The following is a 54,927-nucleotide window of genomic DNA, read 5'->3' as shown; positions in this document are numbered from 1 at the left end:
ACTTACGCTTTTGCACCGCCGCCGGTTACAACCCCGACGTTGGGACCTGTGAAGGTCGCTTTCAATCCCGTCGATGGCGCTACGTTCTCGGGCGGTTCGCCCTATGTCTGCAGTCCCAGCGGATTTGGCCAGCGCGCCAGTTGCCGAGCCCGCTCTCTGTGATCTATCGGGCAGATGCTGCCGCCTTGCTTGGCGGCAGTGTCTCCGGTTTCGTCCGCAGCCCGAAGAATGGGGCGGCCGTCCTGACGATCGTGTCGATGTCGGAAAGCTCAGGCACAAAGCCAAGATGCGCGCGCGCCTTGCTCGGATCGGCATAGAGTTCGGCCGGGTCCCCCGGGCGCCGGGCCCTGAAGACGGCCGGGACCGGTCTTGACGTCACCCGGCTGACCGCCTGGACAATCTCCCTGATGGATACGCCTTGTCCGGTGCCGAGGTTGACCGCTAGGCTTTGTCCTCCGCCTTCCAGGTGTTGGAGAGCTTTCAGGTGGGCGCGAGCCAGGTCGCTGACATGGATGTAGTCGCGCACGCAAGTCCCGTCCGGCGTCTCATAGTCGGTGCCGAAGACCTCGATTTCATCGATGATGCCTGACGCCGCCATCAGAACCCTGGGAACCAGATGCGTTTCCGGCGTATGCCACTCGCCGAGTTCCCCGTCGGGATCGGCCCCACAGGCGTTGAAGTAGCGCAGGATGGCAAACTTCATTCCGTATGCGGACGCATAGTCGCCGATGATCTGTTCGCCCATCAGCTTGGTACGGCCATAAGGGCTGATCGGATTTTGCGACGAACTCTCGCGAACGGGCAATGCTTCCGGCACGCCGTAGGTGGCGCAACTGCTGGAGAAAATGATGTTTTCAATGGCGTGCGCGCGTGCGGCATCGAGCACGGCGATGGTGCCCGCCACATTGGTCGAATAGTATTCGGCCGGCTGCTGGACGGACTCGCCGACATAGGCCAGCGCCGCGAAGTGGATGACAGCGGTCGGCTGGTACGTGGCGATAGCCGCCTGCATTGCGGCACGGTCCCGGATATCGCCGACGACAAGCGGCCCCCAGGCGACGGACTTCTCGTTGCCGCGGGATAGATTGTCGAAGGCCACGGGCAGGTAACCGGCGGCGGCAAGCAGTTTGCAGGTGTGGCTGCCAATAAAGCCGGCTCCCCCTGTTACCAGGATTGCTTTCCCGGTCATGAAGCCGCCGCGGCGCCCTTGGCCAGCCGCCTTCCGTAGAGCAGGGTGTCGAAATAGTCGACGGTATGCGCGAGCCCCTGGGCCAAATTGATCCTCGGCTCCCAACCGAGATTGTTCCTGGCGAAGGAAATGTCCGGCTTGCGCTGCCTGGGATCGTCGATCGGCAGTGGCCGATGCACGATCTTTGATCTGGAATTGGTGTAGCCCACGACCAGCGTCGCGAGTTCCATGATGGTGAATTCGCCGGGATTGCCGAGGTTGACCGGGTGGGTAGGGGCACTCGGCGCGTTCATCAGCCGCATGAAGCCCTCGATCAGGTCGTCGGCGTAGCAGAAGGAACGGGTCTGCAAGCCGCTGCCATAGACGGTCAGGTCTTCGCCGCGCAACGCCTGGACGATGAAGTTCGAGACGACGCGCCCGTCGTCGGGCTGCATGCGGCGGCCGTAGGTGTTGAAGATGCGGGCAACGCGAATATCGAGGCCATATGTCCTCGAATAGTCGAAGAACAGGGTTTCGGCCGAGCGTTTGCCTTCATCATAGCAGGACCGCGGTCCGTGCGTGTTGACATTGCCGAAATAGCTTTCGGGTTGCGGGTGCACGAAGGGATCGCCGTAGACCTCGGACGTGGAGGCCTGGAATATCTTGGCGTTGTTGCGACGCGCCAGTTCCAACAGGTTCAGCGCGCCAAGCACGCTCGTCTTGAAGGTATGGATCGGATCTGCCTGGTAGTGTGGCGGAGAAGCGGGGCAGGCGAGATTGTAGATCTCGTCGAACCGGAGGTCCAAGGTCAATGGATCGACGATGTCGTGCTCGATGCAGCTGAATCTCGGATCGTGCAGCAGCGCATTGAGATTGTATCTTTTGCCGGTATGGAAATTGTCCACCGCGACGACGTCGTATCCGTCCTGCAAAAGACGTTCGCACAGGTGCGATCCCAGGAAGCCAGCGCCCCCGGCGACCAGAGCCCGGCTTCGGTTGTGGCCCTTGCCGTTGCCCTCTTGGTCGTTCCTGGAACCAAGTTTCAGAACCTTTACGACCTTACTCATTCAGTCCTCCTACGCACCGCAACACTACCCGTCGGGCCGGGGCAAAGCACTGCCCGGCCACGTTCTTGAAACGCGGCAATCCTCCGCATCCGCGGATCGCCATCATTGATGCGCGCTTGTCATTTTCTGAGTTTGCGGAGCCACTGCCGCGCGGCTTCTATGCTGCCGTTCAGCAGTCCATGCGCCCCGAGATCGCGATCACGCGCTTGGTGCCATCATCGCCGATTGCTCGCCCAAATTGCACATCCCAACGAATTGAAAATATACCTGTGGAAATTCCAGTCAACTAAATTAGCGATTTCTTAACCAATTGTGTTTGCCAATGGTTAATCATGAGGCGGCACGCCCGCTAGTCGCGTGCAGGTGGCCGTGGGCGCGGTTCCTCATTTTGAATCAGCATATTGGCTCGACCGCGAAGAGATTCCACATGCCACGGCGAGCTGTTCTCGGGCGCGCCATCAAAAAGCTTGATATCGAGGAATGCCGGGAAGTGCCCTCGTGAGGCACTGGGATGCGCAGCCCCGGAGAACTACCCGAATGAAGAAGGTTCAGAACGATTCAAATCTTCAGGTTGCAATGAGATTGTTGCCCAAATCCGCTCGGGCTGCAGACGTAAACATTCGGTTGTGAAAACCTTGCCAGTATCGCTTTGTGAATGGAATCCGCATCGCAGCTGGCAGTGGCGCAGGGCAGACCAACAGTCAAAATTAGAAGGCAAAATCGGCCCGCGGGAATAAGGTTTAATCCCGATTTCTTTTCGTCGGGCCGCCCGTGATCTCTGTGCATTCGAGGTCCCTCATCCGTAAAGATGCGAGGCGACATTCCCCTTTCAGGCGCGTCGAATTTATAGTGGAATGCCGGCTATCTCGGCAATGGCATTTGAGGGCTTAGGCAGGCTCTTGTCTATTGCGCGATCACGCATTCGGGTTGAACGCAGCACTGGTGTGCGAGCCGTAAAATGGCCGAGGCTGACGATGGCCCGCTTCGCTGCGGGCCATCCCAGCCCTTTTGTCGAGTGTGATGGATCTCTCTTGAAGCAGGCCAGGCTTGCCAGCGGGCTTACTGCCCGCCCATTTCCTTCTTGAATGTATCGAAATCGACCTGCATGCCGTTGAAGATTGTGCTCCAGTGGCGGGTCAGCGCCGCCATCGCCACGGCTTCCTGGATCTCCTCGTCGGTTGCGCCGGCGCGCTTGGCGTCCTGCGTGTCCGACCAGATGCAGTAGGTGCAAGGGATCTGTGCCGCCACGGCTAGGGAGATCAGCGACTTGACCTTGGGCGGCAGCGCCGTCTTGTCGCTGAGTTCGATGGCCTTGACCTCGGCCCAGGCACCGGGCAGACCGGTTTTGGGAAACTGTTTCACAAAGCTCGGTACACCGCCCATGGTCGACTGTATGTCCTTGAGGGTGGCATCATAGTCGTCGGCACGGGCCAGCCCGGTGCCGAGCGACAGCACGCAGGCGGCGGCGAACAGGAAAGCACGATGGGACGAAGACTGTATGGATTTGACGATGCGATGGTACGACATGGTTTCTCCTCTGGCCTTTGCTAGCCTTACGATGTAAGGTGATCGTGAAAATGAACCTTACACTGTAAGCTGTCAAGCCAGCGCTAATGGATCAATCAATCAAGAAAAAGAGAGCACGCGGGCGTCTGTCCCGCGAAATGATCGAGGACGCGGCTTTCGAGGTGATCGAGAGGGAGGGGCTTTCCGGCTTTTCGATGCGCAAGCTCGCCGCTGCGCTCGGCTGCGAGGCGATGAGCATCTACCATCACTTTCCCTCAGTGGCGCATCTGCACGAAGCGCTGGTCGACCGGCTGATCGGTGCGCTCGAAATCCCCGACGCCAGCCTTCCCTGGCGGCAAAGAATGCGCATCGCCATTGAGGATTTTCGCCGCATCGGCCGCGACCATCCCGCCTATTCCAGTTTCATCGTTACCTATCGGATGAACTCGCCGACTTGCCTTGCCTGGTTGAACGGCATTATCGGCTTGTTCAAGGACGGCGGCTTCGACACTGAACTCAGCGCGCGGCTGTTCCGCACCGTCGGATACTATCTGATGGGCGCGGTGCTGGACGAGAATGCGGGCTATTCCAGAGGCCCGTCCGCGGTGAACACGGTCAGCGACGAGCAATTGGCCAGGGACTATCCAAATGTCATGGCAGCCGGGCGCTTTTTTGGTGCCGCCGAATTCGACAAGACATTCGAACTCGGCCTCGACATGGTGCTGGACGAAATGGAGCGCCTGCGCGACGGTGCGAATGCAAGCCAGCCGTCCGGCAAGGTTTGATTGCAAGGTGACCGCCTGAATGCGCTTTCTGTTTGTCCTGATCCTGTTGGCCGGCACCGGCATCGGTCTCATCTACCCCTGGGCGATGACGAATTTCTCCGGTCGCGAAATCGGCACCTGGCGGGTCTATGAGCAAGGCCGGTTCAGGCCGTTGACCGTATCGCTCAAAGGTCGAGATGCGCCGGTGCGGGTGCTGGTGGACCTGACGGCAAGGGCCGAACGCATCGTTTCGCAGCAGCGCACGGTGTTGACGCTGACCGCGGCCACCAATGGCCGCACGGTGCTTGCCTCGACGCTGCAGTTCAACCACGTGGACAATCCGCGCCAGGCCAGCCCGCAACTGCCCGACAAGATCTTTCGCGACGAAGCTGGCCTGATTGCCACTGTCAACCCTGGCGCCTACGTCTTCACCGTCGGCCCGGGCGACGCCGACGACATACCGATGCGAGCGGTCGACCTTGTCTTGCGCTCCGGCGTCGGGGAAATCGACGGCCGCTCGCGGCCGATAGGCTTCTCGCTGATGGCGGTCGGCTTGATCGGCTTCCTGCTGTCCTTGCGTTCCGGTGGCGGACGACCGGAAAATCCGAACTCGCAGCCGCCTCCACGCTGGGGCAGGGGTCCCACGTGAACTACCGCCACGCCTACCACGCCGGCAATTTTGCCGATGTCGTCAAGCATGTCGTGCTGACGCGCCTGCTCGAATATCTGAAGCAGAAGGACAAGGCGTTTCGTGTCGTTGACACCCATGCCGGCATTGGCCGCTACGACCTGTCGTCACTCGAAGCGCAAAAGACCGGTGAGTGGCAGGGCGGCATCGGCAGGCTGATCGATACCTCGTTCGACGCGAAGGCGGCGGCGCTGCTGGCGCCCTATCTGGCGGCGGTGCGCTCACTCAATCCCGAGGGCGGCGTGAAGAAATATCCAGGCTCGCCGTTGCTCGCGCGCAATCTCCTGCGCAAGCAGGACCGGTTGTCGGCGATCGAACTGCACCCGAAAGACGCCGCGAAGCTGAAGACGGAGTTCGCCGGCGATTTCCAGACAAGGGTGATGGAGATTGACGGCTGGCTTGCACTCGGAGCGCACCTGCCGCCGAAGGAAAAGCGCGGCCTGGTGCTCATCGATCCGCCCTTCGAGGAAGAGGGTGAGTTCGGCCGCCTCGTCGACGGGCTGGTGAAGGCGCACAAGCGCTGGCCCAGCGGCATCTACGCGCTCTGGTATCCGATCAAGGACCGTAGGGCGGTGATCGCCTTCAGGAAAGCGCTGAAGCAATCCGGCATCCCGAAAATCCTCGACATAGAATTCGAGATCAGGCCGGCCTCGTCGGAACCCAGCCTCGATGGCACCGGCATGGTGGTGGTCAATCCGCCCTTCACGCTGGAAGGTGAGTTGAGAACCGTATTGCCGGCGTTGCACAGATTGCTTGCGCTGGCAAAACCGGCGCACTGGTCGATGGAATGGCTGGCCGGCGAGCAGGTCCCGCCGCCGGGATAGCCGCCTTCGACCGCCGCGCTCGTTACGACCGCACGATCCGCCTTCTGGGGAACTTCGCCGCCGCCAGTGCATTGCTGCTTGCAGCAACTGTCCGGCACCGGTTTCTGGAAACCATTGTTTCGGCAACCGCTTGACCGCCGTCAAGCGAATCCGCACAGTGCGTGCATTCGACCTTGAGAGGCTGCCATGACTCGCTTCGCCAAATCCGCACTTGCTGCCCTGATTTCGCTCTGCACGCCGCTTGCCGCGCCTCTCGGGATCACCCAGGCGGTCAAGGCGGCTGACCTCGCCGTCTATACTGAAGACGATGGCAGCGTCTGCGGCGAATCATGGGTGCTGAGCAAGATCACGGATCGGTTCTCTTATCAGGTGCATCACGTGCCGCATCTGCCCGACGTCGCTATCACCGATTTTCGCGACATTCGCCAGCACCGCTACGAGCAAGCGAGCGAGGAATGGCCGATCGGCCGTCACTATTGCCGGGCAACCGTCAGCCTGTCGGATGGCCGGGATCGGTCGATCTTCTATCTGATCGAGGAAGGCCAGGGCTTTGCCTCGATCGGCGACAATGTCGAGTTCTGCGTCTCGGGCTTCGATCGATGGATGGTCTATAACGGCCGTTGCCGCGTCTTGCGCTGAACGCGTTTCTTCCTTTTCCGATCCTTTTTCGCGCCTGGCAACGGGGGCGATTATCGCCGCCTATGCGATGGTCGACGCGATTGGCGTTCGTGCGGCGGGCAATGTCGGCGCCTACACCGCCTGGGTCCTGCTGGCCTATGGCCTGTTGCTGCCGTCGACCTTCGTAGCTTTTCGCGGCAGGCTCGCCGTCGATGCTCGGGCACCGGAAACGTGGAAGGCGCTGGGCGGCGGCCTGTTCGCGCTTTTGGCCTATGGCGTCGTGGTGGCGGCCTTCGCACTCGGTCCTGCCGGTCCGATCACCGCGATCCGCGAGACCAGCGTCGTCTTCGCGGCCTTCATCGGTCGGCTGTTTCTCGGCGAGACGCTGACGCCCCGGCGGGTCGGCGCCTGCGCCCTCGTCGCGCTCGGCGCCATTTGTCTCGGCTTCCAGCCGTGATGACGACGCTCACGCTCGCCGACAAACGCTGCGATGCCGCTGCCATCGACAATTGTCGAGACGATCCTGATTATTCTGATGCCGGCAACGGCCGGTTCGGCTAGGCCGGAAACCCGAGAGCAACAAGTCACTTTCGGGAGCCTCCATGGACCTTGCCACCATCAGGCTCTGGACCGCCGCGCCGGTGGTACCGGAGCTGAAACCTGTCTCCGGGCGGGGGGCTGTTGTCGATCTTCGCCACGGGTGTCGCACTCAATCTCGGCAATCCGAAAACGCCGTTGTTCTATGTGGCGCTGCTGCCGAACGTCGTCGGAACCTCGCTCGCATCAGCGCATCTCGGCATCCTGATCGCGGTGATCCTGGCTGTCGAAATTGTGGTGATCGGCGGGCACGTCGTTCTCGCCGGCCGCGCTCGTAGTCTGCTGCGAACACCCAGGATCGTGCGACGGGTGAACCGCGCGGCGCCGGCGTCGCGGTCGTCGCCACGTGCCGATGTTCGCTTCGTCGCTGGGCTATTTCCTGCGTTGTGCCTCGGCCTGATCGATGATCTTGCGAAGAAAGGCGATGTGACCGCGAAAGGCCCGCCGTCCTGCCGTCGTGGCGCTGACCCGTGTCTGCGGCCGACGCCCGACAAAAAGTTTTTCAATGTCGACATAGCCAGCTCTGGCCAGTGTGTCGAGATGTGCCCCGAGATTGCCGTCGGTGGCTTCGATCATGGCTTTCAACTGGGTGAACTCCAAGGCCTCGCGCCTTTCCAGCGTGTTCAGGACGGCCATGATCCTGAGACGCGTACTCTGGTGGATAATGTCGTCGGCGCTCATCAATGGCTCCAATGCGGCAAAGCCTTGGCCTGTCGCCGTGTGACTCGGCAATCCCTGCCAGCGGGTGTCACTTGCCTTTGTATGACCGAAATCGAAGGCGCGATCGGACTCCGTGACAGAATACTCTGTTATACAGAGTATTCTGTCAATCAGAAAGCTGCTGCTCGAAACATGCTTGACAAGGTGATCTTCAGATCGGCGTCGCATCGCGCTCGTGATCCGCACGGACCGCTCTCTTGCAAAAGATGATCGCCTCGATGAAACGGCAAGTCATGATCTTCACGACCAAAGATCGTGCGTGAAGTTGCTCGCTAATCTTCGGAGCTTGATGGCGAGCTCGCATCGCGAATGCCGATGTCGAATTGCTGGCGATGTCGGAAGATCAACCGCGGATTTTTCCGGTGATGAGTGTGATTGTGTGGCGATCGCAACCAAAATTTAAGGTGAGAAAATCATACCATTGCTTCGCTGGCTAGCGAGACGCGAGTCAGATATGCATTGCGCGCCGGGGTCATTCACGGCCATCGGCATAACGTGAAGGGGCATGACATGGCTAAGCAGTCATCTAAAGCGCCGGCATCCAAGACTCCGGCAAAGAAAGCACCCGCAAAAGCAGTCGCGGCGAAGGCCGCTACGGCAGTGAAGAAAGCAGCGCCTGCGAAGGCGGCGGCAAAGCCCGCAGCGAAAGCAGCACCGGCCAAGAAGCCGGCGCCCGCCAAGGCTGCTGCGAAGCCGGCAGTGAAGAAGGCAGCGCCCGCCAAGGCAGCGGCAAAGCCGGCAGCGAAGGCGGCACCGGCGAAGAAGCCAGCGGCCAAGGCGGCGGCAAAGCCCGCGGCGAAAGCGGCTGCAAAGCCCGCGGCGAAGGCGGCGGCAAAGCCCGCGGCCAAGAAGGCAGCACCCGCCAAGGCTGCGGCGAAGCCCGCCGCGAAGGCCGCGGCAAGGCCAGCCATGAAAGCAGCAGCAGCCGCAACCAAGCCGGCGGTGAAGAAAGCCGCCGCCCCGAAGGCAAAGGCAGCGCCTGCGAAAGCGAAGGCTCCGGCCAAGAAGTAGACGGAGCGTTGGGGCGTCACGTGTCCTTCGGGACACGGCAAGGACGCTCTGACGTTCTGTGTAGGAGCATATTCGGCAGCGGGTTCAGCCTTCGGGGCTGAGCGTCGGTAACGGGCCGAGGGGCAAGCAAAGCGAGGCGCCGGTTGGCTGCCTCGCTCGCCCCACTCTTTCGCTCCTGCCGTGGTTGGCGAAGGTCACGGCACGGCTTCTGGCGCCTCTGAAGTATGGGCGCCTGTGAAGTGTGAATGCAGGTTCGAATTCCAGCGGCTTGCCGTCGTGCCTGCTGATGCTTTCCAGGCTGCTGCTTTCAGGCTTGTGGTGATGCCAGGACGGAGACCGCGGCCGGTTTCTGGCTGCTGTTTTTTTTGCACTCTGGCAATTGATGCAACAGCCCTGCGGTCGACACTGGATGTCCGCAAACAGGAAACCGATCATGCCGAAGCTGCTCTACGCGTCCACCTCTCCCTACAGCTCCAAGGTAAGGATGGCCGCGGCCTATGCCGGGATCGCCATCGATGAGGTGCCGGTCAAGACCGAGGACAGGCCGGCCGAACTGATCGGCGCCAATCCGCTCGGCAAGATCCCGGTGCTGGTGCTCGATGATGGCCGTTCTGTTCACGACAGCCGAGCCATCACCCAGCACCTCAACCGGATTTCGAAGAACGCGTTGTTTCCACGCAATCCCGACAAGCGTCTGGAAGCGGAAGTGCTGGAGGCGCTGGCCGACGGTATCTGCGATTGCGCGCTGTCGATGGTCTATGAGCGCCGCACCCGGCCCGACGAAATGGTTTATCAACCCTGGCTTGACCGCCAGTGGGCGAAGATCACCGCCGCACTCGATTTGCTCAATGCCAATCCGCCAAAACTGCCGAAGAAGATCACGGCCGGTCAGATGGCGTTGCGGGCCTGCCTTGGCTATCTCTCTTTGCGCTTCGCCGGGAAATGGGAAAAGGGCCGCGGCCGGTTGACCCGCTGGGCCGCACGCTTCGACGAAAAATTCCCGGAGCTGAAGTCGGCGGTTCCCGCCTAAAAACGACCCGCAATAAAAAAGCCGGGCGCGAGGCCCGGCTTTTTCGTGTCGTGGCTTGGACGGACTTAGAACTTCATACCGAGGCCGAAGGTGACGCGGTTGTCCGTCGCCTTGACCTTGCCGATACCGTCGAAGCTCTTCGAGCCGAAGTCGGTGTAGCGATACTCGACGCGGCCGAACACGTTGTCGGTCAGCTTGATGTCGGTGCCGACGCCGGCGGTCCAGCCGATCATCGTAGCGGTGTCGCTGGCGAGGAGGTCGGAGTCTTCCACTTTCAGGCTTCTGCCGGCGAGACCGCCGGTGCCGTAGAGCAGGATTTCCGGGGTCACGGCATAGCCCAGACGGGCACGCAGCGAACCTTCGAAGCCACCCTTGGAGTGGATACCATTGTCGTCACCCTTGACGCCGTTGTAGCCGAGTTCGGCTTCACCGCCGTACACGAAGTTCTCCTGCTGCCATTGGTAGCCGCCGAAGACACTGCCGTCGAAACCCTTGGTGTCGGTCGAGAACCCAAGATCCTTTTCCTTGGTCTTGCCGCTGAAGCCGTAGCCGAGGTTGATACCGGCATAAGGGCCGGCCCACGAAGCGACCGGAAGTTCGGCAACCGGAGCGGGTGCCGGCGGCTCTTCCTGAACGACGTCCGCTGCATAAGCGGTACCACCGAGGGCGAAGAGCCCGATTGCGACAGCCAGCGGCCGTGCGAATTTGAGATTGGCTTGCATTGTTCTTTACTCCTTAAGCCACAGGACACAGGCTTGTTTCTCACGATCGCCATCAACCCGTCCGGGGGGTGAAACGGGTCTGGCGTTCGTCGGTTCCAAATGTCGTGTCAAAATGCGGCTGAACCGAACCTGAACTTGGGTCATTCCCCGGCACGAATGAGGCAGAACCTTGACGTTGCATCTTCGCAACAGCGAAATGTCAGCAGCAAGTTTATGCTGCGCTGCACACCGCTTGGTGCAAGGAGTCCAGCGTCCTATATTGCTGTCCGGCGGTTCCGAGTCCAAGAGGGCTCGGCATGCCGAACGGGCACTTCGCCACAATGCTGCCCCAGGTGCGAACACCATTTAACGCATGCCGGGCCATATTTCGCCGGCGTCGCGTTTTCGGGCCGAAATTGAGGATTGACAACAGATGAGCAAAGCCACTGCCGTGGCGCTGGTGACCGGTGGAGCGAAACGGATCGGCAAGGCGATCGTCGAGGACCTCGCCAGCCATGGTTTTGCGGTCGCCATCCACTCCAACCGCTCGCACGATGAGGCGGATGCGCTGGCCGAGGGGATTAACCGGTCGGGCGGCCGCGCCGCCGTGGTTGCGGCTGATCTGACCGACATGGACGCCGTCAGCGAGCTCGTCGGCCAGGCGGAAGCCGCGCTGGGCCCGATCTCGCTGCTGGTCAACAATGCTTCGCTCTTCGTCGACGATTCAGTGGGAGATTTCGACTGGCACGCCTGGGACCGCCACTTCGCCATTCATGTGAAGACGCCGGCGCTGTTGGCGCAGACCTTCGCCCGTTCCTTGCCGGAGGGGCGGGAGGGGCTGATCGTCAACATCATCGACCAGCGCGTCTGGCGGCCGACGCCGCGCTATTTTTCCTATGCGTTGTCGAAATCGGCATTGTGGACCCAGACGCAGATGTTGGCACAGGCGCTCGGGCCCCGCATCCGCGTCAATGCGATCGGGCCGGGCCCGACGCTGAAGAACGCGCGCCAGGACGATTCGGATTTTGACGCGCAGGTCGCCGGCCTGATTCTGAAGCGCGGCCCGGAATTGCCGGAATTCGGCGCCACCATCCGCTATCTGTGGGAGACGCGCTCGGTCACCGGCCAGATGATCGCGCTCGATGGCGGCCAGCATCTTGCATGGCAGACGCCCGATGTGACAGGCATGGCGGAATAGCAGTCGAAATCCTTGTTGGGGTCTAATTTGATCGGCTAAAAGCACAACCGGGCTGTCCCGACGATTGTGGCTTCTGGAAAAAGTCTCTGACGATGGCGCTCCCCGGGGCTGTTCGGCAGCACTCCCGACCTGCAGCGCTGAGCGGCTCCGGCATGCCGCCAATGTCGGCACTTGCCCAAGCACGGTGCCGCGTAATATGCGGTTGGACGGAAGGGGTCACAGGTGTCCCCACGCCCGACTGCCCCTGAACCGGACGCGTCAACATCCGGCTCTCAGGCGTCATACGCTGGTTCCGGCTTCAAAAGTCCAGTCAGCCAGTAGCAGCCAATGGCCGAGATGGGTGGAACATTGCTGGGCCGGCGGTCAATGCTTGAGGCACTTGCGCGCCATTGCCATTGCTTTGTAAGTCCCCTTCAGATCGACGACAAAGGCTCCCTTGGTCTCAGGAAACACGATCATTTTATATCTCTTCGCCACGTCACGCTTGAATTTCGGGTCGTCGGTCAAGATGTAGCCGCCAGAATATCCGCCCTTGAGTATTCCGTTCGTGGTGGTGGCCACTCCCTTGTAGAGATGGCCGTCGATAGAAACGAAGATATCCGACTGCTTCCCGTTCTGGAGGCCGATATCCACCGTCGTGAACACGCCAAGATACCCGACCTCCCGATTCGCGGTAACACCCATTTGAACCGAACTTGGGCCGTCCGAGTGGACGAGCAAGCAATCGCCGCGGGTTTGATTGGTGTAAACTGTCCAGCCTTGGACGTCTCCATATTTGACCAGGACATCGCTGGCCTTTGGGAGGGGATTCTCTGTCTGGGCATAGGCAGCCATCGCAGACGAAAGAGCTACCGACGTGACCGCGATGAGCGTCATGAACTTTCGCATAACATTTCCCTCGTGAGTAAGTTGAAGTATCTATCACTTGGGCATCGTAGTCGGCTGCCCCATGCCTGGATAGTTGGACCTAGGGGAGGAGCGCTGGCCAACCGCTCGGTTCGTCGGAGGTGGTTGAACTCGGTCATTAATTTGCGGTATCGGGTCAATGCTGCTGTCGCCGGGAGAGGCAACCTACAGTCGTTCCAAGGACTGTCCCGCCACTCCAGCATTGACACCACGGTGAAATATGCCCAGGTCACGCATGACGATCTGGCGGCGGTGTCCCGGAAGGGAGGCTGTGATAAACCCGTGAAGGAAAGCCCAGGAATTAGTCCCGGAGAAACCGGTTCGGTCGCTGTAAAGATTTGAAACGGCGAGTAGTTCGGGCGTGTCCTATTGGGCGCCGGATGTGACAGGCATGAAGGAATGAGTCCCTTAGACCACAAGAGCAAGCCGCGTGGCGGCGCCGATGATTTGCCTCCTGAAATCGACCTCGAGGATGAGGCGATCGAGGAGATCGCCGAACCGGTCGGCCCGGATGTGGCGTTCACGGCAATCGACTGGACGCCGCATGCCGGCGATGCCGAAGGCATGGTGGGTGCCGAGGTGATCCAGACGCTGGTCAAGCGGCTGCCCAATGCGCCCGGCGTCTACCGGATGATGAACGCCGCCGGCGACGTGCTTTATGTCGGCAAGGCGCGCAGCCTGAAGAAGCGTGTCACCAACTACGCGCAAGGCAGATTCCACACCAACCGCATCGGCCGCATGGTGCGCGAGACGTCGACCATGGAGTTCGTCGTCACCCGCACCGAGATCGAGGCGCTGCTGCTCGAAGCCAATCTCATCAAGCGTTTGCGGCCGCGATTCAATGTGCTGATGCGGGACGACAAGTCGTTTCCGTATATCCTCTTGACCGGCGACCATGTCTCGCCCGGCATCTACAAGCATCGCGGCGCGCGGTCGCGCAAGGGCGACTATTTCGGCCCCTTTGCCTCGGCCGGCGCCGTCGGCCGCACCATCAATTCGCTGCAGCGCGCCTTTCTGCTCAGAAGCTGCACCAATTCCTTCTACGAGAACCGCACGCGGCCATGCCTGCTCTACCAGATCAAGCGCTGCGCCGGTCCGTGCACCGGCGAAATCTCGCATGAGGGGTATGCCGAGCTGGTCGACGAAGCGAAGGATTTTTTGTCCGGCCGCAGCCAGAAGGTGAAGACCGAGATTTCGGCCGCCATGCAGCAGGCTTCGCAAGCCCTCGATTTCGAGCGCGCCGCCATCTATCGTGATCGGTTGGCGGCCTTGTCGCACGTGCAGAGCCATCAGGGCATCAACCCGGCGACCGTCGACGAGGCCGATGTGTTCGCCATCCACCAGGAAGGCGGCCAGGTCTGCATCCAGGTGTTCTTCTTCCGCACCGGCCAGAACTGGGGCAACCGCGCCTACTTCCCGAAGGCCGATCCGGCGCTGGAGGGATCGGAAGTGCTGGGCTCGTTCCTGGCGCAGTTCTATGACGACAAGCCGACACCGCGTGCCATCCTGTTGTCGCAGACCGTCGAGGACCAGGAACTGCTGGCCGAGGCGCTCTCGACCCGCGCCGGCCGCAAGGTGACGATCTCGGTGCCGCAGCGCGGCGAGAAGAAGGACCTGACCGACAACGCCTTGCAGAATGCGCGTGAGGCGCTTGGCCGCCGGCTGGCCGAGACCTCGACGCAAGCGCGGCTGCTTGCCGGTTTCGCCGAGACCTTCGGCCTGGCAAAGCCGCCGGTGCGCATCGAGGTCTACGACAACTCGCACATCATGGGCACCAACGCCGTCGGCGCCATGGTCGTCGCGGGGCCGGAAGGCTTTGTGAAGAACCAGTACCGGAAATTCAACATACGCTCGACGGAGATCACGCCGGGCGACGATTTCGGCATGATGCGCGAAGTGATGGAGCGGCGATTTTCGCGATTGCTCAAGGAGCATGGCGATGTTGTCCTTGCCGAGGATGCGGCAGGGGGCGAGGCAGCGGCAGCCGAGGCGGGCGACGATATCGAAGACGATATCTCCGGAGGCTTCCCTGCCTGGCCCGATGTCATCCTGATCGACGGCGGCCAGGGCCAGATGACGGCGGTGCGCAAGATCCTTTCCGATCTCGGCATCGAGGACCGCGTCGTCGCCATCGGCATCGCCAAGGGGCAGGACCGCGATGCAGGCCGCGAGCGCTTCTTCGTCAAGGGCAGAGACTCGTTTTCGCTGCCCGTGCGCGATCCCGTGCTCTATTTCGTCCAGCGCCTGCGCGACGAGGTCCACCGTTTCGCCATCGGTTCGCACCGGGCCCGCCGCAAGAAGGAAATGGTCAAGAGCCCGCTCGACGAAATCGTCGGCATCGGTCCCGGCCGCAAGCGCGCGCTTCTCTTGCATTTCGGCACCGCCAAGGCGGTCAGCCGGGCCGCGGTGGAGGATCTGAGGAAGGTCGACGGCATCTCCGAACAGGTGGCGAAACTGGTCTACAATCACTTCCACGAGAGTTGAAAAAATCGCCACTTTCATCTGGCCAGTCGAATCTGGCCTGTTGACCCCCTACATCCGCTTCTGATTTGAGTACGCAGGCAGAAAGAGTCCACCAGACATGGCCCAGCGCGCGTTTAACCTGCCTAACATGTTGACCTACGCCCGCATCATCGCGGTGCCGCTGGTCGTGCTGTGCTTTTTTCTGGAGGGCCATCTGAAATCGAGCGACTTCGCTCGCTGGTCGGCGCTGGTCATTTTCCTGCTGGCGTCCGTCACCGATTATTTCGACGGCTATTTTGCGCGTGCCTGGCAGCAGACCTCCAACATCGGCAAGATGCTCGATCCGATCGCCGACAAGCTGCTGGTCGCCACGTGCCTCTTGCTGCTTGCGGCTGACACCGATCGTCACGCCGGGATCGCCGGCTGGTCGCTGTGGGCGGCGATCATCATCCTGTGTCGCGAAATCCTGGTCTCGGGCCTGCGCGAATATCTGGCGGCACTCAAGGTCTCGGTGCCAGTGACGCAGCTTGCCAAGTGGAAGACCACCATCCAGATGGTCGCCATCGCCTTCCTCCTGGCGGGACCGGCCGGTGACAAGATCTTTCCGCTGACCACGCAGACCGGCCTGGTGCTGCTGTGGATCGCGGCCCTCGTGACGCTCTACACCGGCTACGACTATTTCCGCGCCGGCCTCAAGCACATCATGGACGAGTGAGATGACGACCCGTCTCATCTATTTCGCCTGGGTTCGCGAACGTATCGGCACATCGGAAGAAGATGTCGAATTGCCCGCCGGCATCGAGACGGTCGCCGACCTCTTGCGCTGGCTGCAATCGCGCGGCGAAGGTTACCAACACGCGCTGCAATATCCCGATGTGATCCGCGTCGCCATCAACCAGGAACATGTCGACCATCGCGAGAAGATATCGGGTGCACGCGAGATCGCGCTGTTCCCGCCGATGACCGGAGGCTGACATCATGTCGGCCGTCCTGGTGCCGACCGTGCGCATCCAGCGCCAGGATTTCGACGTTGCCGCCGAGATCGCCGGGCTGACGCAAGGCCGCGCCGACATTGGCGCGGTGGTCACCTTCTCCGGCCTGTGCCGCGACGAGCACGGCGCGCTCTCGGCACTCGAACTCGAGCACTATCCCGGCATGGCTGAAGCCGAGATCGGGCGTATCGCTGCCGAAGCCACCGAGCGCTGGCCGCTGCAAGGCCTCACCGTCATACATCGCCATGGCAAGATCGCGCCGGGAGACAACATCGTCCTGGTGGTGGCCGCTTCGGCGCACCGCCAGGCGGCATTCGAGGCGGCGGACTTCCTCATGGACTACCTCAAGTCGCGTGCCCCCTTCTGGAAGAAGGAACATCGCACCGACGGCTCCGAGGGGGGCTGGGTCGAGGCTAAGGAAACCGACGCCCAGGCAGCCCGGCGCTGGAAGCGACCGCCGTCCGAATAATACCGTGCAGGCGTCACCGAACGACCGCAATCCTTCTGCCAACTGGTCACGTGACTGATTGGGCAAGGGAGACGGTCATGCTGGAGAGGATCGCCGAATTCTTCGTCTTCGGCTTGGTGCCGTTGGTCGTGGGTATCCTGGCGGTTCCGGAGCTGTCCGTTGCCGCGGAAAAGGCGGTGAGGGGCGAGGTGATCTATCGCGAGCGCATCGCCTTGCCGCCCAGCGCCGTGCTCTCCGTCGAGCTCGCCGACGTCTCGTTGGCCGACGCGCCGGCCAAGATCATCGGGCAACAGAAGATCAAGCCCGCCGGCCAGGTGCCGATCAGCTTCGAGATAAAATTCGACCCCTCCGTCATCCGGCCGCAAATGATCTACGCGCTGCAGGCCCGGATCACCGTGGACGGAAGGCTGATGTTCGTCTCCGATGTGCGCCATCAGCTCGATCCGCTGACCGACGCGCCGCAGACCATCATGCTGAAGATGGTTACGCCCGGCAAGGAGCCAGCGGCTTCCGTCTTCGATCAGCTCTGGGTGGTCGATTATGTCGATGGCATTGGCGCCATCACCGCGCCGCAGGCGACCTTCAGGGTCAGCGAGGCCGGCAAGGCCGGTGGCAGCGGTCCCTGCAACACCTATTTTGCCACGGCGAAGGTCGAGGGCCAGGCGATCGCGATCGGGGATATCGGTTCGACTTACAAAGCTTGCGCGCCCGATGTGATGGCCGAGGAAAAAGCCCTGTTCGATGCGTTGGCCAAGGCGGCATCATACAAGGTCGATGCCGGCAAGCTCACCATCTCAGACAAGGACGGGCGCGAAATCCTGCGCTTCAGCGCCGCGAGCTGATTGCACTCCAGAAAAAAGGCCGGCTGAACGCCGGCCTTCCAGATCGGATTTGATGCCGTCGGCTCAGCCGACGATTTCGGTGTCCGAGAACCAGTACTTGATTTCCTGCGCGGCGGTTTCCGGCGCGTCGGAGCCGTGCACCGAGTTCTCGCCGATCGACAGCGCATGCACCTTGCGGATGGTACCTTCGGCGGCGTTGGCCGGGTTGGTGGCGCCCATCACGTCGCGGTTCTTGGTAATGGCGCTCTCGCCTTCAAGGACCTGCACGATGGTCGGGCCCGAGGACATGGATTCCACCAGCTCGCCGAAGAACGGCCGCTCTTTGTGGACGGCGTAGAAGCCTTCCGCCTCGCGGCGGCTCATCCAAACGCGGCGCGAGGCGATGACGCGCAGACCGGCGTCTTCGAGCATCTTGGTGATGGCGCCGGTGAGGTTGCGCCGCGTTGCGTCGGGCTTGATCATGGAGAAGGTGCGTTCGAGCGCCATGGGTCGTCCTTGTCTGAATTTGAATTGAGAGTGGCGGGCTCTATACAAGCCGCCCGGCTTATTGCCAAGAGGGTGAGGAGCGGGTCCGCGCGGCGAGCGGAAAGGCAATTGCCTGGCTTTGCGAGCGACGAACGCCCGGAGCGACAGCGAGCGTCGAACGGCCAGCGCTTCCGTGGCTGGTCGCTGCGGGCAGGCTGGATCAGACGGCTGTAAAGCAACGGTTTGCTTGCTATAGTCGTCCGGTCGGCGCCGCGCTGAAGTCGGCCCGCATGGAGACAATATGACCATGACAGACGATCGTCAGGAGCGCATTCGCAACCGTGCCCATCAGATCTGGCAGGAAGAAGGGCAACCGGCCGGTCACCACGAACGCCATTGGCAACAGGCGGCCGCCGACATCGATCGGGAGGACGCGGGGTCGGCGGACAAGAAGCCAGCCAGGAAGGCATCTGGCGCCGGCAAGGCAAAAGCCGCTCCCAAGGAAAAGGCCGCCGCGAAAGCCAGCAAGCCAAAGAAGGCGGCCAAGTAAGGCCAGCTGTTCCGCCGCCGATTTTCGCGACAGTTTGACGGCGCTTGCCTTGCGGGCAGGGCGCGCGCTTGCGGCCGTCACGCCGCCGCCGCAACCGTTCGTCCGAGCCCGCCATGCAGATCGAGGCAGCGGGTGAACCATTGCGCCACCACGTCGCTGTCGTCGAGCAATTTGTAAGGCGTGGCGATGCGTGCCCATTGCAGCGCGCCGAAGACGATATAGTCGGCAAACAGCGGCGAGGCGCCGCCGATGAAAGGCTGGTAGCTCAACATGGAGCGCAGCGGCTCCAGCGCTGCCCGGAAGGTTGCCAGGCCGGCGTCGCGTGCGGCGGCGACGTCCTCCAGCCGCTTGCCGAAGCGCTGCTCCCGGCTCTGGCGGAAATACGAGGCGTTCTCTTCGTCTTGCATGGCATGAAGGTCAACGAGCGCCGCGGTGGTAACATAAGGGTGGATGGTCAATTGCGACCAGCGTTCGATGAAGCGCGCCATCGCCTTGCCGCCTTCGCCGCCAAACAGCGTCGGGCGATCCGGATAGGTCTCATCGAGATAGAGCGCGATGGCGAAGGAATCGATGACGACCTTGTCGCCATCGCGGATGACCGGAACGGTTTTTGAGACACCGCCTTCGATGGCCGGCACTTCGAGAAAACGCGTCGGCGCGGTCGAGATATCAAGTCCCTTGTGGGCCAGCGCCATCGTTGCCTTCCAGCAATGCGGACTGAACGGGCGGCTCTCGTCATGTCCGACCAGGTCGTAAAGCAGAATGGTCATTGGCGTCGGCCCCTTCGCGGTCTAGGTATCGCCCCGAAACCCGAAACGGGCGCGGCGGGAGAAAAGATGAAACAGCACTTCATGATGTTTGCGGCCTACAATCAATGGGCCAATGGCCGCATCTATGATGCCGCCGACGATCTGAACGATGAGGAATTCAATCGCGACGTCGGCGCTTTCTTCGGTTCGCTGATGGGCACGCTCAACCACCTGCTCGCCGCCGATCGCATCTGGATGAAGCGCTTCACCGGCGAAGGCATCGCGCCGACGACATTGGACGCCATATTGCACCGGGCCTTGCCCGTCTTGAGGACCGCGCGCGAGGCGGAGGACCGGCGGATGATCGACTGGCTCGGCGGCCTGGACGACAAAGCGCTGTCGGGTCGCTTCACCTATATGACCGTTTCGGATATGCGCACCGTCTCGCAGCGCCTGGCGCCGGCGCTGGCTCATGTCTTCAACCACCAGACCCATCATCGCGGCCAGGCGCATATGATCCTGACAGTTCTGGGCCGCCCCTCCGTGCCGCTCGATCTGGCGCATTTCCAGCGCACCGAGGAGGGAAGGGCTTTCGCCTGATCCACATGGTTTTCGTTTTGAATTCGGGGCGAGCGTTTGGCGCGGACTATCGCCGCATTTTTTGCCGTAGCATGGCTTTTACGTCCGGCCACTCGGAATCAATAATGCTGAACCGGACGGAATTGCGTTTCCGGCCGTCCGGCATGATCCGTTCATTGCGAACGATTCCTTCCTGTTTTGCTCCTATTGTCAAAATGGCCGCTCTCGACGCGTCGTTGAGTTCGTCGGTGGTGAATTGCACGCGGACACAGTTCATGACCTCAAATGCCTGAATCAGGAGAAGATATTTAGCCTCGGTATTAACCCCCGATCGCTGGACCGAATTGCCGAGCCACGTGTGCCCAATCTCCAATTTTCTGTTCGCGATCGATTTTCCAGAACCGCGTACTACCGCAAATCAAGCCCGTGGCGCGGAGGACGATTGCGTATGGCATGACAGTCCCGGCCTGTCGTCCAGCCAGGGCATTGGCAATATAATCATCGATCGCGTCTGGCCCTGGAACCACGGTGGCCTTCAAGTTCCATAGCTCGCCATCTGCGGCTGCACTCAAAAGCGCTGCGGAATGCTCTGGCTGCAGGGGGCTGAGTTCAACGATATCGCCGACCAAGGCGGGTTGCCTGGATTGGACGCCGCCCATTAATCGATGATCCCTGTTTCTCTTGCCTGCAGTCATCGAGCGACAAATGAGGACCGATCCGACTTTCAGACAGCTTCTGAAGCCAAGCCCGCAATTTCGTTGTCCAGCTGGCGTTGCGTCATGGCCGCTTCCGCCATCACCCATTGCTTGAACAGCAGCATCTTGCGTGCGGCAAGGCCCTTGTGCGGCGAGACGAAGTACCAACCGGCCGTATTCGGATGATGTACGGCAAAGGGAGCGACCAGCCTCTCGGCGCGGATATCGCTGGCCATATAGGCGCGGTTGGCAACGGCAAAACCCATTCCGGCATTGGCCGCCTCGTAGGACATCATGCACGAGTCGAAATAGATGCTCTTGGTCTCGCTGAGCACAAAACTGGCGCCGGCGAAACCAAGCCAGGATTGCCAGTTCTGCGTGCAGGTGTCGGAATGCAGCAGCGTGAAGTGCTTGAGGTCGTCCGGTGTCACCTTTGACACCGGCTTGTCGCCGAGAACCTCGTGGAACAATTTGCGGCTGCACACCGGTGTCAGGTCTTCCTGAAACAACAGGTCGGATGGCAGCCCGTTGAAGTGGCCGTCGCCGTAGCGGATTTCGAGATCGAATTCGGAAGTCGTGAACTCGTGCGTCGCGTACGAGGTCGAAACCCGCATCACGATATCGGGGTGTTGCTGCTGGAACAGCGGCAGGCGCGGAAACAGCCAGCGCGCGGCAAATGTCGGCAGCACCGATATCTTCAGCACATGTTCCTGTGATTGCCCGGTCGCTTCCATGCTGGCGGCGACAATCCGCTCCAGCGCCTCACGAACGCGCGAGACATAGGTTTCGCCCTCCGGTGTCAGCGACACCGCATTGCCGCCGCGCTGGAAAATCTTGAAGCGCAACTGGTCCTCCAGGCTCTTGACGCGCTGGCTGACCGCCGAAGCGGTGATGAACTGCTCTTCGCCGGCACGCGTGAAATTCCCGTGCCTCGCAGCACTCTCCACGATTTTCAGCGAATTGAGGTTGACCTGACTGAGCAGACGCACGGCTTTCGACCTTAAGCTGGGCTTAGGGTAGCACTAGCATTCCTAATTTTACAGGGGGGGCTAATTTAATCGACTGTTAACCAAGTGTTTGCCCCCCACTTGGAGAAGTACAATGAACGCACATACCGTACCCGAACTGCGCTATGCGATGAGCCGCGAGGCCATTATCGGCCACGAAACCGCCTGGAAAGTGTCGAGCTTCGGCGTTGCGCAGTATCGGCATGGCTATGATCCGGCTCTGCTTGCCGCGATCGAGGAGGCCGCCCTGAAGCTCAAGGCCAGCCATGCCGTGCACAAGCACCTCGATCTGACCTTCATCACAGGCGCGGACCGTTTCATTCCCGAAATCAAGGAGTTGCTGAACGACAAGTTGCGCCTGGAACGGCTGTCCGACATGATGGGCACGAAGCTGGAGCCCTATCCGCTGTCGATCGTCGGTTCGACAGTCACCTTCATGAATCCCAGGGATGGCGCCGTCGAATGGCATTGCGACGGCGTTCCGGTCACTGAGCTCATTCCGCTGTCGATCAGCGATCCGCTGGTCGGCGGCCATCTCGAAATCTATTGCGACGATTCCGAGACCGGCCGCGCCATCCTCGAATCCGGCCGCGAGATTCCGCGCAACCGCATCATGCGCATCGATCACAAGATGAACTATGCGACGCTCGGGCAGTTCCTCGGCGTCCTGCATCGTACGGCGCCGATCCAGTTCGGCGAGCGCGTCACGCTGGTGCTCAACCAGCGCTCCGTGGCCAAGCCCTATGTCGACGACAACAGGATGTTCTACCTTGCCGCCGACAACGATCACGACCGCGAGTGGGTCAACGAGCTGGCCGAAGATGTGTGGCAAAACCAGCTGCCGGCCTATCGCCGGTTCGAGGCCGAACATCCGACGCCGGCCCCCGCCGAAGCGCCGGTTCCGGGTGGAGCCAGGGAGTCATGGTAGCGACCCATGATCCCGAAAAGTGGAGACCGGTTTTCGGACGGGATCATGGTCGAACGCAGAGATAGGGGCCTATGCCGATTCCTTCTGCATGGATCGGGCTCGATATCCGCGCTGGTCTTCGCTGCCGGGGCGGTGGCGTTGTGGTCGACAAATGCGCTGGTCGGCAAGTCCCTGCTGGCCAGTCACCCGGTGTCGCAGGTGCAGTTCCTGCAATTTGTAGGGGCCGCCCTGGTCTTCGCGGTCATCCGGTCGATGAGCCGCGAGAAAGCCGCGACGACCACGGCAAGCACCGCGCTGGTGCCGCTCGCGGTCGGCTTTATCGGTCTGGTCGGCACCATGGTGCTGCAATATATCGCCTTTGCCTCGATGCCGGTGATCGAAGCCAATCTCGTGGCCTACACCTGGCCCTTGATGGTTGCCGCGGCAGTGATCGCTTTCGACAATCCCCGGCGTCCGGCCTTGCTGGGCATTGCCGCGGCCCTTGGCTTCGTCGGCGTCGCGCTGGTGATTTCGGGAGGGCGTGACCGCACCTGGTTCCAGGGTGATCTCGCCGGCTATTCGGCCGCATTCGGGTCCGCGCTGTGCATGGCTTTCTATTCGGTGATGGTGGGGCGGCTCGCCACGTCGCCGGACCGCCTGTTGCTGCCCTCGTCGCTGGTCGGCGTCGCCTTGACGCTTGTATGGTCCGCTCGCGAAGGCGTCGCCTGGCCCACCGGAGTGGATCTGGTCCTCGGGCTTTATCTCGGCGCTGGCCCGATGGGGCTGGGTTATTACTTCTGGTCACGCGCCTTGAAGCTCGGAGGCAGCGGCAAGGTGGCTGTCGTCGCCTATCTCACGCCGATTGCTTCGACGCTGCTGTTGACGTTGTCCGGCGAACGGCTGACGACCACCGCCATTGCCGGAGCCATTCTCGTGATCGGCAGTTGTGTCGCGGTCGGTCTGGAGCGTTCGGAGGCGCAAGACTATGTTTGATGACAATGAACGTCTCGCCAGGCAGGAAGCGCATTGGCTGATCAAGGAATTTGGCGCCGAGGCACCGCTTTACGCCGCAATGAAGGCCGAAAAGGCGATTGAACAGAAGGATTTCGGGCGTTGTGCCCGCTGGAAGCGTATTCTTGAGATATTGGCCGACAGCCGCCCAACCAAGTCTGCCACCTCCAAGTATTAGATTTTCTAATTTGCACGACGTCGATTTCTCATAAAAGTAGTTGATGCCAAGTCTTGATTCGTTTTGGGATTTGGCGGCCCGTTGGGGGGCGCGGTTAAAGAGATACATCGACAAAAGTCTTTACTGGGGTAGATGACTTTGTCGCAGATAGGGTGAAAGAATTGTCAAATATCGAGGATAAGACCGTTATCGAGCTGACCGCCGATATTGTCTCGGCCTATGTAGGCAACAATCCGCTTCCGGCTTCCGGCCTGCCTGACCTGATTGCCAGCGTCAGCGCCTCGGTCCGAAAGCTGGCTGGTGCGGCCGTCGTGGAAAGCCCGAGCCTTGTTCCGGCCGTAAATCCGAAAAAGTCGGTGTTTCCCGACTACATCATCTGCCTGGAGGACGGAAAGAAGTTCAAGTCGCTCAAGCGACACCTCAGGACGGACTACGGTTTGAGCCCGGATGACTATCGGGCCAAATGGGGCTTGCCGCCGGACTATCCGATGGTCGCGCCGAATTACTCGGCGACCCGGTCGGCGCTGGCGAAATCGACGGGACTTGGCCGCAAGCCGGTCGCTGCGCCGGCGGTCGTGGCCAAGGCGACAAAGCGTGGCAAGGCCACTGCCTGAGGCCTTGCTGGCCGGTATCGCAGGTCACTGATCGGCTGCTCTGGCGGCGCATTGTGCGCGCCGTTTCCAGGCCTTGTGCGGCCAACTGGCCCGCAAGGTCTTGCGAAGCGTTGATGTCCAGTGCAAAAGCGCGGCCATGCTTATCATCAATGACCTTTCACTCCGCATGGCGGGGCGCTTGCTTCTCGACCACGCCTCGCTCACCTTGCCGGCCGGCACCAAGGCCGGTCTCGTCGGCCGCAACGGCACCGGCAAGACGACGCTGTTCAAGGCCATAACAGGCGATTTTCCCTCCGAGACAGGCTCGATCAGCCTGCCGAAGAATACGCGCATCGGCCAGGTGGCGCAGGAAGCGCCTGGAACCGAGGACCCGCTGATCGAGATCGTGCTCAAGGCCGATCTCGAGCGCACGGCGCTGCTCGAAGAAGAGAAGACGGCGACCGATCCGCACCGCATCGCCGACATCCACATGCGGCTGGCCGACATCGATGCTCATTCGGCCGAGTCGCGCGCGGCCACCATCCTCGCCGGCCTCGGCTTCGACGACGCCGCGCAGCGGCGTCCGGCCTCGTCCTTCTCCGGCGGCTGGCGTATGCGCGTGGCGTTGGCCGCCGTACTGTTTTCCGAGCCGGATCTCCTGCTGCTCGACGAGCCGACCAATTATCTCGACCTCGAAGGCACGCTGTGGCTGGAAAACTACGTCTCAAAGTATCCGCACACCGTGCTCCTGATTTCGCACGATCGCGATCTGCTCAACCGCGCCGTCAACTCGATCGTTCATCTCGACCAGAAGAAGCTGACCTTCTGGCGCGGCGGTTACGACCAGTTCGAGCGCCAGTACACCGAGCAGAAGGAGTTGCAGGAAAAGGGCCGGGTCAAGCAGGAAGCCGCCCGCAAGCATATGGAATCCTTCGTCGAGCGGTTTCGCGCAAAGGCCTCCAAGGCAAGACAGGCGCAGTCGCGCATCAAGGCGTTGGAAAAGATGAAGCCGATCTCGGCCATCGTCAACGACACGGTACGGCCGTTCTCTTTCCCCCAACCTGTGAAGACGGTGGCCTCGCCGATCGTTGCGCTGAACAACGTCAATGTCGGTTATACCGAGGGCCAGCCGATCCTGAAGAAGATGACGCTGCGCATCGACGCTGACGATCGCATCGCGCTGCTCGGCGCCAACGGCAACGGCAAGTCGACCTTCGCCAAATTGCTGTCGGGTCGCCTGAAGCAGGAAACCGGCACCATGACGGTGGCGCCCGGGCTGAAGGTGGCGATCTTCGCCCAGCACCAGCTCGACGATCTGCGTCCCGAGGAAAATGCCTATGAGCATGTCCGCCGGCTGATGCCCGAGGCGCCGGAATCCAAGGTGCGCGGCCGCGTCGCCCAGTTCGGTCTCACCACCGAGAAGATGAACACGCCCGCCAAGGATCTGTCCGGTGGCGAGAAGGCGCGCCTTCTGATGGGCCTGTCGGCCTTCGAGGGGCCGAACCTGTTTATCCTCGACGAGCCGACCAACCATCTCGACATCGACAGCCGCGAATCGCTGATCCATGCGCTGAATGAATTTCCCGGCGCCGTCATCCTGATCTCGCACGACCGCCATCTGCTCGAGGCTACGGCCGACCGGCTGTGGCTGGTCAAGGATGGTGCGGTCAATCCCTATGACGGCGACCTCGAGGACTACAAGACGCTGGTGACCGGCGTCTCCGGCGACCGTCGCGGCAAGCGCGAGGCCGACAAGGCGTCAAAAGCCGATCGCCGCCGCGACGCGGCAGCGCGCCGCGCCGCCTTCGAGCCGCTGGCCAAGGAAATCCGCGCCACCGAGGCGCTGATGGACCGCATCCGCAAACGCATCGACGGCATCGAGGACGAACTGTCCAACCCGGCGGTCTACGAGAAGGATCCGTCGACGGCGACCAGGCTCGCCAAGGAACGCTCGCAGCTTGCCCAGACGCTGGCCGGCCATGAGGAAAAATGGCTGACCATGTCCGCGGAATATGAGGAAGGGACGGCGGAGTAGAGCTAATCTCCCCCCTCGTGGGGGAGATGCCCGGCAGGGCAGAGGGGGGCGCTGTCCCGCCAACCTGCCGGTCTCTTTGCAATCACCATCGCCAACTTCGGTGGCACATTGATTGGGCTCGATAGGCCGCGATCCTTCGCACCCCCCTCTGTCCTGCCGGACATCTCCCCCACAAGGGGGGAGATTGGCTAATCATCTGGCCCTACACGCCACCGTCAAAACCCGCTAGACAAATGGCATGAACCAGCACGCGAAGCTCCGTATCGGCCATTCGGCCTGTCCGCATGATTGCCCGTCGACCTGCGCGCTTGAGGTCGAACTGCTTGATGGCAACCGCATCGGCCGCGTCCATGGCGCCAAGTCCAATACCTATACGGCCGGGGTCGTCTGCGCCAAGGTCGCCCGCTATGCCGACCGCGTCCATCATCCCGACCGTTTGCTGAAGCCGCTGGTGCGCAAGGGCGCCAAGGGCGAGGGCGTCTGGCAGGAGGCAAGCTGGGAAGCCGCACTCGACCTCGTTGCCGAGAATTTCATCGCGGCCGAGGAGAAGTACGGATCGGAGACGGTCTGGCCTTACTATTACGCCGGCACGATGGGGCTGGTGCAGCGCGACGGCATCGACCGGCTGCGGCATGCGAAGAAGTACTCGGGCTTCTTCGGCTCGATCTGCACCAATCTCGCCTGGACCGGCTGGATGATGGGGGCGGGCGCCTTGCGCGGTCCCGATCCGCGAGAAATGGCCAAATCCGATTGCGTCGTGATCTGGGGCACCAACGCGGTGGTCACGCAGGTCAATGTCATGACCCACGCCATCAAGGCGCGCAAGGAACGCGGCGCGAAAATCGTCGTCATCGACGTCTATGAAAACGCCACCATGAAACAGGCCGACATGGGCCTGGTGCTGAAGCCCGGCACCGACGGCGCGCTGGCTTGTGCTGTCATGCATGTCCTGTTCAGAGAAAGCCTGGCCGACCGCGCCTATCTCGAAAGATACACCGACGACCCTCTGGGCCTTGAAGCGCATCTGCGCACCCGCACGCCGGAGTGGGCGGCTGATATCACCGGTTTGACGGTCGCCGAGATCGAGGCCTTCGCCCGGCTCGTCGGCACGACGAAAAAGACTTATTTCCGGCTCGGCTACGGCTTTGCGCGCCAGCGCAACGGCGCCGTCAACATGCATGCGGCGTCATGCATCGCCGCGGTCACCGGCGCCTGGCAGTATGAGGGCGGCGGCGCCTTCCATTCCAATTCCGGCATCTTCAAGCTCAATCAGGATGTGCTGGAAGGCTCAAGAATGCGCGATCCCTCGATCCGCTATCTCGATCACTCGCGCATCGGCCCGGTGCTGACCGGCGCCAGCGACGCGCTCTACGGCGGACCGCCGGTGACGGCCATGCTCATCCAGAACACCAATCCGGTGAATGTCGCGCCCGAGCAGCGGCTGGTGAAGCAAGGTTTCCTGCGCGACGATTTGTTCACCTGCGTGCACGAGCAGTTCATGACCGACACGGCCAAGCTTGCCGATGTCGTGCTGCCGGCGACGATGTTCGTCGAGCATGACGACATCTACAAGGGCGGCGGCAACCAGCATATCACGCTCGGCCCCAAGCTGATCGAGCCGCCGGAAGGGCCGCGCACCAACCATTTCGTCATCGAGCAGCTGGCCCAGCGCCTCGGCGTCGCCGATCGGCCGGGCTTTGGCCTCACCGAGCAGCAGCATATCGACATCATCCTCGGCAAGCGCGGGCTGGGCAGCTTCGATTCCTTGAAGGAAGAGAAGTGGGTCGACCTGCAGCCGGATTTCGAAACCGCGCATTTCACCCGGGGCTTCGGCCATGCGGACGGCAAATTCCGCTTCCGCGCCGACTGGACCGGGCAGGCGGCTCCCAACCGGCCGCCGAAGAGCATGGGCCTGTTCGGCCCGGTGGCGCGGCTGCCGGAATTTCCCGATCATGTCGACCTGATCGAGGTGGCCGACGAAGCGCATCCGTTCCGCCTGACGACTTCGCCGGCGCGCAACTTCCTCAACTCGACCTTTTCCGAGACACCGGTTTCAAGGGCGAAGGAAGGCCGCCCCGAACTCCTGCTGCATCCCGACGATGCGGCGGCTCTCGAACTTGCCGACGGCGACCGTGTCGAGATCGGCAACATGCGCGGCGAGGTGGTGCTGCACGCCAGATTGTTCGACGGCATCAAACGTGGCGTCGTGATCGCCGAAGGCATCTGGCCGAACAGCGCGCATGAGCGCGGCGAGGGCATCAACGTGCTGACCGGCGCCGATGCCCCCGCGCCCTATGGCGGCGCGGCCTTCCACGACAACAAGGTGTGGTTGCGCAAGGCAAGGGAGCTGGCGGCATAGCCGGCCAAGGATTTCCTGGTCGTGCATCTGGTGACGCAGCAACAAAAGCAAAAATATTGGCCGCGCGCCGCACATGGCTGCGAAGATAATATTGTTGAGATTTTAGCGGAGATTATGTATCGCGAAAATAACTAGTGATTAGAAATAATTTAGCTTTGAGATGGGGCGTACATCAAGTTCATTTGCAAGAAATTTTGAAATATTTTTTATATGATTGTTGAATGAAATAGAAATGCCCAGATGAAAAACTGCGAAAAAAACGAGGTAGAAAACCATATCGGGTGCATTTTTATTGGCTATTAGGAGACATATCCATCCAAAAAAAGCCAAAATTAAAGCTGGATACGATATCCATGTCCCGCTATTAACAAATGATCCATGTATAAATTTATCACCTTCACTTTCAATAAATTTTGCCTTAAAGGTTGTAATGTTTCTGTATACTCCCGCTTCAATCCAGAATTTCTTATTGACGTTGTCTAAAAGCGCTCTGCTTATCAAGCTACCGTGATTTTCATTCGCATCAGAAAGTCTAAAAAATAGATCTTTTTCTGATGTCTCATATTTGAAATCTCCGACCATTCTTGGGAAGGCCAAAAGTCTTAGGAAGCTGCTATGTTTGAAAGGTTCCATGAAGCTCCGCTTGGTCTTATTTACCAGATACGAGGTCCCGCATAAATTCCCAATTTAAGGCTACGATTTTGCACCTGAGCTTTGCAACGCCCTTTAGTCGGCTTTGCGCCAGCTCACCCAATATTCCGGCTCTTCCGGTCCTGGCAGGCGTTTTTCTCATTCGACCGTAAATCCTGCTCCGGTTAGGGCCGCCACGGCCCCAACCAGGATCTCTCCAACATGACGGGGCTTGTCGCCGCCAAGATCGCCGGCATGATGCTGAAGACAGCACCGGCCGCTGATTGAGAGACAACAAGCGCAGCCGAGGCGCGGAAAGTCACACTGGCAGGAATTCGGCCACCTTTTTCCTGTTCAGCCGGTGCCGGATGTCGTCGGCGATCGACTGGGCCTCGATCCCGATTTCGCGCAGCAAGCCGGTGACGGCGTTGTGGAAACCAACAAGGTAGAGGCCGAGGTCCGAAGCTTGCGCGGTAACGCCGCTGCGATCCGGCTGGATGCCGGGGTCCAGGAATTTGGCATAGCCCGGCCGGTAGCCGGTGGCGAAGAGGATGGCGTCGAATTCGCCGTGGCCGCCATCGACAAAACGGGCACCGCGTTCCGAGATTTCGGCGATGTCGGGCGCCACCTTGATCGCGCCTTCGCGGATCTTGCCGATAGTGCCGACATCGATCACCGGAATGCGCGACGCAAGGGCGATCTGTTGCAGCAATCCCTGCTTCGGCCGTCTGAGCCCAAATTTCTCCAGCCTGCCCAGCACAAGGTCGAGAATGAGGGGGAACAGGGCGTCATTGATGCGCCGCGGCCCGAGCCGCGTCGCCATGCCGACCATTTGGATCGGCACGCCGAACAGTTCGCGCGGCACGATGTGAACGCCGTCGCGCACCGAGATCGTCGGCCGGGCACCGCCTTCCGCCAGATCGAGCGCGATCTCGGCACCGGTGTTGCCCATGCCGACGACCAGCACCGACTGGCCGGCAAAAGGCGTAGCGTTGCGGTAGTCCGCGCTGTGCAGCGTCTTGCCCTTGAAGGCGTCGATGCCGGCAAATTTGGGCAGCAAGGGCTCGGCATTGTAGCCGGACGCGATCACCACATGCCAGGCACGTAAGGCGCCGGACGTCGATTCCACCCGCCAGCCGCGGCCCTCCCGGGTGATCGCTCGCACGGTTTCGCTGAAGCGGGGCTCGAGGTCGAAACGCTTCGCATAGGCGTCGAGATACTCGACCACGAGATGGCGCGGCACATAGCGCGGATAATCCTTGGGGAAGGGGACGAAGGGCAGCGAAGAGTAGCGTTTGGTCGTATGCAGATGCACGCGATCATAGTGACGCCGCCAGGCCGGCGCGGCCTGCTGCTCCTTTTCGAGCATGACAAAATCCACTCCGGCTTGCCGCAGGCACGCGGCAACCGCCAGGCCCGCTGGCCCGGCACCGATGATCGCGACCTTCGTGGTTTCGTCCATGCGCGCCTCGCTCGCTAATTCGCGATCCTGAGAATGTCAGAAACGTGGCAGGGGTGCCACGGGCTCATCCAGGCAAGGGCACCGTCAACCCGACCTTGACGCGGTCCATGGCGACGAAGGTGCGGAACTTCCGCACATTGTTGCTGCCGAAGAACAGTTTTCGCGTCAGCGCCTCATAGGCGCCCATGTCGGCTACGGTGATGACGAGGATGAAGTCGGCCTCGCCGGTGACATAATAACATTGCTGCACTTGCGGCTCTGCCGAGAATTGCCGCTTGGCCGCATCGATCAGTTCGGTGCGTTCGCTCTCCAACTCGACCTCGACGAAGATGGTGATGGGCCGGCCGACGGCCGCCGGCTCCACCACGGCGACGTTGCCGGCAATGACGCCGGTCTGTTCCATGCGCTTGATGCGGCGCTGCACGGCCGGCGCCGACAGGTTCACCGCCTCGCCGATCAGCCGTTGCGGCGTCGTATTGTCCCGCTGCACGATGGCAAGGATGGCGAGATCGAAGCTGTCGAGGGAGACCGGCGACTGCGGCATTGGCGTATCCTGACGAAACAAACTTGCATTTTGAGAGCCGAATTACAGCGCCTTTTGCGCATGTCCTGCAATATCTTCTCTCGGACGACGCCGAGGAGACCGCCAATGTTCCTGCCCAATAGCAATGCCTTGCACCGCCGGCCCCTGGGCGCGGCCGATGCCGAAACCCTCGGCATCGCCGGGGCGGATACGGTCGAGCGTTTCCTTGCCCGCCGTGACAATCATCTGGCAACGCCGCTGCACGCGCTGCCGGCGCTGGCGGGCGAGCTCGGTCTCGCTGCCTTGCACGTCAAGGATGAGGGCTTTCGGCTCGGCCTCGGCAGCTTCAAGGCGCTGGGTGGCGCCTATGCGGTCTTCCGCCTGGTCCTGGAAGAAGCCAGCAAGCGTCTGGGCCGCTCCGTCGATGTCGGCGATCTCGATCGGCCCGAAGTCCGGTCGGTCGCGGCGACCATGACGGTTGCTTGCGCCACCGACGGCAATCACGGCCGCTCCGTCGCGCAGGGCGCCGAACTCGTCGGTGCCAAGGCGGCGATCTTCGTCCATGCCGGCGTCAGCGACGAACGCGTCGCGGCCATCGCCCGCTACGGGGCCGAGATGATCCGCGTCGACGGCAATTATGACGATTCGGTCAGGCAGGCGGCGCGCATCGCCGCCGAGAAAGGCTGGACGGTGGTTTCCGATACCTCATGGCCGGGCTACGAACGCATTCCGGGGCTTGTCATGCAGGGCTACACGGCGGTCGTGCGCGAAGCGCTGCGCCAGCTCTCCGAACCGCCGACGCATGTCTTCGTGCAGGCAGGCGTCGGCGGCATCGCGGCGGCGATCGCCGGCCATCTCGCCATCGTGCTCGGAGAAGCCAGGCCTGTTTTCACGGTGGTGGAACCTGCGCGCGCCGCCTGCGTCTTCGGCGCCGCCAAAGCCGGGCACCCGGTCAAGATCGCGCATGGCGAGGCGACGGTCATGGCGATGCTCGAATGCTACGAGGCCTCGCCTGTCGCCTGGCGCGTGCTGGCACGCGTCGCCGATGCCTTCATGACCGTCGACGAGGACGACGCCGTCGCCGTGATGCGGCGGCTGGCAAGGCCGTCCGGCAACGATCCGGCCATCGTTGCCGGTGAAAGCGGAGGGGTCGGTCTTGCCGGACTGATCCGGGCGATGGCCGGTCACAAGGCCGAGCTTGGCCTCGACGCCACTTCGCGCGTGCTGGTCATCAACACCGAAGCCGCGACCGACCCCCGCCGCTATGCCGAGCTCGTCGGCATGAACCCGGCGGATGTGCTTGCCGGCAAGATGCTTTCAGGAGCAACGCCATGATCTCGATCGACGGACAAAGACTGCTTGGCCGCATCCGCGAACTCGGCGGCATCGGCCGTGATGGCGAGGGCAGGCTGGTGCGGCTGGCCGCCTCCGATGCCGACCGGCTGGGTCGCGACCGCTTCGTCGGCTGGCTGCGCGAGGCCGGGCTCGAAATCGCCATCGATCGCATGGGCAACATCTTCGGCATCTGGCAGGTACCTGAGAACGCCGGGCAGGCGCCAATCCTCGTCGGCTCGCATATCGACACCGTCATCGATGCCGGCATTTATGACGGCTGCTACGGTGTACTGGCCGGCCTGGAGGTCATCGAGACGCTGAAGGGGTCAGGCTATGTCCCGTCGCGCCCGCTCGCGGTCGCCGCCTTCACCAACGAGGAAGGGGTTCGCTATTCCCCCGACATGATGGGTTCACTGGTCCATGCCGGCGGCGTCGATATCACGGCGGCGCTGGCCGCCGTCGGCACCGACGGCAGCGTGCTGGGGGAGGAGCTGGCCCGCATCGGCTATGCCGGCGACGAGGAACCCGGCTTCCTCAAACCGCATGTCTATCTCGAACTGCATATAGAGCAGGGCCCGGTGCTGGAACGCGAAGGCGTGCCGATCGGCGCCGTGGAAAACCTGCAAGGCATCTCCTGGCAGCGCATCACCATAGATGGCCTCGCCAACCATGCCGGCACCACGCCGATGTCGATGCGCAATGATGCCGGCCATGCGGCTGCGCGTGTCGTCACTTTCCTGCACGATCGCGCCAAAGCTTCGAACACGCCGACCGTTGCAACCGTCGGCACGATGCGTTTCGAGCCAAACGCCATCAATGTCATTCCCTCGCGCGCCGTCTTCACCGTCGACCTGCGCGACCCTTTCGAGCATCGCCTGCAGGCGGAGGAGGCGGCACTTGCCGCATTTCTCGATGTCCTCGCGGCCGCCGATGGCGTCACGGTCTCGGTCGAGCGGCTGGCCCGCTTCGAGCCGGTGATTTTCGACAGCCGCATCGTCGAACTGATCGAGGCTGCCGCCAGCAACCGCGGATTGGTCTCGAAGCGCATGACGTCAGGCGCCGGCCATGATGCGCAGATGATGGCGCGCCTTGCGCCCGCGGCGATGATTTTCGTGCCGAGCGCCGGCGGCATCAGCCACAATCCGCGCGAACATACGGACGATGCCGAGCTTGTCGCCGGCGCCAACATCCTGCTTGATGTCGTCGCCCGCCTTGCGGATCAGGAGATATCAGGCAATGGCTGAAATCGACCGTGACGCGCTGAAGCTGGAGATGACCGGGTGGCGGCGCGATCTGCACGCGCACCCCGAATTCGGCTTCGAGGAGAAGCGCACCGCGGCCTTCGTCGCGGCCAAGCTGCGCGAATTCGGCCTGGACGATGTCGCCGAGGGTGTCGGCGGCACAGGCGTCGTCGGCACGTTGCAGCGCGGCAACGGCAACCGTGCCATCGCGCTCAGGGCCGACATGGATGCGCTGCGCATATCAGAGCAATCGACCGCGCCACACCGCTCCGGCAATCCCGGTCTCATGCATGCCTGCGGCCATGACGGCCACACGGCGATGCTGCTCGGTGCGGCCAAGCTTCTGGCCGGGGGGGGCGGTTTCGACGGCACCGTGCGCTTCATCTTCCAGCCGGCGGAGGAATGGGGAAAAGGCGCGTTGGCGATGCTCGACGATGGCCTGATGCAGCGCTTTCCCTTCGACGAGGTCTTTGGCCTGCACAACATGCCTGGCCTGCCCGTCGGGCATTTCGAAACCCGCGCCGGTCCGGTCATGTCGGCCGAGGATATCTTCGAGATCGTGCTCAAGGGGTTGGGCGGCCACGCGGCCCGGCCGCATTCGGGTCAGGAAACGCTGGTCGCCGCCTGTGCGCTGGTCACCAGTCTTCAGACCATCGTCTCGCGCCGGCTGAGCCCAGCCGACATCGCCGTGGTTTCGGTGACCGAGCTGATCACCGACGGCACCCGCAACGCACTGCCGGGCTTTGCCCGCGTCCTTGGCGACGCGCGCAGCTTCCGCCCCGAGGTCAGCGCCGAGATCGAGCGCCAGATGCGCATCATCGCCGAAGGCATCGCTGCCGCGTACAATGTTGCCGCCGAGGTCAACTACACCAGGGAATTCGTGCCTTTGCGCAACGATGCCGAACTGGTCGATGCGGCCTTCGCCGCCGCCACGACGGTTTTCGAGCCTGGCAATATCGCGGTCGCCCGCGAACCGATGACGGCGTCGGAGGATTTCGCCCGCTTCCTCGACCACGTGCCGGGCTGCTTCGTCTTCCTCGGCAACGGCGAGGGTTCGGCGCCGCTTCACAATTCCAGCTACGACTTCAACGATGACGGGCTGTTGTTCGGCGTCGATTTCCATGTCGCCATCGCCAGACAGCGGCTTGGGACTTGAACCCACGGGGGGCTTTTCGCGGCATTTTACCGGGGGAAAACGCCCGGAAAAGGCCGATATCCTTGATCTCGCATGACGCTGCGGCAAGACTCAGCTAGCGTGCTTCACGCGGCGGACCTGATATCCGCCTGGCCGGCGCTATCAGATTACCTCCCAAGCGGCGCCGGCCTTCTCGCCTGCGCGCTAAATTAGCTTTCGTTAAATTTAGAATGCTGGCGCTTGGCGGAAGTTAGCGTTTTGCTGCCAAGACTGGTGCTGGGGGGAGCCATGGATGCGCGGGCGGAGCTGGATAAAGGCGTTGCGTCAGGACGAAGCGCGGCGAGTGCGCGCGCGTATCGCTGAACTCGAACAAAACTTGACCGCTGCCTCGGCCCAGACACGACAACTGCGCCAGGACGCTGGCCACGAACTGCGCAATGCCAAGTTCCGCCTCGACCGCCTCGAGGAATGCATCGCGGCGATGCGTTGATGACGACCCCGCAATTGTCGGGGTGCGGGCCACCATTCACTGCCTGGCAATGCCATTGTTCGCGGCCGGAATTGCGAGACCTTGGTCCCCTCCAGTCGCCTTTGTCGGCGGCAGTTTGTTGTCACAGGCCGTGAGCGCCAAGGCGACGAGCGCGAGGATCAGTCCTAGCTTTTTCATCGCTACCTCCTCCAAGTCAGAACGAGGCGGCGCCGGTTTGGTTGCGGCGATTGCGCCGAGGGAACAAAAGGCCCGGCCTCCAGTTGATCCAGAGAAGGAGGACCGCCCACATGATCCGTTTGCTTCTGGTCGGCACGCTGGCCTTTGTCACTTACCGTCTCGCCCGCAAGATGATCGACGAGGTCCCCGACACTGTCGATCCGCTCTTGCTGCCGGCGCCTGCAAACGACCGCGAAGCGCTGCGCCGGCAATCGGCGGCGATGGGCGTTGACCCGAAACGCTGATCGTATTGCTCGCCGAATTGGCGGAGCCGCTTCTCTGTTGCGAACAAAGCGGAAACGATGCTTGATGGGCGATGAACCTCGCCGCCCATGATTCGACCTTTTTGGACTCGACCGTCCAGCCGGCCTATCTCGCCCGGCTGAATGATGCCCAGCGCCGGGCCGTCGAACATGGCGACGGCAAGATTGCAGGCCCGCTGCTGGTCATTGCCGGGGCTGGCTCCGGCAAGACCAATACGCTGGCGCACCGCGTCGCTCATCTGATCGTCAAGGGAGCCGACCCGCGCCGCATCCTGCTGATGACGTTTTCGCGGCGCGCGGCATCCGAGATGGCCAGACGCGTCGAGCGCATCGCCGGCGAAGTGCTCGGCCGCGACGCCGCGGTGATCACGGATGCGCTCACCTGGGCCGGCACTTTTCATGGCATCGGTGCGCGGCTGTTGCGCGATTATGCATTGGAGATCGGCCTCGATCCGGCCTTCACCATTCATGATCGCGAGGATTCTGCCGATCTGATGAATCTCGTGCGCCACGAACTCGGTTTCTCCAGGACGGAAGCGCGCTTTCCGACCAAAGGCACTTGCCTTGCCATCTATTCGCGCGCCGTCAACGCGCAGGCCCCGCTCGGTGAGGTGCTGGGGTCTGCCTTCCCCTGGTGCGCCGGCTGGGCAGAGCAGCTCAAGCAGCTGTTTGCCAGTTACGTCGAGGCCAAGCAGGCGCAGAACGTGCTCGATTACGACGATCTGCTGCTCTACTGGGCGCAGATGACGGCCGAGCCTGAGATCGCCACGCATCTGGGCGGGCGTTTCGATCATGTGCTGGTCGACGAATACCAGGACACCAATCGGCTGCAGGCGTCGATCCTGCTTGCGCTGAAACCCGACGGCGCCGGGCTGACGGTCGTTGGCGACGACGCGCAGTCGATCTATTCGTTCCGCGCCGCCGAGGTGCGCAACATCCTCGACTTTCCCCGGCAGTTCGCGCAGACCGCCGACGTGGTGATGCTGGAGCGCAATTACCGCTCGACCGAGACCATTCTGGCGGCCGCCAATGCGGTCATCTGCGAAGCTTCCGAGCGCTTCACCAAGAACCTGTGGTCGGAACGTAAATCTGCCGACAAGCCAAGACTTGTGACCGTGCGTGACGAGGTCGAGCAGGCGAACTTCGTCTGCGACACCATCCTGGCGGAGCGAGAGGCCGGCACCGCGCTGAAGTCACAGGCGGTGCTGTTTCGCGCCTCGCACCACAGCGGACCGCTGGAGATCGAACTGACGCGGCGCAACATTCCTTTCGTCAAGTTCGGTGGCCTGAAATTCCTCGATGCCGCCCATGTGAAGGACGTGCTGGCGGTGCTGCGCTTCGCCGAAAACCCACGCGACCGTGTCGCCGGCTTTCGCGTGCTGCAGCTCTTGCCAGGCATCGGTCCTTCCGCCGCCGCGCAGATCGTCGAGTCCATGACCTCGGCGCTGGACGAGACGATGGGCCTGGCCGGCTGGCGTCCACCGCAGCGCGCCGCCGACGACTGGCCGTCTTTTGTATCGCTCTATTCCGGCTTGCGTGCCGGCGCCAAGTGGCCAGCCGATCTCGAACAGATCAGGCTGTGGTACGAACCGCATCTGGAGCGCATCCACGAGGATGCGACCACGCGCCGGGCGGATCTGCTGCAACTGGAGCAAATCGGGTCGGGCTATGCTTCGCGCGAACGCTTCCTGACCGAGCTGACCCTCGATCCGCCGGACGCGACCAGCGACCAGGCCGGGCCACCGCATCGCGACGAGGACTATCTGATCCTGTCCACCATCCACTCGGCCAAGGGCCAGGAGTGGAAGAACGTCTTCGTGCTGAACACGGTCGATGGCTGCATTCCGGCCGATCTCGGCGTCGGCACCAAGGAGGACATCGAGGAAGAGCGCCGGCTGCTCTACGTGGCGATGACACGAGCCAAGGACAGCCTCAACCTGATCATGCCGCAGCGCTTCTTTCCGCACGGGCAGGCGGCGCGTGGCGACCGTCATCTCTATGCCTCGCGCACCCGTTTCATCCCGGCCTCCATCCTTGCCGCGTTCCAGCAGCTTTCGTGGCCGGCCGCGCAAGCGGCGCAGGGCAGGGCACCCCGGCCGGAGGTGCGCGTCGACATCGGCGCGCGCATGCGCGGCATGTGGAAATAGCAGGAGCCGATGTCGCAGCCGCCGATCAGGATCGCCATATCGGGCGCTCTCGGCCGCATGGGACGCCAGATGGCGGATGCGGTGCGGGCCGATGCGCGTCTGGCGCTTGCCGCCCGCTTTCACCGCCCAGGCAGTGTCGGTGATGGGCTGGTGAGCCGCGAGGAAGCGCTTGCCATGGCCGATGTGGTCATCGACTTCACCACGCCGGCTGCCTCCGCCGATCTGGCCAGTTTCTGTGCGCAACGCGGCGGGCCAGCCTTGGTGATTGGCTCGACCGGTTTCGATGCGGCCGAAGCGGCCATTATTGCCGATGCCGCCAAAAACATCGCGATAGTCCGCTCCGGCAGCTTTTCGCTCGGCCTGAACATGCTGGTCGGATTGGTCGAGCAGGCGGCGAGGGCACTCGCCCAGCAAGACTGGGATGCCGAGATTTTCGAGGCGCATCATCGCCACAAGATCGATGCGCCCTCGGGCACGGCGCTGATGCTGGGGCAAGCCGTTGCCGGCGGGCGCGGCGTCGAACTGGACATGGTGGCAAGGCGCGTCCGCGATGGCGCCACCGGCGCGCGGCCGGTGGGCGAGATCGGCTTCGCGGTGGCGCGCGGCGGCAGCATCGTCGGCGAGCACAGCGTCTCCTTCTGCGCCGAGGGCGAGACCGTCACCGTGTCGCATGTGGCCGGCGACCGCGTCATGTTCGCGCGTGGCGCCATCGCCGCCGCTCTCTGGGTGGCGGGCCGCACTCCCGGCGAATACGACATGCGCGACGTCCTGGGGCAGAGCGCTCGGGCGTGACGCTGCGAACGATTTTTTTGCCCCGCGACTGAAAGCCAGCTGAAAGCTTGGGCATGTCATGACGGTTTTGCGGTGTCACCGCATGTCCGGCCCGCGACGGTCGGCGAGGGAGGAATGCGGCGCGGCTTCACAGCGCGTCGCCCAAATGGAGGAAGTTTTGTGACCGGTTTCATCTCGAAGTGTGCGTTGCGCACCGTTGCCTTGACGCTTGCCATCACCGCCACGGGTGCCACGGCGGCATCGGCGGCCGACGAAAAGATTTCCATCATGGTGGGTGGCTACGAAAAGCAGATCTATCTGCCCGCCAAGCTCACCGAAGCCCTGGGCTACTTCAAGGACGAGGGTCTTGACGTCGAGTTGCTGAACGAACCGGCCGGCGTCGATGCCGAAAACGAGATGCTGGCCGGCGCCGTGCAAGGCGTTGTCGGCTTCTATGACCATAGCATCGACCTCCAGGCCAAAGGCAAATTCGTCGAGTCCATTGTCCAGTTCAGCCAGGCGCCCGGCGAGGTCGAACTGGTTTCGACGAAGCATCCCGAAATCAAGTCGCCGGCCGATTTCAAGGGCATGAACCTTGGTGTCACCGGCCTCGGCTCCTCGACAAACTTCCTGACGGAATACCTCGCCGTGAAGAACGGCTTGAAGCTGGGTGAATTCACCTCAATCCCCGTCGGTGCCGGCGATACATTCATCGCCGCGATGCAACAGGACAAGATCCAGGCGGGTATGACGACCGAGCCGACCATCACCCGGCTACTCAAGACGGGTGAGGCCAAAGTCCTTATCGACATGCGTACGATGGAAGGCACAAAAGCCGCGCTCGGCGGCACATACCCGGCCGCGTCACTCTACATGCAGACAGACTGGGTCGAGGCCCACAAGGATGTGGTGCAGAAGCTGGCCAATGCTTTCGTCAAGACGCAGAAATTCATCAATACCCATAGCGGCGCCGAAATCGCCGACAAGATGCCGAAGGACTACTATGTCGGCGACAAGGAGGGCTATGTGAAGGCCCTCGATGCCGGCAAGGCGATGTTCACCGCCGACGGCGTAATGCCCGAGGGCGGCCCCGAGACGGTGCTGACTGTGCTGTCGGCCTTCAAGAAGGACCTGCAAGGCAAGCAGATCGACCTGTCGAAGACCTACACGACGGAATTCGTCAAGAACGCGAAGTAAACCCGTCTGCCGGCGCGATGCACCGCCTCGTGCCGGCAATCGTCTGGTTTTCACGTCCGGAGGCCCTGGCCGACGGCGGTTCTTCGTTCGAGGAGTTAGCCCAGCATGGCACAAGAGAAAAGCGCACCGGCAATTGAGCTGATCAATGTCAGCCGCCGCTTCCTGTCACCCACCGGCAAGTCGCTGACCGCGATCCGTGATTTCACCATGACCGTCGAGCGGGGTGAATTCGTCGCCGTCGTCGGCCCGACCGGCTGCGGGAAGTCCACCACCCTCAACCTCGTCACCGGATTGGCGAGCCCAAGCGCGGGCGAGGTCCGGGTCATGGGTGCACCCGTCAAGGGCATCGATTCCCGCATCGGCTTCGTCTTTCAAAGTGACGCGCTGTTTCCATGGCGCACGGTGATCGAGAACGTCATGGCCGGGCCGCTCTTCCGTGGCAGGGCCAAGGCAGAAGCGACGGCCGCGGCGCGCGACTGGCTGGCGCGCGTCGGCTTGGCGCGCTTCGAGCATCACTATCCGCACCAGCTCTCCGGCGGCATGCGCAAGCGCGTCGCGTTGGCGCAGACCTTCATCAATGGCCCCGAGATTCTGCTGATGGACGAGCCGTTCTCCGCGCTCGACGTGCAGACACGTGTTCTCATGCACGAGGAACTGCTGCGTCTGTGGTCCGAAGCCAGGGCTTCGGTCGTTTTCGTCACCCACGACCTGGAGGAAGCAATAGCGCTGGCCGACAAAGTCTATGTGCTGACCGCCGGGCCGGCGACGGTGAAGTCGGTCTACACCATCGACCTGCCGCGCCCTCGCGTCGTCGCCGACATCCGTTACGAGCAAAGCTTCATCGACTATTCGCGCACCATCTGGGCCGATCTCAAGGAAGAGGTCGAGACCAGCTATGCCCGCGCTGCCGCGTGAGGGAGGACACAATGACCGATGCCACCATCGACATCAGGGCAGGAAGTTTCAGGCCGGGAACTTCGGACGCCGAAATAGAGGCCGCCGCCGCCAAGGCCGCGCAGCATCGTCGCCGCACGGTGATCTTCTGGCGGTATGCCATCCTCATCGTCTTCCTCGCCGCTTGGGAAGTCGCCGGGCGCAAGGCCTGGATCGATCCGTTCTTCTACGCCACGCCAAGCGCGATCGCGCAGAGGCTCTATGAGTGGACGACGGAAGGCACGTCCGAAGGGCCGCTCTGGTACCATCTCTACGTCACGATGGAGGAATCCGTCCTCGGCTTCGTCACAGGCTCGGTTGCCGGCATCATCATCGGCGTCGCGCTTGGCCGCAACCGCATGGCCGCCGACATCTTTTCCATCTACATCAAGGTCATCAACTCCATCCCTCGCGTGGTGCTGGCGCCGATCTTCATCATGATCCTCGGCCTTGGCCTTGCTTCGAAAGTGGCGCTGGCCTTCATCATGGTGTTCTTCGTCGTCTTCCATAACGCCTTCCAGGGCGTGCGCGAGGCCGACCGGGCGATGATCGCCAATGCCCGTATCCTCGGCGCCTCCGACTGGCAGCTGACCCGCTCGGTGATCGTGCCGTCGGCGATGAGCTGGATCTTCGCCAGCCTGCACGTCAGCTTCGGCTTCGCCATCATCGGCGCCATCGTCGGCGAGTTCGTCGGCTCACGCTATGGTATCGGGCTCTTGATCAACATCGCCAAGGGCTCCTTCGACGCCGCCGGCATGTATGCCGCGATCGTCATCATCATGGTCGTGGCGCTGGGCGCGGAATATCTGATGACAATGGTCGAGAACCGGCTGGCGAAATGGCGTCCGCAGCCGCTGCACGAGACGCAGTAAGCAGATCGGAGCGGGGCAAGGACCCCTAGCCGCCGGCCAACGGCAGGCGCACCTCGACGACCAGGCCGCCGGTCGCGCCATCCGCAAGGGTGATGCGACCGCTGGCATTTTCGACCACCTCGCGCACGATGGCGAGCCCGAGGCCGCTGCCTTCGTCGGTCGCGCCGGTGAGCCGATAGAAGCGCTCGAAGACATGGTCGCGCTCGTCGGCGGGTATGCCTGGCCCGTCGTCGGTAACCGTCAGCACGGCCTCGCCACCGGCGGCGGCGAGCTTGACGGTGACGGTGCCGCCTGCCGGTGTGTAGCGCAGGGCGTTGTCGACGAGATTGACGATCATCTCCCGCAGCATCGTGCCGTCCCCGATGACCGGTACGGCGCCAGTCTCATCGAGGCCAAGATCGACGTTGCGATCAATGGCCCTGGGCGCGTGCGTTTCCAGCACTTGGCGCGCGGCTTGCGTCAGGTCGATGCGATCGGCGCGCGGTCGCCGGCTGCCCGGTTCCGCGCGCGACAAGGTCAAGAGCTGTTCGGCCAGCCTCGCCAGCCGGGCGGAGCTTGCCTGCAGGGCGACAAGCGCTTCCTTGCGCGCATCCACAGCGTTTTCGCGCAGCGCGTAGCTCGCTTGCGTCGACAACAGCGCCAGCGGCGTGCGCAACTGATGCGCGGCATTGGCGATGAAACGGCGCTGCGCCGCCATCTGCGCCCGCACCCGTTCCATATAGGCATTGAGCGCATCGACCAGCGGCCGGATTTCGCTCTGCGCACCGGCGACTTCGATGGGGTCGAGTTCGCTGCGTTTCGGTGAGCGCACTGCGTCGCGCAGCCGGATGAGCGGCGTCAATCCTCGCCGCAGGCCGAGCAGCACGAAGACGCCGGCAATCGCCACCAGCGCCAGTTGCTGGGTGAAGGCGCTGAACCAGAGATGCCGCACCATCGCGTCGTGGCCGAAAAGCGTGACGCCGACGGTGACCGATATCGGCGAGTCGCCGCCGGCGCCGACCACCGCGTGCGTAAATGTCAGCAGCCGCAGCGTCTGGTCGCGATAGGTCGCTTCGATGCTGGGGCGTCCAGGCGTCTTGGGTAGCCCGGGATAGCCTGTCAACAGCCGCCCTCCGGCGGCTTCGACACCGTAGTAGACCCTGTCGCGGTCGCCGGTGTCGAACATCTCGAGCGCTGCCGGCGGCACCGTGGCGTTGATCACTCCGTCGGTCATTGCGACCTGCTCGGCAATCATCCGTGCCGATCCGACCAACATGCGGTCGGTGACAAGATCGGCGGTCGCCAGGGCATTGCCATGGCTGGTCCACAGATTGACGGTGGCGAGCCCGGCGAGCGGCAACACCACCCAGGCCAGAAGTTGCAGCCGAAGACTGTTAATTCTCATGGCGCCAGATCATCGTGGCGCAAGAGATAGCCGAGGCCACGCAAAGTGGCGATCTGGACGCGCGACCCTTCAAGCTTCTTGCGCACACGGTGCACATAGATCTCGATGGCGCTGGGATCGGCGTCGGTCTCGAAATCATAGATCGCCGCGGACAGTGCGGCCTTGCTTACGGTGCGTCCTGCCTTGATCATCAATTGCTCGAGCAAGGCATGTTCGCGCGGCGTCAGCGCCAGCGCCTCCCCGCCGAGCGAGAACAGCCTGGTGTTGGTGTCGAAGACGAGGTCGCCGCAGGCAACGACCGGTGCCGTCCGGTCATTGACGCGGCGCAGTTGCACGCGGATGCGTGCTTCAAGCTCCTCGATCTGGAAGGGCTTAGCCAGATAATCGTCGGCGCCTTCGTTGAGGCCTTTGACCCGGCCATCGAGGCTGGCATTGGCGGTCAGTACGATCACCGGCACCCGGTTGCCGCGGGCTCGCAGCATGCGCAGCACTTCCAGTCCGCCCATGCGAGGCAGCGCAAGATCGAGAATGACAAGCGCGTGGTCGCCCGCGGCAAGCGCGTGCTCGACATCCTCGCCGTCATGGACGATGTCGACGACATAGTTCGCCTGGCGCAAGGTCTTGCCCAGCCAGTCCGCCAGTTCGCGATTGTCCTCCACAAGCAGCAATCGCATGTCTATTGCCGTTCCAGCATCCGCCCGCTTTCGGTCTCAACGGGTCGCCTCGGGCTCGATCGTCGATCCCATTCGCCAATCGGACCCAAAATGATCGATAGTATCGATCGCAACGCAAGGCAAATGCGGCTTGGGCCGTGGCCGGCGAAACCTCCAAACTGTCCGAGCGACGATTCCAATCAGCCGGACCCAGGCCAGAGCAATTGGGGCAACTGATCCACGCAGGGCCTCGACGACCTCGACGACAAAGAGCGGTGGGCTTGGCTCGCGGCTCTTGTTTTTTTTGGATGAGCCCAAGGCATTGGCTTCATCAGCCGATCTCCGCAGTCGGCAAAAAACATTTCGCGTTCAGGAATAAAACCAGGCTGCTTCTGGTCTTCTCCTCAGCGGAACCGTCCTCCCAAGACGCCGCCCAACGGATGAACCAGGAGATTGAAATGGACAGGCTTGCTCTCGCTACCGCCGCTATCCTTATCGCAACCGGAGGTGCGTTCGCCGGCAGCGACCACTTTGGCTCCGACAATGCCAACCAGCCGGTTGCCCCGGTCGCTGGCGTGGATCACGCAGTCACCGGCGCCGTCGACAACAAGACGAATATGACCAGCCACAAGGCTGCCGACACCAAGATGAAGCCCGCCATCGACTGGCCGGAGCCCGGCCAGGGCATCTGGGGCAACTGATGTCTCGGGCGCGGCGGACTGTCCGCCGCATCCGCCTGGCATGGGTTCTAGCTTAAATCCTTCGGGCGCAGGCAATGCGTCAGCCGCGCGGAGAACAGGGCGGACCACTCGCCCTCGAAGACGAGGCGCGCAAGGGCTGCTGTCGGCAACTTTTCCTCAAGCCTCTTGCGCGCCTTCGCCTCCGATCGCGGTCCGGCAAGCTGTTCTGCCAGGTCCTCAAGCCCCGGATTATGGCCAACCACCACAAGGCAAAGGCTCGACGGGTCGGCCTTATGGATTTGGTCCAGAATGTCCGCAGCCGAAGCTTCGTAGAGTGGCTGAGCAAACGCGACTCGTGGATGCACCGGCAACTCCGCGGCCACCAATCGCCAGGTGTCGCGGGTGCGTAGCGCCGACGACACCAGCGCCTGATCCGGCAGCCAGTCGCGCGCCGCAAGCTCGCGGCCGATCAATCGGGCTGCCTTCAATCCACGTTCCGCGAGCGGCCGGTCGAAATCATCGAGATCAGGATCATCCCAGCTCGATTTGGCGTGGCGAAGCAGGAGAAGCTGTTTCATGGCCGCGTTCTCGGCTCAGGGCGTGATCCGCGCCAGATGCTCCAGGTCGGCTTCCTCACGCAGCGGGTCGGGCGCCATCACCACCGAGGTGCCGTTCTCGGCATCGTCGGCGAAGTGGGCAAGCACGGTGCGGCCCGCCTCCATGCGTGCCTTGCCTTCGGCCACCAGTCCCAGCGCCAGCGCATAGAGCCGATGCTCGGCCTTCAGCACGCGCGCTGCCAGCGTATCGGCATTGTCGCCGACCATCACCGGCACCGCCGCCTGGGCGATGATCGGGCCGTCATCCATCTCCGGCGTCACGAAATGCACCGTGCAGCCATGAATGCGGATGCCGGCTGCCAGCGCGCGCGCATGGGTATCGAGCCCCTTGAAGGCCGGCAGCAAGGCAGGGTGGATGTTGATCATGCGACCCTGCCATTTCTGGACAAAGCCGGGGGTCAGGATGCGCATATAGCCGGCCAGCGCCACGATGTCGGCATTGAAGGCCGCGAGTGCCGCGTCGATCGCCGCGTCATGTGCCTGCTTGCCGCCATGGTCGGCGCGGGAAATGACCTGCGTGGCGATGCCGCGTGCCCTGGCGATGCCGAGGCCCGCGGCGTCGGCCTTGTCGGAGATGACGGCGACGATCTCGGCCGGAAAGGCCGGATCGCTGGCGGCCGCGATCAGCGCGGTCATGTTGGAGCCGCGCCCCGATATCAGGACGACCGCGCGTTTTCTCGGCGCGCTCATAGCCCGATCGAGCCCCGATAGATGACGCCGGCGTCGCGGCGCGGCACGATGCGGCCGATCGGCGTCACCGTCTCGCCGGCTTCCTGCAGCACGGCCGCGACCTGCGCCGCCTGCCCCGAAGCGACAGCCAAAATCATGCCGATGCCGCAATTGAAGGTGCGCATCATCTCTTCCGGCGCCACGCCGCCGGTCTTCGCCAGCCACGAGAACACCGGCGGCACGTCGATCGCCTCGAGATCAAGCTCGGCCGAGAAATCCTTGGGCAGCACGCGCGGAATGTTTTCCGGGAAGCCGCCGCCGGTGATGTGGGCGAGCGCCTTGATGCCATGTGTATTGCGGATCGCCTTGAGGAGAGATTTCACATAGATGCGGGTCGGCTCGAGCAGCGCCTCGGCGAGCGTCGCCTCATCGTTGAACGGTGCCGGATCGCTCCACGCCAGGCCGCTGGCGGCGACGATGCGGCGCACCAGCGAGAAACCGTTCGAATGCAGGCCGGAGGAGGCTAGCCCGAGCAGCACGTCGCCTTCGACGATGTCGTCAGTGGGCAAAAGCTGCCCGCGTTCGGCCGCGCCCACCGCAAAGCCGGCAAGGTCATAGTCCTTGCCGTGATACATGCCCGGCATTTCGGCGGTCTCGCCGCCGATCAGCGCGCAGCCGGCCTGGCGGCAGCCTTGCGCGATGCCGCCGACGATCGCGGCACCCTGGTCGGGATCGAGTTTGCCGGTGGCGAAATAGTCGAGGAAGAACAGCGGCTCCGCGCCCTGCACGACGATGTCGTTGACGCACATGGCGACGAGGTCGATGCCGATCGTGTCGTGCTTGCCGGCATCGATGGCGATCTTGAGCTTGGTGCCGACGCCGTCATTGGCGGCGACCAGCACCGGATCGCTGAAACCGGCCGCCTTGAGATCGAACAGACCGCCGAAGCCGCCGATCTCGCCATCCGCGCCTGGCCGGCGCGTCGAGCGCACCAGCGGCTTGATCTTCTCCACCATGAGATTGCCGGCATCGATGTCGACGCCGGCCTCGGCATAAGTGAGCCCGTTTCTGCGCTTGGCCTGGTCGCCCTTGCTCATCGTCGGCGCATCCCTGTTTCCATTGCGGGCTCTTCGCATGAATGGTTTCGCCGGGCAAGGATGACGGCGCGGACCGCGCCTTTTACCCCGACAAATGCGTGGATATCCCTCCCATCAATGTGCCGTGAAGCCTGGTCGCATCTAAGTCAGGGAAAACTGCATGGAAAATACATAAGTGCCTCATAGACGAGCCTTATGCCCGTCCATTCTTAGGCTTTAGTGCCTTTGAGAAGATCGAGCAAAACGTTGCTGGCACATGTTTTCGCACAGAGGAGGCGGCATTTGCGATATGGCTTTTTCACCGTTCTATTACCTGTACTGGCGGCAATAGTCGTATTGATCGCCTACCAGTCCTGGAAGTCGGAGATGACGAGTTCGGCGACGGTGAGGCTCACGCCCGCGGGATACGACCTGACCTATACTGTCGAATGGGGCTGGGGCATGGACGAGAAATTCAGCCTTGTGCGCGAGGGAGAGTGGCTCGCCGGACCGTCGAGCGGATGGATGGAAATCTGGAAAAGACCATATAATTCGGGGCTGGCCCTTTATCGTGCTGCCGACGATGGAACCTATTATCTAGGCCTGGGGTACAAGTTCTTTACATTCGAGCCTTCGACAGGAGTGTTGAAATCTGACTGCAACGCTGAGGCTCTTCCAACTCGTACACCGCTTGGCCTAAGGCTATTGGACCTGAACCTTAATCGAACTGAACGAGAAGCAGCAGATCCCGGTGCACAGGACCGTTTCGGCTATGTCGAACCTGATCAAGGCGGCCCGCTACCATCGGCCCCGCCGGTGTCGAAGTACTATACGAACCTCGTCTACCTGGGGAAATTCGGACTGACGAGAGCGAAAGGGCGCGGTGGGCCGGCTGAATTTGTTCCCGCAAACAAGGGTGCGGAGACACGACTCGGTTTGGAGCCGTTTTGCGGTTGACGCTGTCCGCCACGACGTGAATGAACAAACGGTCGTTGCGCCTGCCTGGTATACCGCTCATTTATCTCTCTACGACCCAAGGCGGGGTAATACTTTGACCATCCCCAACCTGATCACCATCCTGCGCCTTGTGCTGGTGCCTGCCGTGGTGCTGGCCATGCTGCAGGCGCGCTGGGACTGGGCTTTTGCCGGCTTCGTTATTGCAGGCGTTTCCGACGGCATCGACGGCTTCATCGCCCGCCGCTTCGACCAGCAGTCGACGCTCGGCGCCTATCTCGATCCGATGGCCGACAAGCTGCTTTTGGTTTCGGTGTTCGTCGTCATGGGCTTCATCGGGCAATTGCCGCTCTGGCTGGTCGTCACCATGGTGTCACGCGACGCGCTGATCGTCTGCGCGGTTCTGTTGTCCACGGTGATGGCCCATCCGGTCGAGATAAAACCGTTTCTTGTGTCGAAGGCCAATACCGCCATACAGATCGTGCTGGCGGCGGTCGTGCTGGGTGAACTCGCCTTTGCCGTGCACCTCGACCCTCTGCGGCCCGCCCTCATATTGCTGTCCGGGGTCTTGACCGTGGCTTCGGCCGCGGCCTATCTCGTGGCTTGGCTGAGGCATATGAACGGCTATGGCGAAGGCGGTAAATCGGGCTGACAAGCCCATCGACGGCAAGGCTGCCCGCAAGCCGGCTGCCCGCAAAGCGGTGACGCGGGGCAAGACCGTCGACGACCAGATGGTCGTCGACGTTCCGGCCGGCGAGACGGCGGCGGAGGCAGAGGCGGCGTCGACCTTCTACCGCCAGATCTTCTTCTGGCTGGCGGGTGCCGCGATCCTGGCGCTTTTCCTTTATGTCTTCAGCGGCGTCCTGCTGCCCTTCGTCGCCGGCATGGTGCTTGCCTATTTCCTCGATCCGGTCGCCGACCGGCTGCAGCGGCTCGGCCTCAGCCGTTTCATGGCGACGGTGGTCATCCTCATTACCTTCCTGATCGTGCTGGTGCTGGCCTTCGTCATCCTCATTCCGGTGCTGGCGACGCAGATGACCGATTTCGCCGGCAAGCTGCCGGAGTACCTGACCCGGTTGCAGAGCCTGATCACGTCGTTCGACCCGAAATGGCTGGAACAGAGATTCGGCGTCAACGCCAATGGCTTGCGCGACGGATTGAATTCGCTGCTGACTTCCGGCTTTGGCCTGATCACCACCGTATTTACCTCGCTGTGGAGTTCGGGCATGGCGCTGGTCTCGGTGGTCAGCCTGTTCGTGGTGACGCCGGTCGTGGCCTTCTACATGCTGCTCGACTGGGACCGCATGGTGGCGGTCATCGACAGCTGGGTGCCGCGCGACAACGTCGCGACGGTGCGCGCCATCGCGCGCGACATCAACACCGCCACTGCCGGCTTCGTGCGCGGGCAGGGCACGCTCTGCCTGGTGCTGGGCGCCATGTACGCCACCGGCTTGACGCTGACGGGGCTGAACTTCGCCATCCTCATCGGCCTGTTCGCCGGGCTGATCTCCTTCATCCCCTATGTCGGCTCATTGACCGGGCTGGTGCTGGCCGTCGGCGTTGCCTTCGTCCAGTTCTGGCCGGACTGGACGATGATCGTCGCCGTTGCCGTGGTCTTCTTCATCGGCCAGTTCATCGAAGGCAACATCCTGCAGCCCAGGCTGGTCGGCAAAAGCGTCGGCCTGCACCCGGTGTGGCTGATGTTCGCGCTGTTCGCCTTCGGCGCGCTGTTCGGTTTTGTCGGGCTTTTGATTGCCGTTCCAGCATCCGCGGCGGTGGCAGTTCTGGTACGCTTCGCCATCGCCCGCTACCTGGAATCGCCGCTCTACAAGGGCCATGCGACAGAGCTCGCGCCGCCGTTGCCGGCCGATCGCGGCGGCGGCCACCGCACGCAACCGCGTCGCTGAAGTGACTGCCCAGCGAACCGACCCGCCGCGCCAGCTGCCGCTCGATCTCGGCCACGGCACCGGTTATTCGCGCGACGAGCTGGTCGTCTCCGGCACCAACAACCAGGCGGCCGCGCTGGTCGACCGCTGGCCGGATTGGCCAGCACCGGTGGTGGTGCTGGCAGGCCCCGCTGGTTCGGGCAAAACGCACCTGGCCTCGATCTGGCGTGCCCGCGCCAACGCGCTTGCCGTCGACGCCAGGCGCATGGGCGACAGCATCGCCAATCTCGGTGCGCGGCCGGCGCTGATCGACGATGTCGATATCGGCGCGGTCGATGAGCAGGGCCTGTTCCATTTGATCAATGCCGTGCGCGGTGCCGGCTCGACGCTGCTCTTGACGGCGCGACGCTTTCCGTCGGCCTGGGGCGTCAAGCTGCCCGATCTTGCCTCGCGTTTGAAGGCGGCGGCGACCGTCGAGATCCACGAGCCCGACGATCTCCTGCTCGCCGGCGTCATCACCAAGCTGTTCGCCGACCGGCAGGTCGAGGTCGAACCGCATGTCGTGCAGTATCTGGTGCGGCGCATCGAGCGTTCGCTGGCCACCGCGATGCGCGTGGTGGAGCGTCTGGATCGCACCGCGCTGGAGCGCAAGATGGCGATCACAAGGGCATTGGCGGCCGAAACCGTCAACGCCATGGACGAGGGGCAGGGCGAATTCGAGATTTAGAGTGCCTCGATGTTACAATCGCTCCGCAACCGCCGTCCCATTTCGGGAAATAACAGCTGGCACCCATCTTGCAGCTTGAGCTTGCCGGCTGACCCCGGTCCTGATTGCGTTCCAAATCAGGTTGTAGGCTCGCCGGGAATGAGGTGCTTGGGGTTCTCGCCCGGCGAGCTTGCCTTTCACTTGCGGCCAATCACAGCCAAAGTCTGACGAAATGCCGGACCAACAGATAGACGGCTGAATGCGCGGCAATATAGCAGGCCGCGACCAGCACAAAAATCCCGGTGCTGGCTGCCCACGAACGGGAGGCAACGATGCCTGGTGCCAGCCTAGCGTGCCCGCGGCTCTCGCGATTGTTCCACATCGCCAAGGCTGCACAGGCGATCGCCCACGTCACCATGAAGGGAACCGTCACGCCCGCATAGGCAAAATAGGCCGGCCCGAACAGCGACACCCAAGCATCGATCCCAAGCACCGCAAATCCCCCATTTTGCCGGAGTTTAAGCCGGCAATAGCGAGGGAAGCGAGCCTGAAATGATGAAGCCCGAATATTGGCCAAAAGCCCTTGATGCTCGCTCAATCCAGACGCGATTGCACGAAGTCGATGAAGGCGCGCACTTTGGCCGGCGCGAAACGAGGACGATCAAGGGCAAGACAAGTACGGCGGCCTTGATTGCGGCTCTCGTCGCCGGCGAGGGCGCCTAGATCGCATGGGATAAGAAGGGATGGTCGGAGTGGAGAGATTCGAACTCCCGACCCTCTGGTCCCAAACCAGATGCGCTACCAGCCTGCGCTACACTCCGAACGGTCTGTTGCCTATTCATTTCGGTGTTACATGGCAAGTGCAAAAACCTTGCCGCCGCTGCCAATGCGCAGTAATGACGGCCCTAGGGTGGCGATGCCGCCTTGCACAACAATGAGGTGGCCATGTCCGCGCGCATTTTCAGCCCAGCCAAAACCGCGATGCAGTCCGGCAAGGCCAAGACCGGCCACTGGGTGTTGGAATTCGATCCCGAGATGCGCAAGAAGATCGACCCCCTGATGGGCTACACCACGTCGGGAGACATGAGAAGCCAGATCAGGCTCACCTTCGGCACCAAGGAAGAGGCCGTCGCCTACGCCGAAAAGGAAGGGCTTGCCTTCCGCGTCGAAGAGCCGAAAGAGCCCAAGCGCCGCCAGATTTCCTATGCGGAGAATTTCCGCTATGACCGCAGGACGCCCTGGACGCATTGACCGGCTAGCCCAGCGCGAACATCTACCGGCCCCGAGCCGGCCAGCGGTCCCGTAGCTCAGCTGGATAGAGCACCGGCCTTCTAAGCCGATGGTCACAGGTTCGAATCCTGTCGGGATCGCCATAATTTCAAAGGCTTACGCCGCATGACCTGACGAGGTCAACCAATCCTCACCCTTGCCTGCCAGTGCCGCGACGCCGTGCAATGTAAGCCTGGAACGGCAGTCTCGGGCCCACCGGCGCGGGGGTCCCTGGAATTATTTCGTGATCTTTCCGGTTGGAACCTCGGCCAAGACCACGCGTTCGGGGCCTTGTATTCGTGGAGCCTCATGAAAAGGCAATGTGCGGTCCGGCGAATAGGGTGGGGCACAACAGAATGGGTTGGGGGAGGAGAAGCCAGGCCATGTCGAAACGTGAGATTGGAACGTCCCCTGCCTTGGTGCGGCGCATCGCCGAACTCAGGGCCCGCATGCAGGATGCCGAAATTTCCGGCCATGAAATGAAAACCTTTCACAAGGTCGCCGCCATCATGGGGGCCGGCGACGGTTCCTTGTGGCTGGATGCCGACGACATGATCGCGGCATCCTTTGTCGTCGAGGCGGCTGGACAGGCGTCCAACCGCTGACTTCGGAATTCTCCCTGTCAGGAATCCGATGAGCCTTCAACCACCGGGGCACGGCCGCCTGTTGGCGATCGTGCCCGCCCCCGGCCATCCGATCCCGTCTCCCTGCCATCCGATCTCGAATTGAAAGGAAAGTCTTATCATTTTGTTTGCGTTGGCACGTCATAGTAGGGACGGCTAACGGAGTGAAGGGGATGAAGCTGGACCTGTCGCCGACCAGCTGGGGCAGGGTGATCGCCGTCACCGCCGCCGGCACGGCATTCTTCATTGCCGTGGCGTTTTTCGTCGATTCGTTCAATTTCCCCTATCTTTCGCCCGAGTCTGTCTGGCGCGCGAAGCTGACCGACCTTCTGCTGCCCCTGGTGCTGGGTGGCTCGTTTCTGTTTTTCCTGATGTGGAAGATCCGCCAACTGGCGATAGCCCAGCGCGACCTCAGTGTCATCGCCGCGACGGACAGCCTGACGGCAGTGCTGAACCGCGGCGCCTTCTCTATGCTGGTCGAGGCCTATCTCGAGCAGACCCGCAAGCAGGAAGAGACCCGTTCCGGCGCGCTGCTGATCATCGATGCCGACCACTTCAAGTCGATCAACGACCGCCTCGGCCATGATTGCGGCGACCAGGCGCTCAAGCTGATCGCGCAGGCGATCAAGGGCCAGCTGCGCGGCGGCGATATCGTCGGACGCATCGGCGGCGAGGAGTTCGGCGTATTCCTTCCCGGTGTCGACCCCTCGCAATCCTGGCTGGTTGCCGAAAGCATCCGCCGACGGATACGCGAAATGGACTTTTCCCCGGGCGGCCGCTCCTGTCCGCTTTCCGTCAGCATAGGCGGTACCAGCTTCAGCGGGCCGACCACCTACGAGGCAATATTCTCGGCCGCCGACAGACGGCTTTATGCCGCGAAATCGAATGGACGCGATCAGGTCAGCTTCGATCCGGCGGAAGCCTCCCTGGCGTCTCCGGCCAGCGCCGCTACCCTGCACTGACGGCAGCCTCGTAGTAGGCTGACACCCACCGCTTGCTTGACGCTTGATTATCCGTGTGCTTCCTCCGGGCAGTAATGTACGGAGTATCGCCAGAAATAGTCCTGCTTCTTAGTCCCTCGATCGTGCCATTCGCGGGTACAGCACGGCCCTTGGGTGCAGGCAATTGAATGGCGAGACGCCCGGCTAGAGCCGAGTAAGCACCGCGACCATGATCCATCTATTCAACGGCTTTCAGAACCAGTTTGGCGGCAGTGAGCGCGAAACCCTGGAGTTGTACCGGCTCTTGGGCGCCGACTCACGGGTGTGCCTGTGGGCAACCTCGTCGCGCGTATCCGAAGGCCTGATGCAGGAATTTCCGATACGCCGCGTCTCGCCGGCAACACGCAATGTGCCGGATGGCGGCACCTATGTCTTTCTTGGCGCGCATTGGCGCAACAAAATGTGGCCCTACCTGATCCCGCGGCCGCGCCGGCTGATCTATGTCTTCAACACCTTTCATCCCAAGCTCATCGCCCTGACGACACGCAGGCCGCGCCTGCTGCGTTGGCCGGCTGCCGAACTGGTGCTGATCTCCGAATTTCAGAGGCGCGTGCTGCAGGTCGAAGGCGTCGTCCACGCCTCGCCGATCGATATCGGGCGCTTCTCGCCACGACGGGCAAGGCCAAACGGTCCGTTCACGGTGGGGCGGCTGAGCCGCGACACGGCGGACAAGCATCACCGCGACGATGTGGCGCTCTATGAGGCATTGCTTGGCGATGGCACCGCGGTCCGTATTCAGGGCGGCACGCCGCTCAAGGACAAGCTCGCGCCGCATCCGCAACTCGAACTCCTGCCGCAGGGTGAATTCGCCGCCGAACAGTTCCTGCCGACGCTCGACGTCTTCTACTATCGCACCGGTTCGCATGTGGAGACGTTCGGCCGGGTGGTGTTCGAGGCGATGGCCTGCGGCCTGCCCGTGGTCTGCCATTCGCATGGTGGCTACGTCGACCACATCAGACATGGCGAAAACGGCTTCCTGTTCGAAACGACACAACAGGCGGCGCGGATCCTGGCGGATCTCAAAGCCGACCCGGGCCTGCGGGCGACGGTCGGCCGCAAGGCGCGGCTGACCGTCGAGCAGATGTTTTCATCGCAGGCGTTGCAAGAACGGCTGGATTTCTATCGGCGTTAGCCGCACCGCGCCATCTGCCTTCAGATATTCTCCGCCAACAAGCCACCTAGCCATTTGGCATCAATCCCGACATCGCGCTAAAGCTGGCATCACGTGAATCGCGGGCGGCCGGCATCGGCGCGCGGGCAGATCGAGCAGGGCTTCTACCGATGACATTGATGGGCGGCGCGGCACTGCTGATCCTGGTCCTTACCTATGCCGGCGTCGCCATCGGCCGCATCCCTGGCCTGCGGCTTGACCGCGCGGGCATTGCGCTGCTTGGCGGCGCAGCGATGATCGCCATCGGCGCGCTCAGCATGGAGGATGCCTATCGCGCCATCAATTTCGACACCATCACGCTTCTGCTCGGCATGATGATCGTGGTGGCGCA

60 protein-coding genes, 2 tRNA genes and 2 pseudogenes (1 of these 64 only partly in view) are annotated in these 54,927 nt (G+C 62.4%); 44 read left to right on the top strand and 20 right to left on the bottom strand.

Annotated elements, in window-relative coordinates; translation table 11 throughout:
* Positions 1–163: 163 nt before the first annotated feature.
* Together galE and EN845_RS03660 are read right to left on the bottom strand one after the other, a co-directional pair.
* Positions 164–1,189, bottom strand: a complete 1,026-nt coding sequence (gene galE / locus EN845_RS03665; protein WP_127871446.1) for a UDP-glucose 4-epimerase GalE — start codon at positions 1,187–1,189, stop codon at positions 164–166.
* A complete protein-coding gene (locus EN845_RS03660) occupies positions 1,186–2,235 on the bottom strand; it encodes a UDP-glucuronic acid decarboxylase family protein (protein ID WP_127279833.1) in 1,050 nt (349 codons plus the stop codon). Before EN845_RS03660 ends, galE begins: the two co-directional genes overlap by 4 nt.
* 65 nt (positions 2,236–2,300) lie before the next feature.
* Here EN845_RS03660 and EN845_RS03655 point away from each other — a divergent pair, with 65 nt between their 5' ends.
* Entirely contained in the window at positions 2,301–2,525 is a 225-nt protein-coding gene (locus EN845_RS03655) for a hypothetical protein (protein WP_127279834.1), read from the top strand.
* Between the two features lie 769 nt (positions 2,526–3,294).
* On the opposite strand, the gene EN845_RS03650 is transcribed toward EN845_RS03655, so the two are convergent.
* Entirely contained in the window at positions 3,295–3,762 is a 468-nt protein-coding gene (locus tag EN845_RS03650; RefSeq protein WP_127279835.1) for a carboxymuconolactone decarboxylase family protein, read from the bottom strand.
* Between the two features lie 137 nt (positions 3,763–3,899).
* On the opposite strand from EN845_RS03650, the gene EN845_RS03645 reads away from it, so the two are divergent.
* The 6 genes and pseudogenes from EN845_RS03645 to EN845_RS36740 all read left to right on the top strand — a co-directional run.
* Complete coding sequence (locus EN845_RS03645; RefSeq protein ID WP_245511626.1) at positions 3,900–4,526, top strand: TetR/AcrR family transcriptional regulator; 627 nt, start codon at positions 3,900–3,902, stop codon at positions 4,524–4,526.
* A gap of 19 nt (positions 4,527–4,545) precedes the next feature.
* A complete protein-coding gene (locus EN845_RS03640) occupies positions 4,546–5,154 on the top strand; it encodes a hypothetical protein (RefSeq protein ID WP_127279837.1) in 609 nt (202 codons plus the stop codon).
* Positions 5,151–6,017, top strand: coding sequence for a 23S rRNA (adenine(2030)-N(6))-methyltransferase RlmJ (locus tag EN845_RS03635; RefSeq protein ID WP_127279838.1), 867 nt, complete (start codon positions 5,151–5,153; stop codon positions 6,015–6,017). The genes EN845_RS03640 and EN845_RS03635 overlap by 4 nt, the downstream gene beginning before the upstream one ends.
* 186 nt (positions 6,018–6,203) lie before the next feature.
* Positions 6,204–6,656 carry a hypothetical protein gene (locus tag EN845_RS03630; protein ID WP_127871448.1) on the top strand — a complete coding sequence of 151 codons (453 nt, stop codon included), beginning with the start codon at positions 6,204–6,206 and terminating at the stop codon, positions 6,654–6,656.
* Positions 6,657–6,690: 34 nt separating this feature from the next.
* Positions 6,691–7,092: pseudogene (locus EN845_RS03625) on the top strand (EamA family transporter); the annotation flags it as partial.
* Between the two features lie 160 nt (positions 7,093–7,252).
* Positions 7,253–7,576 (top strand): annotated as a pseudogene (locus EN845_RS36740) (LysE family transporter); the annotation flags it as partial.
* Positions 7,577–7,604: 28 nt separating this feature from the next.
* Here the strand turns inward: EN845_RS36740 and EN845_RS03615 are convergent.
* Entirely contained in the window at positions 7,605–7,913 is a 309-nt protein-coding gene (locus EN845_RS03615; RefSeq protein ID WP_127280633.1) for a transcriptional regulator, read from the bottom strand.
* Between the two features lie 639 nt (positions 7,914–8,552).
* Between EN845_RS03615 and EN845_RS03610 the strand changes: the two genes are divergently transcribed.
* Positions 8,553–8,963 carry a hypothetical protein gene (locus tag EN845_RS03610; protein ID WP_189343621.1) on the top strand — a complete coding sequence of 137 codons (411 nt, stop codon included), beginning with the start codon at positions 8,553–8,555 and terminating at the stop codon, positions 8,961–8,963.
* Between the two features lie 433 nt (positions 8,964–9,396).
* The gene (locus tag EN845_RS03605) at positions 9,397–9,993 is read left to right on the top strand and encodes a glutathione S-transferase (protein ID WP_127871450.1); all 597 of its coding nucleotides are present in this window, start codon (positions 9,397–9,399) and stop codon (positions 9,991–9,993) included.
* Between the two features lie 65 nt (positions 9,994–10,058).
* On the opposite strand, the gene EN845_RS03600 is transcribed toward EN845_RS03605, so the two are convergent.
* Positions 10,059–10,715, bottom strand: coding sequence for an outer membrane protein (locus EN845_RS03600; RefSeq protein ID WP_127280635.1), 657 nt, complete (start codon positions 10,713–10,715; stop codon positions 10,059–10,061).
* Between the two features lie 412 nt (positions 10,716–11,127).
* On the opposite strand from EN845_RS03600, the gene EN845_RS03595 reads away from it, so the two are divergent.
* Positions 11,128–11,892, top strand: a complete 765-nt coding sequence (locus EN845_RS03595) for an SDR family oxidoreductase (protein WP_127871451.1) — start codon at positions 11,128–11,130, stop codon at positions 11,890–11,892.
* Positions 11,893–12,255: 363 nt separating this feature from the next.
* On the opposite strand, the gene EN845_RS03590 is transcribed toward EN845_RS03595, so the two are convergent.
* Positions 12,256–12,780 carry a hypothetical protein gene (locus EN845_RS03590; RefSeq protein ID WP_127280667.1) on the bottom strand — a complete coding sequence of 175 codons (525 nt, stop codon included), beginning with the start codon at positions 12,778–12,780 and terminating at the stop codon, positions 12,256–12,258.
* Between the two features lie 417 nt (positions 12,781–13,197).
* On the opposite strand from EN845_RS03590, the gene uvrC reads away from it, so the two are divergent.
* From uvrC to EN845_RS03565, 5 genes are all read left to right on the top strand, one after another.
* Positions 13,198–15,282 carry an excinuclease ABC subunit UvrC gene (gene uvrC / locus EN845_RS03585; RefSeq protein ID WP_127871452.1) on the top strand — a complete coding sequence of 695 codons (2,085 nt, stop codon included), beginning with the start codon at positions 13,198–13,200 and terminating at the stop codon, positions 15,280–15,282.
* 97 nt (positions 15,283–15,379) lie between these two features.
* Positions 15,380–15,976: a CDP-diacylglycerol--glycerol-3-phosphate 3-phosphatidyltransferase gene (gene pgsA, locus EN845_RS03580; RefSeq protein ID WP_010915213.1), complete on the top strand. Its 597-nt coding sequence runs from the start codon at positions 15,380–15,382 to the stop codon at positions 15,974–15,976.
* A gap of 1 nt (position 15,977) precedes the next feature.
* Positions 15,978–16,235 carry a molybdopterin converting factor subunit 1 gene (gene moaD / locus EN845_RS03575; protein WP_127281088.1) on the top strand — a complete coding sequence of 86 codons (258 nt, stop codon included), beginning with the start codon at positions 15,978–15,980 and terminating at the stop codon, positions 16,233–16,235.
* 4 nt (positions 16,236–16,239) lie between these two features.
* Positions 16,240–16,722, top strand: a complete 483-nt coding sequence (locus EN845_RS03570) for a molybdenum cofactor biosynthesis protein MoaE (RefSeq protein WP_127871453.1) — start codon at positions 16,240–16,242, stop codon at positions 16,720–16,722.
* Between the two features lie 77 nt (positions 16,723–16,799).
* On the top strand, positions 16,800–17,564 hold the full coding sequence (locus EN845_RS03565) for a YbaY family lipoprotein (protein WP_127871454.1): 765 nt from the start codon (positions 16,800–16,802) through the stop codon (positions 17,562–17,564).
* Positions 17,565–17,627: 63 nt separating this feature from the next.
* On the opposite strand, the gene ndk is transcribed toward EN845_RS03565, so the two are convergent.
* Positions 17,628–18,050: a nucleoside-diphosphate kinase gene (ndk, locus tag EN845_RS03560; protein WP_127279526.1), complete on the bottom strand. Its 423-nt coding sequence runs from the start codon at positions 18,048–18,050 to the stop codon at positions 17,628–17,630.
* 280 nt (positions 18,051–18,330) lie between these two features.
* Here ndk and EN845_RS03555 point away from each other — a divergent pair, with 280 nt between their 5' ends.
* Positions 18,331–18,579 carry a DUF2934 domain-containing protein gene (locus tag EN845_RS03555; protein WP_127871455.1) on the top strand — a complete coding sequence of 83 codons (249 nt, stop codon included), beginning with the start codon at positions 18,331–18,333 and terminating at the stop codon, positions 18,577–18,579.
* 77 nt (positions 18,580–18,656) lie between these two features.
* Here the strand turns inward: EN845_RS03555 and EN845_RS03550 are convergent, their stop codons facing one another.
* Positions 18,657–19,349, bottom strand: coding sequence for a glutathione S-transferase family protein (locus EN845_RS03550; protein ID WP_127279524.1), 693 nt, complete (start codon positions 19,347–19,349; stop codon positions 18,657–18,659).
* A gap of 66 nt (positions 19,350–19,415) precedes the next feature.
* Here EN845_RS03550 and EN845_RS03545 point away from each other — a divergent pair, with 66 nt between their 5' ends.
* Positions 19,416–19,928, top strand: a complete 513-nt coding sequence (locus tag EN845_RS03545; protein WP_127279523.1) for a DinB family protein — start codon at positions 19,416–19,418, stop codon at positions 19,926–19,928.
* Between the two features lie 46 nt (positions 19,929–19,974).
* Here the strand turns inward: EN845_RS03545 and EN845_RS36735 are convergent, their stop codons facing one another.
* Both EN845_RS36735 and EN845_RS03535 read right to left on the bottom strand, forming a co-directional pair.
* Positions 19,975–20,280: a GNAT family protein gene (locus EN845_RS36735; protein WP_348631093.1), complete on the bottom strand. Its 306-nt coding sequence runs from the start codon at positions 20,278–20,280 to the stop codon at positions 19,975–19,977.
* Between the two features lie 351 nt (positions 20,281–20,631).
* Complete coding sequence (locus EN845_RS03535; protein WP_127279521.1) at positions 20,632–21,591, bottom strand: LysR substrate-binding domain-containing protein; 960 nt, start codon at positions 21,589–21,591, stop codon at positions 20,632–20,634.
* Between the two features lie 112 nt (positions 21,592–21,703).
* On the opposite strand from EN845_RS03535, the gene EN845_RS35300 reads away from it, so the two are divergent.
* From EN845_RS35300 to EN845_RS03500, 6 genes are all read left to right on the top strand, one after another.
* Positions 21,704–22,537 (top strand): hypothetical protein, encoded by an 834-nt coding sequence (locus EN845_RS35300; protein ID WP_167531202.1) that lies wholly within the window; start codon positions 21,704–21,706, stop codon positions 22,535–22,537.
* 45 nt (positions 22,538–22,582) lie between these two features.
* The gene (locus EN845_RS03520; RefSeq protein WP_127871456.1) at positions 22,583–23,509 is read left to right on the top strand and encodes a DMT family transporter; all 927 of its coding nucleotides are present in this window, start codon (positions 22,583–22,585) and stop codon (positions 23,507–23,509) included.
* A complete protein-coding gene (locus EN845_RS03515) occupies positions 23,502–23,705 on the top strand; it encodes a hypothetical protein (RefSeq protein WP_127871457.1) in 204 nt (67 codons plus the stop codon). Before EN845_RS03520 ends, EN845_RS03515 begins: the two co-directional genes overlap by 8 nt.
* Before the next feature lie 161 nt (positions 23,706–23,866).
* Complete coding sequence (locus tag EN845_RS03510; protein WP_127871458.1) at positions 23,867–24,319, top strand: MucR family transcriptional regulator; 453 nt, start codon at positions 23,867–23,869, stop codon at positions 24,317–24,319.
* Between the two features lie 136 nt (positions 24,320–24,455).
* Positions 24,456–26,333, top strand: a complete 1,878-nt coding sequence (locus EN845_RS03505) for an ABC-F family ATP-binding cassette domain-containing protein (protein WP_127871459.1) — start codon at positions 24,456–24,458, stop codon at positions 26,331–26,333.
* A 238-nt stretch (positions 26,334–26,571) separates the two neighbouring features.
* Positions 26,572–28,692: a molybdopterin oxidoreductase family protein gene (locus EN845_RS03500; RefSeq protein WP_127871460.1), complete on the top strand. Its 2,121-nt coding sequence runs from the start codon at positions 26,572–26,574 to the stop codon at positions 28,690–28,692.
* 138 nt (positions 28,693–28,830) lie between these two features.
* Here EN845_RS03500 and EN845_RS03495 read toward each other — a convergent pair whose 3' ends face one another.
* The 3 genes from EN845_RS03495 to EN845_RS03485 all read right to left on the bottom strand — a co-directional run bounded on the left by EN845_RS03495 (position 28,831) and on the right by EN845_RS03485 (position 31,328).
* On the bottom strand, positions 28,831–29,325 hold the full coding sequence (locus EN845_RS03495; RefSeq protein WP_127871461.1) for a hypothetical protein: 495 nt from the start codon (positions 29,323–29,325) through the stop codon (positions 28,831–28,833).
* Positions 29,326–29,641: 316 nt separating this feature from the next.
* Complete coding sequence (locus EN845_RS03490) at positions 29,642–30,784, bottom strand: NAD(P)/FAD-dependent oxidoreductase (protein WP_127871462.1); 1,143 nt, start codon at positions 30,782–30,784, stop codon at positions 29,642–29,644.
* A gap of 64 nt (positions 30,785–30,848) precedes the next feature.
* Positions 30,849–31,328, bottom strand: a complete 480-nt coding sequence (locus EN845_RS03485; RefSeq protein WP_127871463.1) for an Lrp/AsnC family transcriptional regulator — start codon at positions 31,326–31,328, stop codon at positions 30,849–30,851.
* A 105-nt stretch (positions 31,329–31,433) separates the two neighbouring features.
* Between EN845_RS03485 and EN845_RS03480 the strand changes: the two genes are divergently transcribed.
* From EN845_RS03480 to EN845_RS03440, 10 genes are all read left to right on the top strand, one after another.
* Entirely contained in the window at positions 31,434–32,642 is a 1,209-nt protein-coding gene (locus EN845_RS03480; RefSeq protein ID WP_127871464.1) for a diaminopropionate ammonia-lyase, read from the top strand.
* Complete coding sequence (locus EN845_RS03475) at positions 32,639–33,886, top strand: Zn-dependent hydrolase (RefSeq protein ID WP_127871465.1); 1,248 nt, start codon at positions 32,639–32,641, stop codon at positions 33,884–33,886. The genes EN845_RS03480 and EN845_RS03475 overlap by 4 nt, the downstream gene beginning before the upstream one ends.
* A complete protein-coding gene (locus tag EN845_RS03470; protein WP_127871466.1) occupies positions 33,879–35,039 on the top strand; it encodes a M20 aminoacylase family protein in 1,161 nt (386 codons plus the stop codon). The genes EN845_RS03475 and EN845_RS03470 overlap by 8 nt, the downstream gene beginning before the upstream one ends.
* 271 nt (positions 35,040–35,310) lie before the next feature.
* Positions 35,311–35,508, top strand: a complete 198-nt coding sequence (locus EN845_RS03465) for a hypothetical protein (RefSeq protein ID WP_127871467.1) — start codon at positions 35,311–35,313, stop codon at positions 35,506–35,508.
* Between the two features lie 287 nt (positions 35,509–35,795).
* Complete coding sequence (locus EN845_RS35295; protein WP_167531203.1) at positions 35,796–35,969, top strand: hypothetical protein; 174 nt, start codon at positions 35,796–35,798, stop codon at positions 35,967–35,969.
* Positions 35,970–36,040: 71 nt separating this feature from the next.
* Positions 36,041–38,134: an ATP-dependent helicase gene (locus EN845_RS03460; RefSeq protein ID WP_127871468.1), complete on the top strand. Its 2,094-nt coding sequence runs from the start codon at positions 36,041–36,043 to the stop codon at positions 38,132–38,134.
* Positions 38,135–38,143: 9 nt separating this feature from the next.
* On the top strand, positions 38,144–38,926 hold the full coding sequence (dapB, locus tag EN845_RS03455; protein ID WP_127871469.1) for a 4-hydroxy-tetrahydrodipicolinate reductase: 783 nt from the start codon (positions 38,144–38,146) through the stop codon (positions 38,924–38,926).
* A 159-nt stretch (positions 38,927–39,085) separates the two neighbouring features.
* Positions 39,086–40,102 carry an ABC transporter substrate-binding protein gene (locus tag EN845_RS03450; RefSeq protein WP_127280273.1) on the top strand — a complete coding sequence of 339 codons (1,017 nt, stop codon included), beginning with the start codon at positions 39,086–39,088 and terminating at the stop codon, positions 40,100–40,102.
* Positions 40,103–40,207: 105 nt separating this feature from the next.
* Complete coding sequence (locus tag EN845_RS03445; protein ID WP_127871470.1) at positions 40,208–41,017, top strand: ABC transporter ATP-binding protein; 810 nt, start codon at positions 40,208–40,210, stop codon at positions 41,015–41,017.
* 11 nt (positions 41,018–41,028) lie between these two features.
* Positions 41,029–41,907, top strand: a complete 879-nt coding sequence (locus EN845_RS03440) for an ABC transporter permease (protein ID WP_127276617.1) — start codon at positions 41,029–41,031, stop codon at positions 41,905–41,907.
* A gap of 25 nt (positions 41,908–41,932) precedes the next feature.
* Here EN845_RS03440 and EN845_RS03435 read toward each other — a convergent pair whose 3' ends face one another.
* Both EN845_RS03435 and EN845_RS03430 read right to left on the bottom strand, forming a co-directional pair.
* Positions 41,933–43,291 carry a sensor histidine kinase gene (locus EN845_RS03435; RefSeq protein ID WP_127276619.1) on the bottom strand — a complete coding sequence of 453 codons (1,359 nt, stop codon included), beginning with the start codon at positions 43,289–43,291 and terminating at the stop codon, positions 41,933–41,935.
* The gene (locus EN845_RS03430; protein WP_127276622.1) at positions 43,288–43,965 is read right to left on the bottom strand and encodes a response regulator; all 678 of its coding nucleotides are present in this window, start codon (positions 43,963–43,965) and stop codon (positions 43,288–43,290) included. Before EN845_RS03430 ends, EN845_RS03435 begins: the two co-directional genes overlap by 4 nt.
* A 437-nt stretch (positions 43,966–44,402) precedes the next feature.
* Between EN845_RS03430 and EN845_RS03425 the strand changes: the two genes are divergently transcribed.
* Positions 44,403–44,645 carry a DUF680 domain-containing protein gene (locus tag EN845_RS03425; protein WP_127276624.1) on the top strand — a complete coding sequence of 81 codons (243 nt, stop codon included), beginning with the start codon at positions 44,403–44,405 and terminating at the stop codon, positions 44,643–44,645.
* Between the two features lie 47 nt (positions 44,646–44,692).
* Here the strand turns inward: EN845_RS03425 and EN845_RS03420 are convergent, their stop codons facing one another.
* Genes EN845_RS03420 through purM form a run of 3 tightly spaced genes read right to left on the bottom strand, consistent with a single transcriptional unit; the run spans position 44,693 to position 47,007 of the window.
* A complete protein-coding gene (locus EN845_RS03420; protein WP_127276627.1) occupies positions 44,693–45,202 on the bottom strand; it encodes a histidine phosphatase family protein in 510 nt (169 codons plus the stop codon).
* 15 nt (positions 45,203–45,217) lie between these two features.
* Positions 45,218–45,931: a phosphoribosylglycinamide formyltransferase gene (gene purN / locus EN845_RS03415; protein ID WP_127276629.1), complete on the bottom strand. Its 714-nt coding sequence runs from the start codon at positions 45,929–45,931 to the stop codon at positions 45,218–45,220.
* Positions 45,928–47,007 carry a phosphoribosylformylglycinamidine cyclo-ligase gene (purM, locus tag EN845_RS03410; protein ID WP_127871471.1) on the bottom strand — a complete coding sequence of 360 codons (1,080 nt, stop codon included), beginning with the start codon at positions 47,005–47,007 and terminating at the stop codon, positions 45,928–45,930. Before purM ends, purN begins: the two co-directional genes overlap by 4 nt.
* Positions 47,008–47,289: 282 nt before the next feature.
* Between purM and EN845_RS03405 the strand changes: the two genes are divergently transcribed.
* The 4 genes from EN845_RS03405 to hdaA all read left to right on the top strand — a co-directional run bounded on the left by EN845_RS03405 (position 47,290) and on the right by hdaA (position 50,553).
* Entirely contained in the window at positions 47,290–47,943 is a 654-nt protein-coding gene (locus EN845_RS03405) for a hypothetical protein (protein ID WP_127871472.1), read from the top strand.
* 94 nt (positions 47,944–48,037) lie between these two features.
* Positions 48,038–48,592, top strand: a complete 555-nt coding sequence (locus EN845_RS03400; protein WP_127276634.1) for a CDP-alcohol phosphatidyltransferase family protein — start codon at positions 48,038–48,040, stop codon at positions 48,590–48,592.
* 79 nt (positions 48,593–48,671) lie between these two features.
* Positions 48,672–49,847, top strand: coding sequence for an AI-2E family transporter (locus EN845_RS03395; RefSeq protein WP_127276654.1), 1,176 nt, complete (start codon positions 48,672–48,674; stop codon positions 49,845–49,847).
* Position 49,848: 1 nt separating this feature from the next.
* The gene (hdaA, locus tag EN845_RS03390; protein WP_127276636.1) at positions 49,849–50,553 is read left to right on the top strand and encodes a DnaA regulatory inactivator HdaA; all 705 of its coding nucleotides are present in this window, start codon (positions 49,849–49,851) and stop codon (positions 50,551–50,553) included.
* Between the two features lie 190 nt (positions 50,554–50,743).
* On the opposite strand, the gene EN845_RS03385 is transcribed toward hdaA, so the two are convergent.
* Entirely contained in the window at positions 50,744–51,130 is a 387-nt protein-coding gene (locus tag EN845_RS03385; RefSeq protein ID WP_245511625.1) for a hypothetical protein, read from the bottom strand.
* A gap of 146 nt (positions 51,131–51,276) precedes the next feature.
* Positions 51,277–51,353 (bottom strand) — tRNA-Pro (locus EN845_RS03380).
* 124 nt (positions 51,354–51,477) lie between these two features.
* Between EN845_RS03380 and EN845_RS03375 the strand changes: the two genes are divergently transcribed.
* The 6 genes from EN845_RS03375 to EN845_RS03350 form a co-directional block, all read left to right on the top strand.
* Positions 51,478–51,783 carry an ETC complex I subunit gene (locus EN845_RS03375; protein WP_127276639.1) on the top strand — a complete coding sequence of 102 codons (306 nt, stop codon included), beginning with the start codon at positions 51,478–51,480 and terminating at the stop codon, positions 51,781–51,783.
* 45 nt (positions 51,784–51,828) lie between these two features.
* Positions 51,829–51,905: transfer RNA gene (locus tag EN845_RS03370), tRNA-Arg, on the top strand.
* Between the two features lie 279 nt (positions 51,906–52,184).
* Complete coding sequence (locus EN845_RS03365) at positions 52,185–52,406, top strand: hypothetical protein (protein WP_127276641.1); 222 nt, start codon at positions 52,185–52,187, stop codon at positions 52,404–52,406.
* Positions 52,407–52,597: 191 nt separating this feature from the next.
* Positions 52,598–53,386: a GGDEF domain-containing protein gene (locus tag EN845_RS03360; RefSeq protein WP_127276643.1), complete on the top strand. Its 789-nt coding sequence runs from the start codon at positions 52,598–52,600 to the stop codon at positions 53,384–53,386.
* A 208-nt stretch (positions 53,387–53,594) separates the two neighbouring features.
* A complete protein-coding gene (locus tag EN845_RS03355) occupies positions 53,595–54,557 on the top strand; it encodes a glycosyltransferase family 4 protein (RefSeq protein ID WP_127276645.1) in 963 nt (320 codons plus the stop codon).
* A 149-nt stretch (positions 54,558–54,706) separates the two neighbouring features.
* Positions 54,707–54,927, top strand: partial view of an anion transporter gene (locus tag EN845_RS03350; protein WP_127871473.1) — the 5' portion only. It continues 1,006 nt past the right edge of the window; 221 of the gene's 1,227 nt are visible here — the first part of the coding sequence; the start codon lies at positions 54,707–54,709; its stop codon lies off the right edge, out of view.

It is taken from the genome of Mesorhizobium sp. M8A.F.Ca.ET.202.01.1.1 (assembly GCF_004791595.1).
In the GTDB taxonomy this organism is placed as follows: domain Bacteria; phylum Pseudomonadota; class Alphaproteobacteria; order Rhizobiales; family Rhizobiaceae; genus Mesorhizobium.
Note: the sequence above shows the minus strand (reverse complement) of the source record. Positions and strands in the feature narration are given on the sequence as shown.

Coding starts and splice junctions, on each gene's coding strand:
- galE (WP_127871446.1), bottom strand. CDS start 1,189: ATGACCGGGAAAGCAATCCTGGTAACAGGGGGAGCCGGCTTTATTGGC.
- EN845_RS03660 (WP_127279833.1), bottom strand. CDS start 2,235: ATGAGTAAGGTCGTAAAGGTTCTGAAACTTGGTTCCAGGAACGACCAA.
- EN845_RS03650 (WP_127279835.1), bottom strand. CDS start 3,762: ATGTCGTACCATCGCATCGTCAAATCCATACAGTCTTCGTCCCATCGT.
- EN845_RS03645 (WP_245511626.1), top strand. CDS start 3,900: ATGATCGAGGACGCGGCTTTCGAGGTGATCGAGAGGGAGGGGCTTTCC.
- EN845_RS03640 (WP_127279837.1), top strand. CDS start 4,546: ATGCGCTTTCTGTTTGTCCTGATCCTGTTGGCCGGCACCGGCATCGGT.
- EN845_RS03630 (WP_127871448.1), top strand. CDS start 6,204: ATGACTCGCTTCGCCAAATCCGCACTTGCTGCCCTGATTTCGCTCTGC.
- EN845_RS03615 (WP_127280633.1), bottom strand. CDS start 7,913: ATGAGCGCCGACGACATTATCCACCAGAGTACGCGTCTCAGGATCATG.
- EN845_RS03605 (WP_127871450.1), top strand. CDS start 9,397: ATGCCGAAGCTGCTCTACGCGTCCACCTCTCCCTACAGCTCCAAGGTA.
- EN845_RS03600 (WP_127280635.1), bottom strand. CDS start 10,715: ATGCAAGCCAATCTCAAATTCGCACGGCCGCTGGCTGTCGCAATCGGG.
- EN845_RS03595 (WP_127871451.1), top strand. CDS start 11,128: ATGAGCAAAGCCACTGCCGTGGCGCTGGTGACCGGTGGAGCGAAACGG.
- EN845_RS03590 (WP_127280667.1), bottom strand. CDS start 12,780: ATGCGAAAGTTCATGACGCTCATCGCGGTCACGTCGGTAGCTCTTTCG.
- uvrC (WP_127871452.1), top strand. CDS start 13,198: ATGAGTCCCTTAGACCACAAGAGCAAGCCGCGTGGCGGCGCCGATGAT.
- pgsA (WP_010915213.1), top strand. CDS start 15,380: ATGGCCCAGCGCGCGTTTAACCTGCCTAACATGTTGACCTACGCCCGC.
- moaD (WP_127281088.1), top strand. CDS start 15,978: ATGACGACCCGTCTCATCTATTTCGCCTGGGTTCGCGAACGTATCGGC.
- EN845_RS03570 (WP_127871453.1), top strand. CDS start 16,240: ATGTCGGCCGTCCTGGTGCCGACCGTGCGCATCCAGCGCCAGGATTTC.
- EN845_RS03565 (WP_127871454.1), top strand. CDS start 16,800: ATGCTGGAGAGGATCGCCGAATTCTTCGTCTTCGGCTTGGTGCCGTTG.
- ndk (WP_127279526.1), bottom strand. CDS start 18,050: ATGGCGCTCGAACGCACCTTCTCCATGATCAAGCCCGACGCAACGCGG.
- EN845_RS03555 (WP_127871455.1), top strand. CDS start 18,331: ATGACCATGACAGACGATCGTCAGGAGCGCATTCGCAACCGTGCCCAT.
- EN845_RS03550 (WP_127279524.1), bottom strand. CDS start 19,349: ATGACCATTCTGCTTTACGACCTGGTCGGACATGACGAGAGCCGCCCG.
- EN845_RS03545 (WP_127279523.1), top strand. CDS start 19,416: ATGAAACAGCACTTCATGATGTTTGCGGCCTACAATCAATGGGCCAAT.
- EN845_RS35300 (WP_167531202.1), top strand. CDS start 21,704: ATGAACGCACATACCGTACCCGAACTGCGCTATGCGATGAGCCGCGAG.
- EN845_RS03520 (WP_127871456.1), top strand. CDS start 22,583: ATGGTCGAACGCAGAGATAGGGGCCTATGCCGATTCCTTCTGCATGGA.
- EN845_RS03515 (WP_127871457.1), top strand. CDS start 23,502: ATGTTTGATGACAATGAACGTCTCGCCAGGCAGGAAGCGCATTGGCTG.
- EN845_RS03505 (WP_127871459.1), top strand. CDS start 24,456: ATGCTTATCATCAATGACCTTTCACTCCGCATGGCGGGGCGCTTGCTT.
- EN845_RS03500 (WP_127871460.1), top strand. CDS start 26,572: ATGAACCAGCACGCGAAGCTCCGTATCGGCCATTCGGCCTGTCCGCAT.
- EN845_RS03495 (WP_127871461.1), bottom strand. CDS start 29,325: ATGGAACCTTTCAAACATAGCAGCTTCCTAAGACTTTTGGCCTTCCCA.
- EN845_RS03490 (WP_127871462.1), bottom strand. CDS start 30,784: ATGGACGAAACCACGAAGGTCGCGATCATCGGTGCCGGGCCAGCGGGC.
- EN845_RS03485 (WP_127871463.1), bottom strand. CDS start 31,328: ATGCCGCAGTCGCCGGTCTCCCTCGACAGCTTCGATCTCGCCATCCTT.
- EN845_RS03480 (WP_127871464.1), top strand. CDS start 31,434: ATGTTCCTGCCCAATAGCAATGCCTTGCACCGCCGGCCCCTGGGCGCG.
- EN845_RS03475 (WP_127871465.1), top strand. CDS start 32,639: ATGATCTCGATCGACGGACAAAGACTGCTTGGCCGCATCCGCGAACTC.
- EN845_RS03470 (WP_127871466.1), top strand. CDS start 33,879: ATGGCTGAAATCGACCGTGACGCGCTGAAGCTGGAGATGACCGGGTGG.
- EN845_RS03465 (WP_127871467.1), top strand. CDS start 35,311: ATGCGCGGGCGGAGCTGGATAAAGGCGTTGCGTCAGGACGAAGCGCGG.
- EN845_RS35295 (WP_167531203.1), top strand. CDS start 35,796: ATGATCCGTTTGCTTCTGGTCGGCACGCTGGCCTTTGTCACTTACCGT.
- EN845_RS03460 (WP_127871468.1), top strand. CDS start 36,041: ATGAACCTCGCCGCCCATGATTCGACCTTTTTGGACTCGACCGTCCAG.
- dapB (WP_127871469.1), top strand. CDS start 38,144: ATGTCGCAGCCGCCGATCAGGATCGCCATATCGGGCGCTCTCGGCCGC.
- EN845_RS03445 (WP_127871470.1), top strand. CDS start 40,208: ATGGCACAAGAGAAAAGCGCACCGGCAATTGAGCTGATCAATGTCAGC.
- EN845_RS03440 (WP_127276617.1), top strand. CDS start 41,029: ATGACCGATGCCACCATCGACATCAGGGCAGGAAGTTTCAGGCCGGGA.
- EN845_RS03435 (WP_127276619.1), bottom strand. CDS start 43,291: ATGAGAATTAACAGTCTTCGGCTGCAACTTCTGGCCTGGGTGGTGTTG.
- EN845_RS03430 (WP_127276622.1), bottom strand. CDS start 43,965: ATGCGATTGCTGCTTGTGGAGGACAATCGCGAACTGGCGGACTGGCTG.
- EN845_RS03425 (WP_127276624.1), top strand. CDS start 44,403: ATGGACAGGCTTGCTCTCGCTACCGCCGCTATCCTTATCGCAACCGGA.
- EN845_RS03420 (WP_127276627.1), bottom strand. CDS start 45,202: ATGAAACAGCTTCTCCTGCTTCGCCACGCCAAATCGAGCTGGGATGAT.
- purN (WP_127276629.1), bottom strand. CDS start 45,931: ATGAGCGCGCCGAGAAAACGCGCGGTCGTCCTGATATCGGGGCGCGGC.
- purM (WP_127871471.1), bottom strand. CDS start 47,007: ATGAGCAAGGGCGACCAGGCCAAGCGCAGAAACGGGCTCACTTATGCC.
- EN845_RS03395 (WP_127276654.1), top strand. CDS start 48,672: ATGGTCGTCGACGTTCCGGCCGGCGAGACGGCGGCGGAGGCAGAGGCG.
- EN845_RS03375 (WP_127276639.1), top strand. CDS start 51,478: ATGTCCGCGCGCATTTTCAGCCCAGCCAAAACCGCGATGCAGTCCGGC.
- EN845_RS03365 (WP_127276641.1), top strand. CDS start 52,185: ATGTCGAAACGTGAGATTGGAACGTCCCCTGCCTTGGTGCGGCGCATC.
- EN845_RS03360 (WP_127276643.1), top strand. CDS start 52,598: ATGAAGCTGGACCTGTCGCCGACCAGCTGGGGCAGGGTGATCGCCGTC.
- EN845_RS03355 (WP_127276645.1), top strand. CDS start 53,595: ATGATCCATCTATTCAACGGCTTTCAGAACCAGTTTGGCGGCAGTGAG.